Origin of the sequence: Streptomonospora nanhaiensis, from assembly GCF_013410565.1 — a bacterium.
Lineage (GTDB): Bacteria > Actinomycetota > Actinomycetes > Streptosporangiales > Streptosporangiaceae > Streptomonospora > Streptomonospora nanhaiensis.
Genome location: NZ_JACCFO010000001.1, coordinates 5868889 through 5925006, shown reverse-complemented (window position 1 = coordinate 5925006; position 56118 = coordinate 5868889). Strand labels below are relative to the sequence as shown.

The window sequence follows — 56118 nt, the reverse complement described above, 5'->3', positions numbered from 1 at the left end:
GCTGGGCCGGTCCCGGGGCGGGCTGACCACCAAGATCCACCTGCTCGCCGACTCCCGCCGCCGCCCCCTTGCCATCGCAACCAGCCCGGGCCAGCGCGGCGACACGCTGATGTTCGCGCCGCTGATGGGTGCGCTGCGGCTGCCGCGGACCCGGGGCCGGCCCCGCACCCGTCCCGACCGCCTGCTGGGCGACAAGGCCTACTCCTCGGCCGCGATACGCGCCCGTCTGCGGGCGCGCGGCATCAAGGCGACCATCGCCCAGCCCGCCGACCAGCGGGCCAACCGGCGCAGGCGCGGATCACGGGGAGGCAGGCCGCCGGCCTTCGACCGGCAGGCCTACCGGGGCCGCAACACCGTCGAGCGCGCGATCAACCTGCTCAAGCAGAACAGGGCGGTCGCGACCAGGTACGACAAGAGGGCTGCGGTCTATGACGGAACCGTCCAACTCGCCTCCATCCGAATCTGGCTTCGCGACCTCACCAAATCAAAAAACACTGCCTAGCGGCGGCGGAGGAAGGCCGCGGTGAACGCGATCGCGCCCGCCAGGGCCACGGCGCCGCCGGCCAGCAGGCCCGCGCCGACGTAGCCGAAGACGCGGAACGCGCCCGGTTGAGTGCTCTCCACGGTGACCGGGCGGCCGGGGTCGGCGGGGTCGTAGGCCACGGTCAGGGTCTCGCCGACGGTGTGGTCGGAGGGGTTGAGGCCGGTCAGTTCGGCGCGGTCGAAGGTCTGGCCCTCGGCGGTGTAGGCGACGAAGACGTCGATGTCCTCGTCGTCGTGGTCGCGGCGCCCGCGATCGGGGCGGCTGTCGGTGTCCTCGGTGACCACGACGTCGGTGACCACCGCCTCGGCGCGGCCGGTGTGGCCGGAGTAGTCGGCGCGGGCCAGGAAGACGAAGACCGTGCCGATGATCAGCAGCACCAGGGCGAGGAAGCCGCAGACGGCGGTGCCCACGAGGAGCACGGGGCTGCGGCGGCGCGCCGGGGCGGGGTTGGGGGGATGGGCCATGGCGGGGTCCGCCTTTCCTGGGGTTCGACGTGCGGCAACGACACCGGTAGGACGTCGGCGCGGCCCGCCCGGTTCAGTGCGGTCGCCACCGGGCGCCAAACGGCGCGGGGCGCGGCGGGCCGACCGCCCGCCGCGCCCCGCGCCCGCGCCCCGCTACCCGCGCCCGGGGTCGCGGCCGGTCTCGATGACGCGGTCGGCGACCTCGCGCACGGGCACGCCCTCCATCCGCGCCACCTCCGCCAGCCGCTCCAGCGCCCGGTCGGCCGGCATCTTGTGCCGCTCCATCAGGATCCCCGTCGCCACGCCGACGCGCTCGCGTGTCTGGATGGCCTGGCGCAGGGAGTCCGCCGCCCGCGCGGCCGCCAGCAGCGATCCCGCCTGCGCGGCGAACAGCAGCGCCACCTCGCGCGCCCCCGGGCCGTAGCAGCCCGGCGCCTCGGCGTAGAGGTTGAGCGCGCCGATCACCCCCTTGGGCGCGTGCAGCGCACAGGAGATGACGCTGCCCACCCCAGGTCGCGCACGCCGCGGGCGAACCGCGGCCATGTGGTGTCGGAGGCGGTGTCGACCAGCCGCCGCCACCGGACGCCCTCGCGCGCCACCTCCACGCACGGGCCCTCGTCCAGGTCGTACTGGAGCTGGTCGGCCGCCAGCGCCGTGGGCCCGGTGTAGACGGGAGTGGCCAGCCCGGAGCCGCGCCGCACCAGGGTGATACCGGCGTGGTCGCACCCGGGGACCGTCCGCGCCGCCAGGCGGGCCGTCTCCCACAGCTTGGCCGAGGTGTCCCCCGGGGCCGCCAGCCGCCGGCCGGCCTCCGCCAGCGCCCGGGCGCGCTCCGTCTCTCCTCGCAGTGCTTCTCCTTGTCCTGATCTGCGCCCAGCAGGCTCCTCGTGCATCGTCGGGAGCCCCATCACCCCTCCGTCGCGGTCCGGCGGCGCTCGGACAATCGGCGCCGCGCGCCCGCTATGGCACCGTCGTCGCCGGCCAGCACGCGCACGGCGACGTCGGCCACGGAGCAGTGCTCCTCGCGCGCGACCTCGGCCAGGAGGATGTAGGCGTCCTCCGGAGAGCAGTGCAGGTGAGCGGCCAGCGCCCCTTTGGCCTGCTCGATGGTGCCCCGGTCGTTGAGCATGCCGGCCAGGCGCTCGGCCAGCCGCTCGGCCCGGCGGCCGGGCCGCTCCTGGGCCAGGGTGATGGCGGCGAGGTCGGCCATCACCTGGCCCGCGACCTCCTCGGCCTCGCCCCAGGGGCGCCCGTCGGCGCCCCGGAAGAGGCTGAGGGCGCCCACGGCCTGGCCGTCGAGGCGGATGGGCAGTGCCAGGACGTGGGTGTAGCCCAGGGCGCGGGCGGCCGGGCCGAAGCGCGGCCAGCGATCGTCGGCGCCGCGCAGGTCGGCCGCCAGCGGGCCGCCCCGCTCCACGGCCTCGGCCGCCGGGCCCTCGCCGTGGTGGGCCTGGAAGAGGTCGGCCATGTCGGCGCGTTCGTCGGAGGCGGCGAGTATCCGCAGCCCCCAGCGGGGGTCGGCGACGATGATCCCGGCCGAGGACACGTCGATCAGCTCCACGGTCCGGGACATCAGCATCGCGAGGGTGTCGGCGGCGCCGTCACCCGCCACGATGGCCTTCAGCAGTTCGGCGAGAAGACTGATTCCGCGATCCGCGGCGGGGGCCCTCACCGGGCGCTCCCAGCGGGAGGCGGGGTGATCCGGGTCACGGCCGTCGTGACGCGGCCACGGCTTCGCGCCTTATCCATCAGCGTCTCCCTCATCGAGTCGCAGCCGCCCGGCCAGGATCTCGCGCGCCACCGCGGAGACGGACAGTTCGTTGGCGAACGCGTGGGCGCGGAGCCGCGCCAAGGCGTCGTCCAGACCGATCCCCAGTTGGACCGACAACATGCCGGTCGCCTGGTAGACCTCGGTGTGGTAGTCCGGCGCGAGCCATGGCTGCGCGTCCGCCAGGTGCCCGGTGCCCTCGTCCCGTCCGTGGGAGTCCAGCAGCAGCGCGTTCCCCAACTCCTCGCCGCTGAGCGGGCCGGCCGTCCGCCGGTGCACCTCGAAGGTGCCGATGGCGACCGCTCCGAACTGGAGGGGAAAGGAGAACACCGACCGCGCGCCCGCCTCGACGGCGGCCGGCGCGAAGACCGGCCACCGAGCGGTCTCCGCGGCGAGGTCAGAGGCCAGGACCGGAGCGCCCAGGGCGAACGACTCCAGGCATGGTCCTTCACCGAGCATGAACTGCATTCCTCCAGCCTCCGGCTCCGCTGATCCGTAGCGCAGGCGACTTCGCGCGCGGTGTCCGCGCCGATCAGGGTCACTCCGACCCCGTCGACCGCGAGGACTCGGCGGGTGGTGCTGCAGACCAGGTCGATGGAGATCCCGCCGCCGAGGTGACGAGCCTCGTCGGCAAGGAGGTTCCAGATCCGATCCTGGCGTTCAGATTCCACCGGTGGAGGACACTCCTTCCCGCCCTACCGGTTTCCTGCTCCGCGCCGCCGACGCCCACTGCCAGACGGTCGGCGGTCCACCCGCTCGCGACAAGGGCCGGTGGGCTCGGGGTGCGTGACCAGGCCGTTCGGGCCCCCGCACCATACGCCTACCTTTCCCTTGCGCCGCGCGACTTGAACTTCGGCCCATTATCGGGCCTGTGCGGCAACTGCGCACATCGCGGGAGCCGGGTTGATCCCCGGCCCCGCCGGGGCTGCCGCGCCCGAAGGCGGCCGGGCGGGCCGGGGCGCCCGGGAGGCCGGGACGGGGGCGGACGAAGGGGGGCAGAACCGGATCGCGGAGGCGCGCGTCCTACCCTCGCGGTCTCCCGGGGCGGGGCAGCGCGAGGCGAGAGGCCGCCGGAGCGGCCGGACGGGACAGGCGGGAGCACACATGCGGCAGCGGGAGCACGGCGCGGATCCGGATCCGGCGGCGGACGGGCCGCACGGCCCGCGCCGCCCGCGCCCGCGCGGGCGGATCGCCGCCGGCGTCCTCGGGGCGCTGTGGCCGATGGTGCTGCTCGTGCCGCAGACGGCGTGGACCTTCCTCTCCTACCGCCCCTACGCCTACGACGCGGACGAGGTGGTCGCGGCCGCCGTGGTCTCCCTCGTCGCGACCGCGCCGCCGGTGGTGGTGCTCGGCGCGCTGCTGCGGCGGGCCAGGCTCCCCCGCCCCTGGGCGGCGGCGGTCACCGCGCTGCCGCTGGCGGGCACCCTGGCCGTGGTCGCCGCCTCGTGGGCGACGGCACCGTGGCCGTGGGCCTGGCTCGGGCTGCCGCCGCTGTGCGCGGGCACGGCCGTGCTGGTGGTGCGCCTGGCGCGGCGGACGGCCTGGCTGCGCGGGGCGGCGGCGGCGAGCGCGGCGCTGCTCGCCGCGCTGACCGGCGCGGCCGCGGCGCTGTACGCCGCCGACCTGCGCGCCGAGGCCCGCGCCGACGTCGCGGCCGTGATCGGCCACTCCGTGGTGATGGACCGGGAGGGGTGGACGCCGGTCGCCGCGCACGCCTCGCCTGACGCGCTGGCCACGGTGTACCGCAGCGGCACCGGCCCCGCCCGCCGACTGGAGGTCGAGGGCTACGCGTCCCCGGACTACGGGGGCTACGACGACCCGTGCGGCATCGAGGGGATGGAGAGCGCCTGCGTGGAGCGCGACGGCCACGTCCTGCGCCGCATCGGCACCGACCTCGAACTGATCACCCGGTTCAAGGGCGGCTACACGGTGATCGAGTCCCCGGCCGGCGATCCCCCGGCCCGGGAGTCGGACCTGCTCGCCGCCGCCGACGCGCTGGCCCGGCCCGCGGAGGACCAGCGCGCCGAACTGCTCGAACTGGTCGTCGAGGACGTGTGGGAGATGAGCGTCCCCGGCTACGCCGGCGTCTGGGACGGCTGGTTGGGCACCGGCGAAGATGTCGGCGGCCAGGGGCAGGCGGCCTCGTAGTCGGCGGCGGCCGCCAGCAGCAGGGCGTCGCGGTGGTGCGGGGCGACCAGGTGCAGGCCCACGGGCAGCCCGTCGGCGGTGAAGCCGGCGGGCAGGCTGACGGCCGGGTGGCCGGTGATGTTGAACAGCCAGGTGAGGGCGACCGACATGACGTCGCCGGGGCCGTCGTGCCCGTGCGGCGGGTTCGGCGTGGTGGGGGTGGCGAGCAGGTCGGCGGAGGCGAACAGGGCGTCGAGGCGGTTGTTGTTGTGGTCCTCGGCCGTGCCGCCGGGACGCGCGGAACGCCCCGCGCGGTCGGCACGGCTTTCGCGGCCGCCGCGTACCGCCCGCCGGGCAAACCACTCCGCGGCCGGGTCGACACAGCCGGGGTCAACCGCCACAACACGGATTTCCGCCCCTGCCCCGGTCCTCGACGGCACCCCGCGACCGGCGGCACCGGTCCGGTCCGCCCCCGCTACCGCGCCGCCCACGCCCTGCGGCCCACACCAAGCCGCCGCGCCACGAGCCGGGCCGCCCAAGGACCCGGCCGCGCCGCCGCCTCCGCCGACCGTCCCCGGCACCACGCCCTCGCCGACGGGCCCGGGCTCCTCTCCCCACCCCGGCACGCGGCCCGAGCCCCGGCCGCTGCCCCGCGCCGGCACGCCGGACACGTCCTCATCGACGCCAGGAGACCACTCCCCCGACCGCACCGAACCCCCGGCCGCCCCTACCGAAACCGCGCCGCCGCCGTCGCCGACCGCCGCCCCCGGTCGCGGAAGCGGGCCGCCCGCCGCGTTGAGGGGCGAAGCCGCCCCAGGGCGCCCCAGGGCCGGTGCGGGCGAGCGGCGGGCCCACCGCAGCAGGGCCGCGTGCGCGACGCGGGCGATCTCCGGATCGACCTCGGCGAAGCCGAGGTCCGGTGACCACGCCACGCGAAGACCGCGCGGCCCACCGACGCCCGCACCCGGCCGGGCGTCGTGCTCGACCGCGGCGGCGCCCAGGACCACGGACGCCCACAGCCGCACGTCGGCCACCGATCGGGCGATGGGGCCGCCGATCGCGAGCCCCGCCGGGTCGCGGGCGGGCAGCAGGCCGGTGGTTGGCTTGTAGCCCACCACCCCGCACCACGCCGCCGGGATCCTGGTCGAGCCCGCGCCGTCGCTCGCGGTGGCCAGCGGCACCAGGCCCGCGCCCACCGCCGCGCCCGAACCGGCGGAGGACCCGCCGGGGCTGACGTCGGCCCGCCACGGGTTGGCCGTCCGGCCCCGGCCCGTGGCGCCCCAGGTCCGCCACGGCGTGCCCGGACCGGGCACCGACGTCGCGCCCACCGGTACCGCCCCCGCCGCGATCAGCCGCCGCGCCTGAAGGGACCGCGTGCCCTCCCACGCCTTCACCCCGATCGGTACCCCCGCCAGCGGCAGGTCCGCGCCGCGCGCCAGGGCCGCGTCGACCTCGGCCGCCCGTGCCCGCGCGGCCTCCGGCCACACCTCGGCGAAGGCGTTGAGGCGGGCGTCCCCGCGCTCGACGGCCCGCAGCGCGGCCCGGACCTCCGCTGCGGCGCTGCTCGCCCCGCCGCGCACCCGCGCGGCCGTCTCCGCCGCCCCGGTCACCGCCGGCCGTGCCCGTCCCGAAGGCGCCTCCGTGCTCCCGGGACCCCCGGTATCGCGGTTCAGCGGCCCTCCCAGGTGGCGGCGGTCTTGGCGGTGAAGGAGCGCACGGCGTTGCGGAAGTCCGCGCTGCCGTAGACGCGCTCCAGGATGTCGCGGTCCTCGGGGAGGTTGGCCGTGCGCAGCCGCCGCGCCGACTCCTTGGCCGCCCACATGCTCAGCGGGGCGTGGGCGGCCAGGCGGTCGGTGAGGGCGGCGACCTCGGCCTCCAGCGCGTCCTCGGCGGCCATTCGGGTGACGAATCCGGCGACGCGGGCCTCCTCAGCGTCCATGAGGCGGGCGGTGAGCAGCAGGTCCAGCGTGCGGGCCGCGCCGAAGTGGCCGGCCAGCAGCGCGTGCGTGCGCACCGACAGGCAGTTGCCCAGCGTGCGGGCGATCGGCACCCCGAACCGGGCCGAGGGGGTGGCCACGCGCAGGTCGCAGGCGGCGGCGACGGCCAGCCCGCCGCCGACGCAGTAGCCGCGCACGGCGGCCACCGTGGGCACCCGCACCTGGGCCAGCCGGTCGACGACCGCGCTCAGGCGCGCCTCGTAGGCCACGCCGTCGGCGCCGTCGGTGAAGTCGGTGAACTGGGCGATGTCGGTGCCCGCGACGAAGGCGGCGTCTCCGGCGCCGGTGAGCACCATGGCGCGCACCGCGTCGTCGGCGTCGGCGCGCTCGCACGCCGCCACCAGACCGTCGTACATCGCCCAGGTCATGGCGTTGCGCTGCGCGGGCCGGTTGAACGTCACGGTCAGCACCGGGCCCTCCTGAACGATGTGCAGCTGGTCGGTGCCGCTGCCGCCCGCGCCCGGGAACGCCGGGCCGCCCGAGCGGCCGGGGGCGGGAGAGGGCGCGCCGGCGCCGCCGTCGGGCTGGTCGGCGGCCAGCGCCGCCACGCCCTCGGGCGTCTCCTCGGCGGGCGCCACCGGGTGCGCGCGGCCGCCCGCCGCTCCCCCGCCCGGCTCGCGCCGACCGTCCGCGTTCTCCGCGCTCTGCGCCCGCTCCTCGCTCATGGCCGCTCTCCCGTCTGTTGCGCGTGCCTCTGCCGCCCCGGTGGTCGTTCCCGATTCCAGCGGTTCGCACCGCCCGCGCGCCGGGCCGGTGCCGCCGACGTCCACCCTGCCGCGCGGCCGCGCCGGGCGGCAGCCCGGCCCCCCGCTTCGCCGACGGCCCTGTCGGGCGGTACCGAGGAGCACGGCGTGGGTAATGCCCGGCGCCCCTCAGCCGCCGTTCGGGCGGGCCGTCAGCGGGCGGGCGATCTCGGCGAACGCCTCCGCGTGCTCGGGGGTGAGCCGGCGCAGGGTGGCCAGGTCGGTCAGGCACTCCGCGACCGCCGCGCCCGGCGGTGGGATGCGCAGCATCTCCGCCACCAGCCGCAGGCCCCGCTCCGCCTTCCCCAGTGCCGCCAGTGCCACCGCCGACGCGAAGTAGGCGTCCTCCTCGCGCGGGGCGCGCCGCCGGTCGCGGGCGCCCGCGACCACCGCCGCGCGCAGGTCGCGGGCGGCGGCCTCGCCCCTCCCGGCCCGCTGCCCCGCCAGCCCCCGCAGCAGCAGGCCCCACGGGGTCCGCTCCACCGACTCGTCGCCGTCCTCGGCGTCCAGCAGCAGCGGCAGGGCCCGCTCGGTCTCGCCCGCCGCGACGAGTGCCATCCCCAGATCGCGGCGGACGGAGACGTCCTCGGGGTCCAGCGCCCCGGCCGCCTCCAGGTCGGCGACGGCGGCGGCGGTGTCGCCCAGGAAGTACCGCGTCACGCCCCGGTGGGCGAGGGCGGGCGCGTAGGCGGGGTCCAGCGCGGCGGCCCGGTCGAAGTCGGCCAGCGCGGCGGCGTAGTCGCCCGTCCTGCGGTGGACCTGGCCGCGCGCGTCCACCGCGTGGACCCCGCCCCCGGCCAGACCGGCCGCCCGCGTGAAGTCCTCCAGCGCCGCGCCGTAGTCCCCCAGCGCGCAGCGCACCCGGCCGCGCTCCAGCAGCGCCCACCCGTACCGGGGGCTCAGCTCCACGGCGCGGTCGAGGTCGGCCAGCGCCCCGGCGTGCTCGCCACACTGGGCGCGCACCCGCCCGCGCTCGGCCAGCGCCCACGCCCAGTAGGGGTCCAGCGCCAGCGCCCGGTCCAGGTCGGCCAGGGCGCCCGCGCGGTCGCCGAGCAGGGCGCGCACCTGCCCGCGCTGCCCCAGCGCCCACCCGTAGTCGGGGTTCAGCTCCAGCGCGCGGTCGTAGTCGGCCAGCGCGCCCGCGTGGTCGCCCAGCAGCTTGCGGGTGAGCCCTCGGCTGCCGATGGCGCGCACGAACCCCGGGTCCAGCTCGGCCGCGCGCGTCACGTCGGCCAGCGCGTCCTCGGGCCGCCGCAGCTCCAGGCAGACCACCCGCCACCGCTCCACCAGCGCGCGGGCGAGCGTGGCGCGCGGCAGGCCGGCGCCCTCGATCAGCTCGGTGAGGTAGGCGAGAACGGGGTGGTCGGCGGCCAGCGCCGCCGCCAGCCGCGCGCCCCACGCGCTCACGCGGTCGTCGCCGCCGTCGCGCCCGGCGTCGTGCAGCATGACCGCCCAGCGGTGCGCCGCCGCCGTGCCCTGGTACACCGCCGACAGCGCGTGGCCCAAGGCGCGCGGCAGCTCGCCCGCCGTGTCGGCGCACAGCCGGTGGTAGAGCTCCTCCAGCGGCAGGGCGCCCTCGCCGGCCGCCGCCCAGTGGTCGGCCAGCGCCGTCTGCTGTGCGGTGAACCCGCTCGGCGATGTGGTGCGGGCCAGCCGCACCAGCAGCGCGCGCACCACCTGGTGGTAGTGGGCGCCGCCCGCCTGGTCGCGGACGAAGGGGAGGGTGCGCAGCCAGGCGTACAGCTCGGCGGAGCGGGCGCGCTCCGCCTCGGGCAGCACGGCCTCCAGCACGTCCCGGTTCAGCTCCCGGGGCAGCGCCGCCGCCTCGGCGACCCGGCGCTGGAGGGGGTCCTGGATCTGCTTGAGGAACCGCTCGGCGGCGTCGCCGCTCAGGTCGGCGACATCCTCGGGCCCGGCGGGCGCGGCCTGGGCCAGCGCGTCCACCAGCACCGGCAGACCCTCGGTGACCTCCCAGATGGAGTCCACGACCGCCGGGTCGGTGACGTTGTGACGGGCCAGCAGCCCGGCCGCCTCCTCGCGGGTGAACGGCTCCAGGGCGATGTCGGCGGTCACCGGCCACAGCGGCGACCACGTGTTGGGGTCGGGGCGGTGCTGCCCGGCGACGGCGACCACGGTGTCGGCGGGCAGGGGGCCGTAGTCGTCGCCGCCGATCAGCGTGAGCAGCCAGTCCCGCACCGGCGGGGCGGCGTTCTCGAAGGTGTCCACGAACAGGGCGAACGCCCGGCCGCGCACCCCGGCGGCCAGCTCGGCGGTGAGCGCGCCGGTCAGCTCGCCCACGGGGTCGGTCAGCAGCCGCAGCGTGCGCGGCTCCTTGATCCGGCGGGCGATCCAGGCGCGGACGTCGTTGACCGCCGTCGCGACGGGCGCCGTGGTGGCGGGGTCGTAGAGCGCCCCGGCGAGATCGGGGGCGATCAGCCCGGCGCCGATGGCACCCGTCTGCACCAGGCCGTGGGTGAGCGTGGTGGCGAGGTCCTCGGGCGCGTCGCCCGCCGCCAGGAGGTCGGAGCGGGCGCGCTGGTACTCGGCGTGGCGGCGGGTGAAGTCGCGGACGGCCACGCCCTGCTCGGCCAGGCCGGCGGCGATGGCGGCCAGCGCGTCGAGGACGTCGGTGGTGGCGTCCTCGTCCAGGCGGACGGTGAGCGCGCCGTGGGCCAGCGCGATCCGCTCGAACTCCCGCAGCAGCACCGACTTGCCCACGCCCGCGCTGCCGTGGACGACGTAGACGAATTTGCGCCGTTCGTCCTCCGGCGGCCGAGCCAGGTTGGCGCGGAAGTGCTCGCGGTGGGTGTCGCGCCCGTAGAAGGCGGCGCTCTGCCGTTGGCGGATGATGTCCTGGAGTGAGGGGGCCATGGCGCTCGCAGCGGGAGGATGCCGGTGGGAGCGGCATTATCCCACCGCACCGGCCGCCGTGGACGGGCGTTCGCCGCGTGCGCGGGCGAGGCGGGCGGGGCGGCCGGTCGGGCGGCCGACCGGCTTCGGGGCCGGCCGCCGGGTGTCCCTGGCCGGTCAGGCCGCGTTGGCGGCGTCCAGCAGACCCTGGACCTCGATCTTGCGCATCTTGAGCATGGCCTGCATGACCCGGTCGGCCTTGGCGGTGTCGGGGTCCTGCAGCAGCTCGTCCAGGATGCGCGGCACGACCTGCCAGGACATCCCGAAGCGGTCCTTGAGCCACCCGCAGTAGGACTCCTCGCCGCCGCCCTCGATGAGCTTGTTCCAGTAGTGGTCGACCTCCTCGGCCGAGTCGCACTCGACGTAGAGGGAGAACGACTCGTTGAACCTGAACTCCGGGCCGCCGTCGAGGGCGATGTACTCCTGGCCCATCAGCTCGAAGGTGACGATCTTGACGGTCTGGCCCTCGGGGCCCGCGTTCTCGTAGGTGATGACGTCGGTGACCCGCGAGTCCTCGAAGAGCGAGGTGTAGAAGTTCGCGGCCTCCTCGGCCTGCTGGTCGTACCACAGGTGCGTCTTGATCTTCGGCATCACGCGCTCCCTCGTTCGGCGGCGCCGCCGTTACGGTGCCGTTGACGGGTAGACCGGGCCGCTGCCCGGAACTCATCGCTCCCCCGCGCGGATCCCCAAGATCTTTTACGGTCCGCGCTGGCCGCCCCCGCCGACCGGGAACAGTTGAAGAGCCGCCGAAGGGCCGCCCAGGTGCGGCCGAACGCAACTCTCTCGGTCGACTTCATAGGGGGCGTGTTCGCCCCACTGATGTCCGGCTACAGCCTCGTCGCGACCGGCGCCAGCGTTCCGTCGCAGTAGCCGGTGCCCCGGCGCGCCAGCAGCAGGACCTTTCCATAGCGGATCAGGATGATATGGACATCGACAATGCTGCGGTAGCGCTCAGGCATGCCAATCCCTCAAAAGGCAGGGGCTGTTTCCTTCAATAGTCCCCCGGCGAGCGGGGTGCGGAAGAGATAATGGGAAAGGGGCGGCGGGTTGTGTGGATGGGGGGCCGCCGCCCCTTTCCTTTAGGGGTGGAGCGCTGGCAGGCTCCACCCGACGGGGTACAGGGATACCCCGTCAAGGGCGGCGGCCACGCGGGAGAAGGCGTGGCCGCCGCCGCGGTGGGGGGCCGGATGGAGAAGAAACCGGCAGATCCCTCCCTCAACCCTCCGCCGGCTGGCACCGGGGGAGGGGAGTTCTCGGTCGTCTCCAGAACGCGCGGGAGTTTCGGCGGGCTCGGAGCTAGCCGTCGCGCGTAGGGGCGGACCCGTGCGGTGGTTCGGCGGAGGACTCTTTTACGCGGGAGCGGCGGCAGCGTCTCGTTGGCGCTTACCGGGTTTCCGCAGTACCCGCAGATCTCCTTTCCGGGGTCGTTGGCGGTCTCGCAGAGCCGGCAGTCCCATTTGGACTGTTGTGGTGGTTTTGGTTCGCTCATCGGACATAACCCAATCGGCTTTCGCGGACGGACAGCACGGCCCGTCGCGCCCATTCCTCCGTGACGCCCTCCTCTACGAGCCACGCGAACAGCGCCTCGGCGTCTACACGCTCGATCCGGTTGGCGGGGTCGCACAGCCGCACAGCGGAGTACCGCGTTTCGGCAGGCAGGGTGTGGTCGTAGTCGATCGCGTGGGCTCTGAGCAGTTCGAGGCTTGCGTGCGTTCCACGGACCGAGAGCTTGCAGAGGATCATGCCGGGCTCCTTCGCTGGCCTGAAACCCAGCATGCCCGCACCCCCGCCGACCTGCCATAAGGGATACATTCATGGCACCTTCTGGAGAACGCCAGGACAGCGGTAAACGTGTGGAGCACCATGGACCTATGACCGAACGCGTTTACAAGCAATGGCTGAGGTGGGCCGGAGAGCTCCGCCGACAGCGCGAAATGGCAGGAAAGACCCAAGCCCAATTGGGCCGAGCCGCAAAAATCAGCCGACAAGCAATCAGCAAGTACGAAAAGGGAACTCGAAAGCCAACTTTGGACACATCGGTCCTATTGGACGAGATCCTGTCTACAGGCGGTGCGCTCCACCAACTCTGGCGTGAGACCCGCGGGGCAACGGAAGGGCCACCCGAGTGGCGGGACTTCCTCGCGGTTGAGCGGGAGGCCACGGAAATCAGGGAGTGGGAGCCCTTGCTGGTTCCTGGACTTCTTCAGTGCGAGTCCTACGCTCGATGGATCTTTACCCGGCCGGGCACCATCGTTGACGACCCTGACCGGGCAGTGGCAGACCGCGTCGGACGGTTGGCGCAACTGCGGCCAGGCACTACTGTGCGTGCCGTGGTGGACGAGGTCGTGCTCCGCCGCGTGTGCGGCTCACCGGACGTGCTGCCGTCCCAACTCGACCACTTGCTTGCCCTGGCCGAGACGGGGAGGATCCTGCTCATGGTCCTGCCCATGTATGCGCCCTGGCGCCCTGTCAGTACCGGGTCCTTCCGCATCATGACTCTGACCGACGGACGGCAGGTAGCACACGCCTCTTACGAGGGTGGATACGTGGTCAAGGCTCTGCCGACAGAAGTCAACGAATTCGCGAGTCAATTCGGTGATCTGCAAGCGGAATCCCTGCCGCCGTCCGAATCGATCGCCTGCATCAGAAAGCTGAGGGACGAGTTCCAATGAAGTGGCACAAGAGCAGCTACAGCGGAAACAGAGAGCCCAACTGCGTCGAGGTCGCCGAAGGGTCCCTCACCCTCGTCCGCGACACCCAGAACCGCCACCTCGACCCCCTCCCCTTCCCCGCCCGCGAGTGGAACGCCTTCCTCAAGGCGATCAAGGAGGAGAAACTGTGAACGGCAACTGCTGGCACAAGAGCAGCTACAGCGGAAACAACGAACCTGACTGTGTCGAGGTCGCCGAAGGGTCCCTCACCCTCGTCCGCGACACCCAGAACCGCCACCTCGACCCCCTCCCCTTCCCCGCCCGCGAGTGGGACGCCTTCCTCCAGGCGGTCAAGGGCGACGAGTTGTAGTCCCCTGCATTAGGACCCGAAACAGCGTCTCCCCCAGCCCGACCGGAAACACCGGTCGGGCTCTTTTCGTGCGCCCCAAACCCCGGATCGCAAACCCCGACAGACCAGGGATTCCCCCGTTATGGCGCAACCGGGAAACGGACGCACGAAACACCCCCCTACCTACCGTCCCCAGCAAACCCGAATTTGCTGACTTTTGCCGCGCGATTCGATTTACCTGTTTCCACTCCCCGGACAGAAGGGAACAATGAGATCGAGTCTGCAAGGCGACCGCAATCAGCGACACGCCGTCATTTGAAGCACTCATTCCGGGGAGACCAATGCATCCGTCCATGTCCCGTGACGAGCGGGAGAAGTTCCTCGCAGGCGTGCACGTGGGCGTGCTGGGCGTCGACGACCCCCGGGCCGGTGGCGGGCCGCTGCTTATTCCGGTCTGGTACGACTACACCCCCGGCGGCACGCTCGCCGTGCAGACCGGGCGCGACACCGTCAAGGCCCGCCTGATGAACGCCGCCGGCCGCTTCAGCCTGTGCGTCCAGGACGAGACCGCCCCCTACCGCTACGTCAGCGTCGAGGGCCCCGTGGTGGAGGTCACCGACCCCGCCGACCCCGACGTCCGGGAGTCCATGGCCGTGCGCTACCTCGGCGCCGACGAGGCGGTCCGCTACCTCGACGCCACCCGCGACCAACTCCGCGACGACATCACCCTGCGCATGGCGCCGCGGCGCTGGCGCAGCGGCGACTTCACCTCCTTCGCGCAGGCCATCGCCGAGGCCACCGCCTGACCGGCGCCGCCTACGACAGCACTCCTCCCCGCGCAGCACCGCGGCCCGCCCCTCCCCCGGCCGCGCCCCTCCATTCCCGGGCCCCGCGCCCCAAGAAAGGACCCCCACGTGACGACGATGGGACCAGCCACCGCATCCGGTGCCCCCGCGACGGCGGTCGGCCCCCGCACCGACTACCCGCGCGACTCCCGGCTGCACGAGATCTTCGCCGCCAACGCGTTCCTCTACCCCCACACCCCCGCCGTCAGCCACCACCAGCGCGTCTTCCGCTACTGGGAGCTGGAGATGTGCGCCCGGCAGCTCGCCGGGCGGCTGCGCGAGGCCGGGGTGCGCCCCGGCGACGCCGTGGGCGTGTGCGGGCGGCGCGGCCCCGAGGCGCTGGTGGCCTTCCTCGCCATCCTGCGCGCCAACGCCGCCTACGTCCCGCTCGACGACGACCTCCCGCCCGCCCGCCTCAACGCCATGGCCGAGGAGGCCGGGGTGCACGTCGCCGTGGCGCTGCCCGGCGCCAGCCGCCGCGTGCGCCGCCTGTCGGCCCGCCTCGACCTCGACATCAGCACCCCGCCCAGCCCCCACGCCGAGCTGCCCGAACCCGGCATCCCCCACCCCGGCGACGCCGGCGCCCCGGCCTACATCATGTTCACCTCGGGGTCCTCCGGCCGCCCCAAGCCGGTCGCCGTCACCCACCGCGGCGTCGTCCGCCTGGTGATGTCGGAGCCGGAGTTCCCCGCGATCGGCCCGCGCACCCGCGTGCTGCACGGCTACAACCTCTCCTCCGACGCCTCCACCATCGAGATCTGGTCGGCGCTGGCCCGCGGCGCCGAACTCGTGGTCGCCGACCGCGACGTGATGGTCTCCCCCGCCGCGCTGGAGGACCACCTGCGCCTGGGGAACGTCAACGTCGCCTTCCTGACCACCAGTGTGTTCCACCACGTCGCGCGCACCCGCCCCGGCGCCTTCTCCGAGCTGGACTTCGTGTCGGCCGGCGGCGAGGCCATGGACCCCGACCTCGCCCGCGCCGTCATGCGCGCCTGCCCCCGCACCGAGGTCGTCAACTTCTACGGCCCCACCGAGAACACGGTGGCCTCGACCATGTACCGGGTGCGCGACCTGCCCGCCGACGCCCGCCAGGTGCCCATCGGCCGCCCGCTGGCCAACTCCACCTGCCGGGTGCTGCGCGCCGACGGCGCCCCCGCCGTCGTCGGCGAGGCCGGAGAGCTGTATGTCGGCGGCGACGGCCTGGCCTCGGGCTACCCCGGCCATCCCGCGCTGACCGCCGAGCGGTTCGTCACCGCGCCCACCGGCGACCGCGAGCGGCTGTACCGCACCGGCGACCGCGCGCTGCTGCGCTCCGACGGCATGCTGGAGTACCTGGGCCGCGTCGACCGCCAGCTCAAGGTCCGCGGCCAGCGCATCGAGCCCGAGGAGGTCGAGGCCCGGCTGCGCGAGTACCCCGACGTCGGTGAGGCCGCGGTCGAACTCGACCCTGGCACCGGCGCCCTCCACGCCTTCGTCACGCCCGCCGCCGGCACCACCGGGATCGACCTCGCCGAGTTGCGCCGCTTCTGCGCCGCCTGGCTGCCCGCCCCGGCGGTGCCGCGCACCATCCGCGAACTCGCCGCGTTCCCGGTGTCGGCCACGGGCAAGGTCGACCGCGCCCGCCTGACCGCGCTGCGCACGGCCGACACCGCCGACAACGCCACCGCCGAACCCGCCGACGCCCCCGGCCCGCGCGTGCGCGCCGCCCTGCACAGCGCCATGGACGACGCCGACCCCGCCGACCCGCTGGCGCGCGTGCGCACCGTGGTGACCGTGGTGTGGGAGCTGGTGCTGGGCGTGCGCCCCGGCCCCGGCGACGACTTCTTCCGCATCGGCGGCGACTCCCTGCTGGCCGCCGAGGTCGTCAACCGCACCCGCGCCATGCTCGCCGTCCACCACTCCCACAGCAGCGCCCTGGTACGGGCCCTGCTGGCCGGGCCCACCGTGGAGGAGTTCACCGCCGCGGTCGCCGCGCTGCGCGACGCCGAACCCGACACCGCCGCCGCGCCCCCGGCCGGGCTGGACTTCGCCGCGGAGTCCCGCCTGGGCTTCGAACTCCCGCCCGCCGAGGGCCCCGCGCCGTGCCCGCGCGAGCCTCGAGCGGTGCTGGTCACCGGCGCCACCGGGTTCGTCGGCGCGCACCTGGTGGGCACCCTGCTCGCCCGCACCGGCGCCACCGTGCACTGCCCGGTGCGCGCCCACGACACCGACCACGCCCGCCAGCGCGTCCTGGCCGCGCTCACCCGCTACGGGGTGCGCGCCGAGGGCGCCGAGGACCGCCTGGTGTGCTTCCCCGGCGACCTCACCCGACCGGGCCTGGGCCTCGACCCCGACCGCGCCGCCGACCTCGCGGCCACCCTCGACCTCGTGCTGCACTCCGGCGCCCAGGTGAACTTCATCTACCCCTACACCGCCCTGCGCGCCGCCAACGTCGACGGCACCCGCGAGGTCGTCCGGCTGGCCGCGCGCCGCCGGGTGCCCGTGCACTTCCTGTCGACGGTGGCGGTGCTGGCCGGGTTCGGCACCGCCGGGGTGCGCCGGGTCGACGAAGACCTCCCCCTGGCCCACGCCGACCGGCTGACCATGGGCTACGCCGAGAGCAAGTGGGTGGCCGAGCAGCTGCTGCACGAGGCCGCCGACCAGGGCCTGCCGGTGGCGGTGCACCGGCCCTACGAGGTCACCGGCCCCGCCGACACCGGCGTGTGCAACACCGAGACCGCCATCTGCTCGCTGTTCAAGATGATCGCCGAGGTCGGGTTCGCCCCCGACATCGACCTGCCCATGGACTTCGTCCCGGTCGACCACCTCGCCGAGGCGGTCGTGCACATCGCCACCCGCCACCACACCGGGCGGCGCACCTACCACCTGACCAACCCCCGGCCCAGCGGCCTGGCCGCGGTGGTGGAGCGCATGCGCGCGGCCGGCTTCGACATCATGACCCTGCCCTACGACCGGTGGGTGCTGAGCCTGGTGCTGCACGTGGCCGACAACCCCACCAGCCCCACCGCGCCGTTCGTGTCGCTGTGCGTGGACCGGGGCAACCGCACCGACATCTCGGTCAAGGAGATGTACACCGCCGGGGTCTTCCCCGAACTGGGCCGCGCCAACACCGACACCGCCCTGGCCGGCAGCGGACTGGACTGCCCGCCGGTCGACACCGCGCTGATCGACCGCTACCTGGAGTACTTCTTCACCTCCGGGTTCATCCGCCGTCCCGCCGCCTGTCCCGCGGGCCGCACCGCCGAGGACGGCCTCGCCCACGAGGGGGATCCCCGGTGACCGGCCAGGTCGCGGCGCCGCCGATCCCCGAGGCCGAACCCGGCTCGCCCGGCGCCCCGCGCGCCTACGCCGCCCTGCGCGCCCACGACCCCGTGTGCCGGGTCGCGGCGCCCAAGGGCGAACCCGCCTGGCTGGTCACCCGCCACGCCGACGTCCGCGCGGCGCTGGCCGACCCCCGCCTGGTGCGGCCCCTGGCCGGCACCTGGCCGCCGGGGCACCCGCCCGCGCGCCCGCCCCGCCCCACGCTCCTCGAACTCAGCGGCGCCGACCACGCCCGCCACCGCAGCGCAGCCGCCGCGTTCCTCTCGCCGCGCCGCCTGGAGGCCGGGGCCGGCCGCATCCGCGCGCTCGCCCACGAGTGCGCCGACCACCTCGTGCGCCAGGGGCCGCCCGCCGACCTCCGCGCCGGGTTCGCCGCCCCCTTCCCGCTGCGCGTGCTGTGCGCGCTGCTGGGCGTCGACCCCGCCGAGGAGGCGGAGTTCGGCCCCCACGTGCGGACCGTCCTGAACCCCGCCCGTGTGCCGTCGGAGGCGTTCTTGGCCTCGGTGGCGGCGCTGGAGGACTACGCCGGGCGGCTGGCCGACCGGGGGCGGCGCGGGCCCGATTCCGCCCTGCCGGCCGCGCTGGCCGCCGACCCCGCGCTCGACCGCGACGGCCGCGCCCTGGTCGTGCAGAGCGTGCTCATAGCGGGCTACCACACCGTCGTCCAGCACCTGGGCGCGGCGCTGGCCGCCCTGCTTCAGCGTCCGCACGGCCTGGCCGAGGTCTGCGCCTCGCCGCACGTCCTCGACACCGCCGTCGAGGAGCTGCTGCGCCATGTGCCGCTGATGAACGCGTTCGTGCTGCTGGTGGCCACCGAGGACCTGGAGCTGGGCGGGCGGGCCATCGCGCGGGGCGAGGCGGTGATGCCGGTGATCGCCTCGGCCAACCGCGACCGCGCCGTGTTCGCCGACCCCGACGACCTCGCCCCCCGGCGGCGGCCCAACCCGCACCTGGCGTTCGGGCGCGGCCCCCACCACTGCCTGGGCGCCCACCTGGCCCGCATGGAGCTGCGCATCGGCCTGGCCGTGCTCGCCGAGCGCCTGCCCGGGGCGCGGCTGGCGGTGCCCGCCCACAGCCTGGCCTGGGACGACGCCGATCTGCGCGCCCCGCTGCGGCTGCCCGCCACCTGGTCCACCTGACAGCCGCGCCCGGCGCCCGCCCAGCCCCGGCCCGGCCGCCCTCCCAACCGTCCACGTGAAAGCAGGCACGCATGAAACCACGCGCCATCGTCCTTCTCAGCGGCGGCCTCGACTCGGCCACGGCCCTGGCCATCGCCCAGCACGAGGGCTTCGAGCCCTACGCGCTGAGCTTCCGCTACGGCCAGCGCCACAGCGTCGAACTGGCGGCCGCCCACCGCGTGGCCGCGCACCGGGGCGTGGCCCGCCACGTGGTCGCCGACATCGACCTGCGGGTCTTCGGCGGGTCCGCCCTCACCGACGACATCCCCGTGCCCAAGGACAGCACCCCCGAGGAGATCGCGGCGGGGATCCCCGTCACCTACATCCCCGCGCGCAACACCGTGTTCCTGTCCTTCGCCCTGGCCTACGCCGAGACCGCCGGCGCCTTCGACATCTTCACCGGGGTCAACGCGGTCGACTACAGCGGCTACCCCGACTGCCGCCCCGAGTACCTGGAGGCGTTCGAGGCCATGGCCAACCTCGCCACCCGCGCCGGGGTCGAGGGCAGGCGGCTGCGGCTGCGCTCGCCGCTGGTGCGGCTGACCAAGGGCGAGATCATCAAGCGCGGCCTGGAGCTGGGCGTGGACTACTCCCTGACCTCCAGCTGCTACGACCCCGACCCCCAGGGCCGGGCCTGCGGCCGCTGCGACACCTGCCGGCTGCGGCTGAAGGGGTTCGCCGAGGCCGGGGTGCCCGACCCCATCGCCTACCGGAGCGCGGTCTGATGGCCTACCTGATCAAGGAGATCTTCTACACGCTCCAGGGCGAGGGCACCCACGCCGGGCGGCCGGCCGTGTTCTGCCGGTTTGCCACCTGCAACCTGTGGACCGGCCGCGAGAAGGACCGGCACCGCGCCGTCTGCCAATTCTGCGACACCGACTTCGTGGGCACCGACGGCCAGAACGGCGGCCGGTTCGCCACCGCCGACGACCTCGCCGCGGCCGTCGAGCGGCAGTGGCGCCCGGGCACCGCCGAGTACCGGTTCGTGGTGTGCACCGGCGGCGAGCCGCTCATCCAATTGGACACCGCCGCGCTGGACGCCCTGCACGCCCGCGGGTTCTGGGTCGCGGTGGAGACCAACGGCACCATGGCACCGCCCCCGGGCGTCGACTGGCTGTGCGTCAGCCCCAAGATCGGCGCGGACCTGGTGGTGGAGCGCGGCGACGAACTCAAGCTCGTCTACCCCCAGGAGGGCGGCGACCCCGCGCGGTTCGAGCACCTGGACTTCGCGTCGTTCCGCCTCCAGCCCATGGACGGCCCCGAGATCGAGCACAACACCCAGGCGGCGCTGGAGTACTGCCTGGACCACCCCCGCTGGCACCTCTCCCTGCAGACACACAAGCACCTGGGGATCGACTGATGGAGACCACCGGCCCCGGCGCGGGGGCAGCCGCCGCCCCCGCGCCGGCCCCACCCGCCGCCACCGCCCGCCCCGCCGCCGAGCACGCGGTGGCCGTGCGGCACAACTTCGAGACCGCCCACCGGCTGCCCCACCTGGCGGGCAAGTGCGAGAACCTGCACGGCCACTCCTGGTGGGCCGAGGTCACCGTGACGGCGCCCCGCCTGGCCGAGGGCACCGTGGTGGAGTTCGGCTCGTTCAAGGCCGGGCTGCGGTCGTGGATCGACACCCAGCTCGACCACGGCGCCATGCTCGGCTCGGCCGACCCGCTGGCCAAGCTGCTGCCCGACCACGGCTGCAAGGTGTTCCGGTTCGGCGCCGCCGACCCGCGGCCCGCCGAGCGGTTCGCCCGCGACCTGGCCTACCCCACGGTCGAGGCGGTGGCCGAACTGGTGGCCCGGGTGGCCGCCGACCTGCTGGCGGCCCTGCCGTGTGCCCCCGGCGCCCGCGTCAGCGCCGTGTGCGTCAGCGAGACCCATGTCAACACCGCCCAGTGGCGGGAGACCGCGCGGTGAGGATCCCGGAGCGGCGGCCGGGCCCCACCGGCGGCCGGTCCGCACCCGCGCACCCGCCCACCCGCGAGCGAGGAGACCCGATGACCACCCTGCCCACCGACACGCGCGACACGGCCGCCGCCCTCGACACCCCCGGCCGCGCCGAGGCGCCCGCGGTCGCCCACGCCCGCGCGCTGCTGCGGGAGCTGGGGCTGCCCTGCGACACCGAGTCCACGCGCCGCACCCCCGAGCGCTTCGCCGCAGCCCTGGCCGAGATGACCAGCGGGCTGCGGCTGGACCCCGAGCGGCACCTCAAGGTGCGCTTCCCCGCGGAGTCGGGCCGCCAAGGCGTGATCGCGGCGGTCGACGTCCCCTTCGTGGCGATGTGCGAGCACCACATCCTGCCGTTCTCCGGCCGGGCCACCGTGGCCTACCTGCCCCAGCCCGGCGCGCCGATCGTGGGGCTGTCCAAGCTGGCCCGGCTGGTGCAGGAGCTGGCGCGCCGGCCCCAGGTGCAGGAGCGGCTGGGCGAGCAGACGGTGGCCGCGCTCGACACCCACCTGTCGCCGCGCGGTGCGGCGTGCCTGATCCGCTCCGAGCACGCCTGCATGACCCTGCGCGGCGCCCAGGCCCACGGCGCGGCCATGGTGACCTCGCACCTGAGCGGGGAGTTCGCCACCGACCCCGCGCTGCGCGCCGAACTGACCGCGCTGGCCCCGCCCGCGCGCTGAGACCGGCGGCGCGGGTCAGTGCGGACACGGCCCGCGCCGCCGCCCACGGGGCCGGGCAGTCCCTCGGGCTTTGCCTCGAACTCTGTTCCGCCGTGCGCGCCCATCGACGGCGCGGCGCGGCCATCGCACCATACATACGACGCCGAGGCCGGTGACCGCTGTCACATGGGAGCGCTCCCAAGCGATCGCGGGACGGCCCGGCGCCAAGCCCGGCCCGGCCCGGGCGGCGCGCGCTCCGGCCCAGGCCGGACGCACCGCCGCCCCCGCCCGCCCGTCCCCTCGTCCCGCTCCATCCCCCACCCCATCCCCCACCGCCCGTGGCGCCGCGTCCGGCGCCGGGAAGGCCCGCACATGCCGCATCCCCCCTCCCCGTCCCGTGCCCGCCGGCTCCCCCGCCGCCTGACGGCGCTCGCGGCGGCCGGCGCCGCCGCGCTCGGCCTGCTGGCCGCGCCGCCCGCCTCCGGCACCGCCGAGGCCGCGCCCCGGTTCAACTACGCCGAGGCGCTGCAGAAGTCGATGTTCTTCTACGAGGCCCAGCGCTCGGGCGACCTGCCCGCCGACAACCGTGTGAACTGGCGCGGCGACTCCGCGCTGGAGGACGGCGCCGACGTGGGCCTGGACCTCACCGGCAGCTGGTACGACGCCGGCGACCACGTCAAGTTCGGCCTGCCCATGGCCTTCAGCGCCACCATGCTGGCGTGGGGCGCGGTGGAGAGCCCGGAGGGCTACACCGCCTCGGGTCAGATGCCCTACCTCAAGGACAACCTGCGCTGGGTCAACGACTACTTCATCAAGGCCCACCCCGAGCCCAACGTGTTCTACGCCCAGGTGGGCGACGGCGACGCCGACCACAAGTGGTGGGGTCCGGCCGAGGTCATGCCGATGGAGCGCCCGGCCTACCGGGTCGACGCCTCGTGCCCGGGCAGCGACGTGGCCGGCGAGACGGCGGCGGCCATGGCCGCGTCCTCGCTGGTGTTCGCCGAGGACGACCCGGCCTACGCCGCCACCCTCGTCCGCCACGCCGAACAGCTCTACGACTTCGCCGACACCTACCGGGGCCGCTACTCCGACTGCGTCCCGGCCGGGAACTTCTACCGGTCGTGGTCGGGCTACCAGGACGAACTGGTGTGGGGCGCCTACTGGCTCTACCGCGCCACCGGAGACGACGCCTACCTGGCCAAGGCCGAGGCCGAGTACGACCACCTGTCCACCGAGCAGCAGACCGACACCCGCAGCTACCGCTGGACGGTGGCCTGGGACGACAAGTCCTACGGCGCCTACGCGCTGCTGGCCATGGAGACCGGCGAGCAGCGCTACGTCGACGACGCCAACCGGTGGCTGGACTACTGGACCACCGGCGTCAACGGGCAGCGGGTGCCGACCTCGCCGGGCGGCCAGGCCGTGCTCGACACCTGGGGGTCGCTGCGCTACGCCGCCAACACCGCCTTCGTGGCGCTGGTGTACTCCGACTGGCTGGACGACCCCGTGCGCAGGCAGCGCTACCACGACTTCGGGGTGCGCCAGATCGACTACGCGCTGGGCGCCAACCCGCGCAACTCCAGCTACGTGGTGGGCTTCGGCCAGAACCCGCCGGTGAACCCCCACCACCGCACCGCGCACGGCTCGTGGCTGGACAACATCCAAAGCCCGCAGGACAACCGGCACGTGCTCTACGGCGCCCTGGTGGGCGGCCCGGACGGCCCGGACGACGCCTACACCGACAACCGGCAGGACTACGTGGCCAACGAGGTCGCCACCGACTACAACGCCGGGTTCTCCAGCGCGCTGGCGGCGCTGGTCGCCGAGTACGGCGGCACCCCGCTGGCCGACTTCCCGCGGGCCGAGGAGCCCGACGGTCCGGAGATGTACGTGGAGGCGGCCCTCAACCAGTCCAGCGCCACCTTCACCGAGATCAAGGCGATGGTGCGCAACCGGTCGTCCTTCCCCGCGCGGATGCTGGACGAGGGGACGTTCCGCTACTGGTTCACCCTGGACCCCGGCGTGGAGCCGGGCGAGGTCCAGGTGAGCAGCGCCTACAACCAGTGCGCCGCGCCCTCGGGCGCCCGGCAGGCGGAGGGCGACCTCTACTACGTCGAGATCGACTGCACCGGGCAGGAGATCTTCCCGGGCGGACAGTCGCAGTGGCGGCGCGAGGTGCAGTTCCGGATCACCGGCGGCACCGGGTGGAACCCGGCCAACGACTGGTCCTACCAGGGCGTCGGGTCGCAACTGGCGCCCGCGGAGAACATCGTGCTCTACGACGCGGGCGAGCCGGTGTGGGGCACCGCGCCCGAGGGCGGCGGGTGAGCCGCCGCTGGTGGCCGGGTCCCCCCGCGGGGGCGGACCCGGCCACCAGGCCGCGTGCCGCGCGCGCCCGGCGCGGCCCGCGACGGCCCAGGCAGGGGCCCGATCGCGCGGACGGCCATGACACCCGGCCGCCGCCGGGCTAGCGTCCAGAACGTCATCGGCTCCTGGAGGCAACCATGGGCGGGCACGAGAACCCCGACGTCCCCCGCGACTCCGGCCGGGGCAGCGACGGCGACGGACAGGACCCCAACAAGTGACCGAATCCGCACAGGCGTTCCTTCCCGGCGCGGAAATCGCCCGGGTCCTCACGGCCAAGGGCGCGGTCCAGGATCCCGCCTGGCACCGCGCGGTCCTGGCCGTGGACCGGCTCGCGTTCATCCCCGACACGGTGTGGGTCCGCCGCGCGGGCCACCGCGAACTGTTCGAGCCCTACCCCCGCACCGACCCCGACGTCGCGCGGTGGGTCAACGAGGACTACGCCCTCATCACCCAGGTGGACGACGGCTCGCCGACCGGGCCCGACGGCTCCGGCGTGGTCCCCTCCTCCAGCATCTCCCAGCCCTCCCTGGTGGTGGCGATGCTCCAGGCCATGGACGCCCGCGACGGCGACACCGTGCTGGAGATCGGCACCGGCACCGGCTACAGCACCGCCCTGCTGTGCGAGCGGCTGGGCGACGAGAACGTCACCTCCGTCGAGATCGACCCCGGCGTGGCCGAACGCGCCCGCGAGCGGCTGCACGGGTTCGGCTACAAGCCCCGGCTGGTCGTCGGCGACGGCGCCCACCCGCCCGAGGGGCCCTATGACCGCGTGATCGCCACGGTGGCGGCCCGCAGCGTCCCGGCGGCCTGGATCACCCGGACCCGGCCCGGCGGAACGGTCGTGAGCCCGTGGGGGCCGGGCTTCACCTCCGCCGGGCTGCTGCGCCTGGAGGTCGGCGAGGGCACGGCCCAGGGCCGGATGATCGCCGACGCCGCGTTCATGTGGCTGCGCGGCCAGCGGCGCTCCGCCGACCCCTGGCACACCTTCGTCGACGAACACGACCCCGCCGCCGTGGCCGGGCACACCGACCTCAACCCGCGCGTGGTGGCCGACCGCGACCCCGGCTGGGGCGTGGTCCTGGGGTGGCGGGTGCCAGGGCTCGCCTACGCGTCCTTCGAGGCCGACCCCGACAACCACCCGGCGGCGGGCGAGGCCACGGTCTACGTCTACGACCGCGCCGGCTCCTGGGCCCTGGGCGAGTACGTGCCCGCCGGTCCGCCCTACGAGACCCTGCGGGCCGGTCCGCGCGACCTGTGGGCCGAGATCGCCGCCGCGCGCGAGGTGTGGCGCGCGGCCGGGTCGCCCGGGCGCGACCGGCTCGGCCTGACCGTCACCGCCGGCGGCGGGCACCGGCTGTGGGTGGACACCCCCGCCGATCCCGTGGACCCCGGGCCCCTCGGCGGGGTGTGAGCCGCATCCGCCTCCACCCGCTCAGCCCGCCGCACCGCGCCGGGTGCCGCGCCGCATCAGCCACAGGAAGAACGGCGCCCCGCACAGCGCGGTGAGGATCCCCACGGGGATCTCCTCGGGCCGGGCCAGCGTGCGCGCGACCAGGTCGGCCAGGACCATGAACGGCGCCCCCAGCAGCACGGCCACCGGCAGGGCGCGCCGGTGGTCGGGGCCCACGAGCATGCGCGCGATGTGGGGCATCATCAGCCCGACGAACCCCACCGGGCCGCTGACCGCCACCAGCACGCCCGTGGCCAGCGAGACCACCACGAACATCGCGGCGCGGAACCCGCCGACGTTGAGGCCGATCCCGGTGGCGGTCTCCTCGCCCAGTGCGAACACGTTGAGCGCCGGCGTCTGCGCCGCGACGACCAGGGTGCTGACCGCCACGGCCGCGGCGGGCGCGGGCAGGGTGGCCCACGTGGTGCCGCCCAGCCCGCCCAGGGTCCAGCGCTGCACCAGGGCGGCGGCGTGGGGGTCGCCCGAGGTCATGATGACCAGCGCGGCGGCGGCCGACAGCACCTCGGCCATGACCACCCCGGACAGGATGAGCCGCAGGGTGCTGATCCGGCCGCCGGTGCGGGCCAGCAGGTAGACGGCCACGAGCGCGGCCAGCGCGCCGAGGAACGCGGTGGCCGGCAGCGACTGGCCGCCGAACAGCCGCACGCCGAACACCACGACCACCACCGCGCCGAAGGTGGCGCCCGAGGACACCCCCAGCAGCAGCGGGTCGGCCAGCGGGTTGCGCACCAGCGTCTGGAGCACCAGCCCCACCCCGGCCAGGCCCGCGCCCACGAGCGCGGCCAGCAGCACGCGGGGCAGGCGCGCCGTGACCACGATGGCCTCGGTGGCGGGCGGCCAGTCGGGCGGCACGAGCCCGGGGGCCGCCTGGTGGAGGAGGATGCGCCAGGTGTCGGCGGCCGAGATCCCGACCGAGCCCGCGCCCACGCCCAGCGTCATCGCCAGCGGAAGGGCGGCCAGCAGCAGCGCCAGCGCCACCGGGAGCGGGAGCCGGCCGCGCCGGGTGGGGACGGCGGCGGGACGGGATCGGCCGGGCGGTGGCCCCGGCGGGGCCGGGGCGGCGGGGGTGCCGCCGGGGGCGCGCGGTGCGGCGGGGGTGTCGGCGGTGTCGGCCATCCCCGCTCAGAACGCCTCGGGGTGGAGCTGCTCGGCGATGCGGGTGACCGCGTCGCCCACCCGGACGCCCACGACAGTGGAGGACAGCGGCAGCTCGGCGAACCGCTCCCGGCGCACAGCGGGCGCGTGGGCCAGGGCGGGCTGGGCCAGCACCGCCCGGCGCTTGTCCTCGACGGTGGTGGACCCGTAGTCGTAGAAGAGGATCGCCTCGGGGTCGCGGGCGGCGGCCTGCTCGATGGAGACGTCGGCGAACACGTCGTCCACGTCGGAGAACACGTTGCGCCCGCCGGCGGAGGCGATCATGTCGTCGGCGATCCCGGCGCCGCCGGAGGTGAAGACGGTGGCGTCGAGGGAGTCCACCACCAGCACGTCCACCGGGTCGGTGCCCGCCAGCCGGGCCTCGACCGAGGCGACCTCGGCCTCGATGTCGGCGACGAGTTCGTCGGCGCGCTCCTCCACGCCGAAGAGGCGGCCGATGTTGCGGATCTCGGTGCCGACCGTGTCCAGGTCGACGTCCGTGGCGCACTGCTCGACGGAGGCGTAGGTGGTCATGCCGGCCGCCTCCAGCGCGTCGCGGCCCCGGCCCTCGGCGGGGTCGAAGGCGCTGGCCGCGAACCCGGCGTAGACGAAGTCGGGCTCGGCGGCCAGCAGCGCCTCGTAGGAGGGGTAGCGCTCGGCGAGCACGGGGACGGACGCGTAGTCCTCGCGCAGCTCGGGCAGGACCGCGTCGTCCAGGAACGCGGTGCCCACCATCCGGTCGGCCAGGCCCAGGGCGAGCATGATCTCGGCGACGTGCTGGTTCATGGCCACCGCCCGCTGCGGCGGCGCGGAAACGGTGACCTCGCGCCCGCACTCGCGCACGGTGACGGGGTAGCCCTCGGCCGGGGCGCCGCCGCCGGCGCCCGCGGCAGTGCCGCAGGCGCTGAGGGCGAGGACCACTCCGGCCGCGGCGGCGGCCGACCTGGCCGCCCGGCCCGGCCGGGCGGGGTGCGGGGAGGGAGGGGATGGGCGCACGTCTGGTCCTTCCGCGAGGCCGGGCGCGGCGCGCGGCGCGGCCCGCGGACGGGGGCACACGGGGGTGCCGCCGGCGCGCTCCGCCTCCGGGGTCCGCGCCCCTGGGTGACGAGTCGCGACGGGTCAGTGTCCTGACTCCCGGATCAGCGCCTGGCCCGGCCTTCCGGCGCGCGCGGCGCCGTGGCCGTGAGCGGGTTCGGCTCCCCGGTCACAGTGGCGGGACCGTGCCGGAGTCGCACCGGCTTCCTGTCGTCCCGTCGCCGTCCCAGGCTAGCGAGCGCCCGGCCGCGGCGGAGGGCCGGGGCCGCGGGCGGCGTCCGCACCGACTTGACCTCAAGTTAGGTAGAGGAATTATCGTCCGGTCTGTCGCAGGGAGCCGGTAGGAACGGCCGTGCGGCCGCCGACGACGACGAAAAGGGTGAAGCCGATGAGCATGGAGGTCAGCGCGTGGACATCGATGTACAACGCGATGCACGCGCAGGAGGACCGGCGGCCGTTCTCGTGGCCGACCCTGCGCCGGATCGGCCGGTTCGCCCGCCCGCACCGGCGCACCCTGGGCTGGTTCGTGCTGCTGAGCAGCGTGGTGGCGGCGCTGGCGGTGGCCACTCCCCTGCTGGCCGGGCGGATCGTCGACGCGATCGTCCACGGTGAGCCCTTCGACGTCGTGGTCGGCCTCGCCGCGCTGATCGCGGGCATCGCCGTCGCCGAGGCCGGGCTGGGCCTGCTCCAGCGGTGGCTGTCGGCGGGCATCGGCGAGGGCCTGATCCTGGACCTGCGCTCGGCCGTCTACGACCACGTGCAGCGCATGCCGATCGCGTTCTTCACCCGCACCCGCACCGGCGCGCTCGTCAGCCGGCTCAACAACGACGTCATCGGGGCGCAGCGGGCCTTCAGCGACACCCTCTCGGGCGTGGTGGGCAACCTGGTCACCCTAGCGCTGACGCTGGCCGCCATGCTGGCGCTGTCGTGGCAGATCACGCTGATCTCGCTGCTGCTGCTCCCGGTGTTCGTGGTGCCGGCGCGGCGCATGGGCAGCCGCCTGGCGCGGCTGGAGCGCGAGGCGGCGGCGCACAACGCGGCCATGGGCACGCAGATGACCGAGCGGTTCTCGGCGGGCGGCGCCACCCTGGTGAAGCTGTTCGGCCGGCCCGAGCGGGAGTCGGCGGAGTTCCGCGCGCGGGCGCGGCGGGTGCGCGACATCGGCGTGCGCACGGCCATGGTGCAGACGGTGTTCATGACCGCGCTGACCCTGGTGTCGGCACTGGCCCTGGCGCTGGTCTACGGCCTGGGCGGGTTCCTGGCGCTGCGCGACGAGCTCGCGGCCGGCGCCGTGGTGTCCCTGGCGATGCTGCTGACCCGGCTGTACGCGCCGCTGACCGAGCTGGCCGGGGCGCGGGTGGAGGTCATGAGCGCGCTGGTGAGCTTCGAGCGGGTCTTCGAGGTGCTGGACCTCGCTCCGATGATCACCGAGCGGCCCGGCGCGCGGACAGTACCCGAGGGCCCGGTGTCGGTGGAGTTCGACCACGTCGGGTTCGCCTATCCCGCCGCCGACAAGGTGTCGCTGGCGTCGCTGGAGGAGGTCGCCGTGCTCGACACGCGCGGCGGCGACCAGGTGCTGCACGACGTCACCTTCCGCGCCGAGCCCGGCCAGACCGTGGCGCTGGTGGGGTCCTCGGGCGCGGGCAAGTCCACCATCGCGGCGCTGCTGCCGCGCCTCTACGACGTCGACAGCGGCGCGGTCCGGCTGGGCGGGGTGGACGTGCGCGACCTCACCGCGGAGTCGCTGCGCCAGGTGCTGGGCATGGTCACCCAGGACGGCCACCTGTTCCACGACACCGTGCGGGCCAACCTGCTGCTGGCCCGGCCCGAGGCGGGCGACGACGAACTGTGGGACGCGCTGCGCCGGGCGCGGCTGGAGGACCTGGTGGCCGAGCTGCCCGACGGCCTGGACACGGTGGTGGGCGAGCGCGGCTACCGGCTCTCCGGCGGCGAGCGGCAGCGGCTGACCATCGCGCGGCTGCTGCTGGCCCGGCCCCGGGTGGTGATCCTCGACGAGGCCACGGCGCACCTGGACGCCACCTCCGAGGCGGCGGTGCAGGAGGCGCTGGCCGAGGCGCTGGAGGGGCGCACGGCCGTGGTGATCGCGCACCGGCTCTCCACCGTGCGCGCCGCCGACCAGATCCTGGTGGTCGAGCACGGGCGGATCGTGGAGCGCGGCACGCACGAGGAGCTGCTGGCGGCGGGCGGGCGCTACGAGGTGCTGTACCGCACCCAGTTCGCCCCGGCCGACCGGTCGGGCGAGGCGGCGGCGCCGGCGGGGCGCTGAGGGGACCCCGGCGGGGGCGGGGGTGTCCGCGGGCGCGGGGCGCGCCGGCGGACACCCCCGTGTGGCGGGTGCCGCGCGCGGACCGGGGGCTCAGGCGCCGGGCTCGGGGGCGTCGGCTCCCGTGTAGAAGGCGGTGGTGCGGTCGGCGGCGGCCTTGGCGGCGGCCTCGTCGGCGCCGGCCTCCACGTTGGCCTGGCGCCAGCGGTCGCTGCTCAGCTCCACGAACCGGCGGCCCTCCTCGGAGGCGCTCCAGCGCTCGACCTCGGCGGGGTCGAGCGCGACACCGGAGGCCAGGTGCCGGGACAGGCCCAGCAGCGCCATGTCCCAGCCCACGCCCGTGGCGCCGGGGCCGAACTGCGCCCACAGGTCGTCGTCGACGTGGGCGATGTGCACCAGCTCCACGCGGGTGCCGGTGGGCTCGGCGCCCAGGGAGACCTCGATCCAGCTGACGTTGTCGCCGTACTCCCAGGTGGCGGTGAAGGCGGTGGGCGGCTCGCAGGAGAGGACGGTGCCGCCCGCGTTGCCCTCGAGCTGGTAGTGGCCGCCCTCGCGCAGGTCGCCCGTGACGGGCAGGAACCACCGGGGGATCCGCTCGGGGTTGGTGCAGGCGTCCCAGACGTCCTCCAGCGGGGCGTCGTAGGTCTGGCTGATCGTCGAGACGCGCGCCTCGCCCGCCTCCAGCATGCGCGTGCCCAGTCGGCGGCGCACGGCGCTGATCTGGTGGGTGACGTCGATCATGGTGGTCTCCTCTGCCTCGGATGGGTCCTCAGCCCGGGGCGTCGGGCGCGCCCGGCCGCTGCTCGGCCGCGCCGCCCTGCCCGGCGGCGAGCCGGCGCTCCCGCCGGCCCCGGGCCAGTTCGGTGGCCAGTGCCTCCAGGCGCGGTGTCCAAAAGCGCCGGAAGCGGTCGAGCCACTGGTCGATGTCGCGGAGGGGTTCGGGGTTGACCGCGTAGAGGCGGCGCGCGCCCTGGGGACGCACGGTGGCGAATCCGCTGTCGCGCAGGACCTTGAGGTGCTGCGAGACGGCGGGCTGGCTGATTCCGAACTCCTCCCGGATGACCGCGCTCACCGCTCCGGAGGTGGCCTCGCCCTCCGCGAGCAGTTCGAGGATCCGGCGGCGGACCGGGTCGCCGAGGACGTCGAACGCGTTCATCGCACAAAAATACAGTCGCGACTAATATAAGCCAAGACTAATACTCCCAGGTGATCCGACACAGGAGGCGGCTACCCGGACTCGGGCGCGGCACGCGCCGCCCCGTGCGGGGTCCGCCGAACCAGGTACTACAGTCTGTCGTATGCGCGGTCTCCCAGCTCCGGCGCCTGTCGCGGCGCCCGAACTCGAACTCTTCTCCCAGCCCCTGTGGGTGTGGCAAATCGCCTTCGCGGTGGTGGGCGTCCTGGTCCTCGCGGCACTGGCCCGGACCGTCTGGCGGCCCACCACGGCGGCACTGCGCTGGTGGGGACTCGGCAACATCGTGGTCAACGCCGGGATCGCGGTCACCGGCGCCACGGTGCGGGTCACCTCGTCGGGCCTGGGCTGCTCGGAGTGGCCGCGCTGCACCGAGGAGAGCTTCGTCCCGGTGGGCACCGGGCACAGCCCGATCAACGCCGCGATCGAGTTCGGCAACCGGACGCTGACCTTCCTGGTGCTGGCCGTGGGCGTCATCGTCTTCATCGCCACCCTGCGCAGCCGGCCCCGCCGCCGCGACCTGCTCACGCTGGCCACCGTCATCCCGCTGGGCGTGCTCGGCCAGGGCGTGGTCGGCGGCATCACCGTCTGGAGCGACCTGCACCCGGCCTCGGTCGCCGCGCACTTCCTGCTCTCCACCGTCGTGGTGGTCCCGTGCGTGGCCTACTACGTGCGCTGCCGCGAGCCCGAGGGGCCGCTGCGCGTGACCGCGCCGCGGTGGGTGCGCCCGCTGGCCACCGCTCTGGTGCCGGTCGGGTTCGCGCTCCTGGTGGCCGGGACCGTGGTCACCGGCACCGGACCGCACGGCGGCGACCCCGGCGCGCCCCGATGGGACTTCGACATGGTCACTGTGGCGCGGGTGCACTCGGCGCTGGCCTGGCTGGTGCTGCTGGGCGCGCTGGCGCTGGTGGTGCTGACCCTGCGGCGCGGCCCGAAGGTGCTGCGCACCTCGGCCCTGCTGCTCGCGGCGGCCGTGCTCGCCCAGGGGGCGCTGGGCTACACCCAGTACGCGCTGGGCCTGCCCGAGTGGCTGGTGGTGCTGCACGTGCTGGGCTCGGCCGTGGTGTGGACCGCGATCCTGCGGACCTACTTCGCCACGGCCGAGCGCGTCGCGCCTACCAGCTCTGCGGAGGCTGGGGCGGGTACGGCGGCTGCTGCGGCGGGTACGGCGGCCGCCCCCCGCTAGGCGGCGTGCCCGGCCCGGGCGGGTGCGGCGGGCGGCCCTGCTGGGCGGCGTCGCGCCGGGCCTGGGCCTGGGCGATCACGTGGGCGAAGTCCGCCCGCTGGAGGAAGCCCGAATCGGTGGCCTTGGGCGCCCACGCCGGCGCCACCGGCTGCTGCACGTGGCCCAGGAACGCCACGCGGGCGGCGTGCATCAGCGCCAGGAAGCTGTCGCGGCGCTCCTCCCAGTGCGGGCGGGTGACGCCCCGGGCCAGCCGCTGGTGCAGCAGCGCCAGCTCGGTGGCGGCCAACTGGTAGTCGCGCATGGCGTTGCGCCCGCGCTGCCCGGCGTTGCGCTGCGCCCAGGAGCGCGCGCCCCGGCGGCCCGGCATGGAGCTGAGCATGCGGATGTCGGCCGGGGTGACCAGGCCGGTGGAGGTGTAGGGCGGCAGGAACTGCGCGATGGCCGCCACCTGGCGGCGGCGGTCCTGGACGGCCAGCACGATGATCGACAGCAGCACGAAGAACAGCACCACGTAGGCGATGCCCAGCCCGAGCCAGCCGAAGACGGTGGAGCCGTTCCACAGGCCGTGCAGGATGACCGCGCCCACCCAGCCCAGGAACGGGGCGAAGAGGCGGCCGCCGCCGCGGTTGATGGCGGCGTAGGCCACACCGATGCCGATCATCGCTGTGTAGAGCGGGTGGCCGAACGGCGCGATGAGCCCGCGCAGGACGAAAGTGAAGCCCAGGCCGAACATCCCCTGGTCCAGGAACGAGCTGAGGAAGTAGAGGATGTTCTCGGTGAAGGCGAACCCGGTGGCGACCATCGCGGCGTAGGTGACGCCGTCGGTCATGGAGTCGATCTCGTAGCGGCGCCGCCACAGCAGGATGAGCAGCACCATGCCCTTGGCGCTCTCCTCGACCAGCGGGGCGCCCACGGCCGTGGACACGAACTCGCCCATGTCCTGGCCGAAGGCGGGCACCGCGAGCAGTTCCATGCCCGCGGTGTTGAGGACGAAAGACACCACCACGGCCACGCCCGCACCCCACAGGAACGCGAACAGCAGCATGCTGCCGGGTTCGGGTTCCAGGCGGTCCAGCAGCAGGATGAGGGGCACCAGGATCGCCACCGGGATGATGGCGGCGAAGAGGCTGAGGAAGAACCCGACGACGCCGGCCACACCGCCGCCCGCCAGGCCCGACCACAGCAGGTAGACGAGCATCAGCAGCATGCAGAACACGCTGACGACGATGCCGATGGTGAGGCCGATGGAGCGGCGACCGGGCTTGCGCCCCTCCAGAATGGCTTTAGTGTCAAGTGCGGGCATGGCCCCAGATCGTAGTGCGTCAACGCCCCCGTCCTAAATCACAGGGGCCTCGCGAGCAGGCCGATCACCGGGCAGGACGGGCGTTGCCGCTTCCCCGCGCCCGGCGCGGCCACTACCGGCCACGCGGCCGGCGGGCCGCCGGGCGCCTCCGAGAAAATCCGGTGCCGGTGCGGACGCGCGGTGGCAGGCTGTGCCGATGCGCATGCCCGCCGGCCAGATCACGGTGGCGGAGCCGACGGCCGCCGCCCTTGTCGCCGCCCGGTTCCCGCAGTGGGCCGGCCCGCCCCTGGAGCGCAGCGGGGGGCTGCTGGACGTTCCGCGCCTGCGGGGCCACTGGGAGGACGTGCGGGACCTGCCCCGGGGCGAGTCGCCCGACGTGATGAGCCACACCGACCTGATGCCGGGCACCCTCCTCGTGCGCGAGGGACGCATCACCGGGGTGCTCGACGCGGGCGGGCTGGGACCGGCCGACCCCGCGCTCGGCCTCGTCGGCGCCTGGCACCTGGTGGAGGAAGGGTCCCGGCAGGCGCTGCGCGAGGCGCTGGGCAGCGACGACGCGGAATGGGAGCGCGGCCGGGCGTGGGCTCTGGAACAGGCGTTGGGCCCGGTCTGGTACTACCGCGACAGCAACCCGCCCATGAGCCGCATCGGGCGCCGGACACTGCGCCGTGTCCTGGAGGCGGGGTAGGCAAGGCCCTCCGCCCGCCTCCTCGGCGCCCCCGTCGCCACCTCAGCCACCCACCGGCGGAAGCGATCTGCCGGTGCCCTCGGGCCGTTCCACCGGCCACCGACCAGCCGCCGACGCCACCGGGCACCGTCGACCGGTCCCCGAAAGCACCGCGCGGGGCCCGGTACCCCCGACCCGGACCCCGCGCGCCTACGTGCGTATGCCGCCTGTGCCTTCCTACGCCAGTACACCCGCCAGCAGCGGGTCGACCGTCACCGCGCAGAACAGCAGCGCGAGGTAGGCGTTGGACAGGTGGAAGAACCCCATGGTGCGCAGTTGCGCGCCGCTGACCCCGGCGCGGACCCGCGCCAGCAGGCGGTGGGCCTGCACCAGGAGCACGGCGCCCAGCACGGCCGCCACAACCGGGTAGAGCAGGGTGGTGCCGGCCACCGGCCACAGCAGCAGCGAGGTGGCGACCGTGGCCCAGCTGTAGAGGACGCACTCCAGCAGCACGCGGCGCTCGCCGGCCACCACCGGCAGCATGGGCACCTTGGCGGCGGCGTAGTCCTCGCGGTAGCGCATGGCCAGCGCCCAGGTGTGCGGCGGGGTCCAGAAGAACACCACGAGGAACAGCACGAACGGCGCCCAGTCGAGGCGGTTGGTGACCGCGCTCCAGCCGATGAGCACCGGCATGCAGCCCGCGATTCCGCCCCAGACGACGTTCTGGGCGGTGCGCCGCTTGAGCAGCAGGGTGTAGACGAAGATGTAGAAGAGGATCGCGAACAGCGACAGCGCCGCCGACAGCAGGTTGACCAGCAGCGCGAACCCGACCGTGGAGCCCACCGCCAGGACCAGTCCGTAGATGATGGTGCCGCGCGGGGTCACCTGCGCCATGGCGACCGGACGGCGGCGGGTGCGCCGCATCTCCTGGTCGATGTCGCGGTCGATGTAGCAGTTGATCGCGTTGGCGCTGGCCGCCGACATCGTGCCGAAGACCAGGGTGGCGACCGCCGTCCACAGCGGGGGCACGCCCTGCGCCGCCACGAACATCACCGGGATGGTGGTGATCAGCAGCAGTTCGATGACGCGGGGCTTGGACAGCGCCACGTAGGCGCGCACGTGCGCGCCGAAGGCGGAGCGCCGGGTGCGGGGACCGGCGTCGAGGTGGTCGGGGGCCTCGGGCGCGGGGCTGCCGCCACCGCCGCCGGAGGCCGCGCGGTTCGCGAGGGCCATCAGCGCCGCCGCGCGGTCGGCTCGGCGCCGGGCGCCGAGGAATCGGGGGTCATCCGCACTCCGGACACTGACACGCGCAACCTCAAAGGAACTCAGGGGTGTTTTGCTCGCCGTCGCGGGGGCCGCATCCCGGCGCCACGCCAGGTCCCGCGACAACCCCGTCAACGACATACTGTAGTACTTGCCCGCGAGCGGGCTTGACCGGGGCGGTTTCGGCGCCCGAAGGCGCGCTGACTTCCTGCGACGCGGGGCGCGGTGCGGGTCGGCACCCGGCCGGGCGCGGCGCGGGGCCCGCTGGCAGGGTCGCACGCCCAGCGCCTAAGCGCACAGCGCGCCACGCGGGGGCGCGTCACCGTGCGCGCCGAGCACGTGGAATCCGCCATCCGGCGAAACCCCGGCCTGTTCCCCCAACGCACGCGCCCTACGGGCAACGCGCCGGCCGCGCAAGCCCCGCCCCACCGCAGCCCCGTGCCCTGCCCTCCTCTGCGGCCTCGCCTTCTCCACTTCTCCACCGACTCGCCGCCGTCGCACCGGCGTCGCGCGCCGCGCCTCGCCCGCTTTTGCGGTCCCCTCCCCCCACCCCCACCTCCCCTCGCCCACCCCGTGCCGTCACCCCACCCCGCCCTCGCTCTCCCACCCGCGCCCTCGCACCGCCCGACTCCCATCCCCACCCCCGCTCCCGCCCCCGCCCCCGCCTGCGGGTACCTGGCCACCCGGTGCGCCAGAGCGCCGCCGCGAGTGCCGCGATCAGCGCCGTTCCGGGCGCGTTGCAGGCCGTGCGCCGCGCGCTGTGAGACGTGTCGAACATGCCCGGGTCGGCATTGGGACGATAGGCTCGCAGATGGTCGAACCTGTCGTGTTCGGCGGGCGACGGGGCCGGGTTCGGGCCCGCGTCCGGGCGTCAGCCGAGCGGATCGGCGGCCACCGTGCGGCGGTAGTCCCCGTGGACGGCTGCCTTCGGCAGGCACGCGACCTCGGACAACTCACTACATTCGCGACCCGGCCGAAACTATCGGCCGGGAGTCGCCGGATGCCCGAAAGGAGCCCTGAGCCCGCGTGAAAAGCGACACCTCCCAAGCCCTTGAGTGGTCGGATCTCGACCGGCGCGCGGTCGACACGGTGCGCGCGCTCGCGATGGACGCGGTTGAGGAGGCGGGTTCAGGTCACCCCGGCACCGCCATGAGCCTGGCGCCGGCGGCCTACCTGCTGTTCCAGAAGATCATGCGGCACGACCCCTCCGAGCCGGCCTGGGTGGGCCGCGACCGGTTCGTGCTGTCGTGCGGCCACTCCAGCCTCACCCTCTACATCCAGCTCTACCTCGCCGGCTACGGCCTGACCCTGGACGACCTCAAGCGCCTGCGCCAGTGGGACAGCCTCACCCCCGGCCACCCCGAGGTGCACCACACCCCCGGTGTCGAGACCACCACCGGCCCGCTGGGCCAGGGCATCGGCAACGCGGTGGGCATGGCCATGGCCGCCCGCCGCGAGCGCGGCCTGTTCGACCCGGAGTCGGCGCCCGGCGAGAGCCCGTTCGACCACTTCGTCTACGCGATCTGCTCCGACGGCGACGTGCAGGAGGGTGTCAGCCACGAGGCCAGCGCGCTGGCCGGCACCCAGAAGCTCGGCAACCTGGTGCTGATCTACGACGACAATCACATCTCCATCGAGGACGACACCCAGATCGCGTTCTCCGAGGATGTCGCCGCCCGCTACCGCGCCTACGGCTGGCACGTGCAGGAGGTCGACTGGACCGCCGGCGGCTCCTACTCCGAGGACGTCGAGGCGCTGCACCGCGCGGTGCTGGCGGCCCAGGCCGAGACCGAGCGGCCGTCGTTCATCCGGCTCCGCACGATCATCGGGTGGCCCTCGCCCAACAAGCAGAACACCGGCGCGATCCACGGCGCGGCCATGGGCGCCGAGGAGGTCGCGGCCACCAAGGAGGCCATGGGCCTGGACCCGGCCCACTCGTTCGAGGTGGCCGAGGACGTGATCGAGCACACCCGCCGCGCGGTGGAGCGCGGCCGGGCCGCCCGCTCGGCGTGGGAGGGCGAGTTCGCCGCCTGGCGCGAGAACGCCGGCGAGCGCGCCGACCTGTTCGACCGGCTGCACTCCGGGCGGCTCCCCCAGGACTGGGAGAAGGCGCTTCCGGTGTTCGAGGCCAGCGAGAAGGGCATGGCCACCCGCAAGGCGAGCGGCGAGGTGCTGAGCGCGATCGCGCCGGTGCTGCCCGAGCTGTGGGGCGGGTCGGCCGACCTGGCGGGCTCCAACAACACCACGCCCAAGGGCGAGCCGTCGTTCATCCCCGAGGAGTACTCCACCAAGGCGTTCTCGGGCAACCGGTTCGGCCGGGTGCTGCACTTCGGCATCCGCGAGCACGGCATGGGCGCGATCCTCAACGGGATGGCGCTGCACGGCCCCACCCGCCCCTACGGCGGCACGTTCCTGGTGTTCAGCGACTACATGCGCCCGGCGGTGCGCCTGGCCGCGCTCATGGGCCTGCCCGTGACCTACGTGTGGACCCACGACTCGATCGGCCTGGGCGAGGACGGCCCCACCCACCAGCCGGTGGAGCACCTGTGGTCGCTGCGCGCGATCCCGGGCCTGGACGTGGTGCGCCCCGCCGACGCCAACGAGACGGCCGTGGCCTGGCGGACCATCCTGAGCCAGCGGGAGCGCCCGGCGGCACTGGCGCTGACCCGGCAGAACGTGCCCACGCTGGACCGCACCGAGCTGGCCTCGGCCGACAACGCCGCCAAGGGCGGGTACATCCTCGCCGAGGCGGGCAACGGCCAGCCCCAGGCGCTGATCATCGCGACAGGCAGCGAGGTGACGATCGCGCTGGAGGCGCGCGCCCGCCTGGAGGAGTCGGGCACCCCCACCCGCGTGGTGTCGATGCCCAGCGTGGAGTGGTTCCGGGCGCAGGACTCCGCCTACCGCAACAGCGTGCTGCCGTCGTCGGTGCGCGCGCGGGTGTCGGTGGAGGCCGGCGTGGCGCTGGGCTGGCACGAGTTCATCGGCGAGGCCGGCGTGGCGGTCAGCCTGGAGCACTTCGGCGCGTCGGCGCCCTACACCACCCTCTACGAGCAGTTCGGACTCACCCCCGAGCGGGTAGTCGCGGCGGTGCACGCAAGCCTCGCCAAGCTCGGCGGCGAGCGGGGTTCGACCACCGGGAATTGATCGGGTTCGGAGGGCCTTTCCGAGGTGAGGAGCCTTAAGGAAGGCCCTCCGCCGCGCCGGGGCGGGCGCGCCGAGCGCCCGCCGCCGCGGCCTGGAGCCACAGCGACGAGGAAGAGCGAGGTCATGACGAATCCGTTGCAGACACTGTCCGGCGAGGGCGTCGCCGTCTGGCTGGACGACATCAGCCGGGAGCGGCTGCGCTCGGGCAACCTCAAGAAGCTGATCGACGAACGCAGCGTGGTGGGGGTGACCTCCAACCCGACCATCTTCGACAAGGCCCTCAAGGAGGGCGACGCCTACGACGACCAGCTGCGCGACCTCGCGGTGCGCGGGGTGTCGGTCGACGAGGCCGTGCGGGCGATCACCGCCTACGACATCCGCTGGGCCGCCGACGTCCTGCGCGACACCTACGAGGCGACCGGCCGGCTCGACGGCCGGGTGTCGCTGGAGGTCGACCCCCGGCTCGCCCGCGACACCGAGCGCACCGCCGCCGAGGCGCGCGCCCTGTGGTGGCTGGTGGACCGCCCCAACCTGTTCATCAAGATCCCCGCGACCGCCGAGGGCCTGCCGGCGATCACCCAGGCGCTGTCGGAGGGGATCAACGTCAACGTCACGCTGATCTTCTCGCTGGAGCGCTACCGGGGTGTCATGGACGCGTTCCTGTCGGGCCTGGAGAAGGCGCGCGAGAACGGCCTCGACGTGTCGCAGATCCAGTCGGTGGCGTCGTTCTTCGTCAGCCGGGTGGACACCGAGATCGACAAGCGGCTGGAGAAGATCGGCACCGACGAGGCCGCGCAGCTGCGGGGCCGCGCCGCGATCGCCAACGCCCGCCTGGCCTACCAGGCCTATGAGGAGGTGTTCTCCTCGGAGCGGTGGAAGGCCCTGGCCGCGGCCGGCGCCTCGCCGCAGCGGCCGCTGTGGGCGTCGACCGGGGTGAAGGACCCCTCCTACGACGACACCCGCTATGTGACCCAGCTGGTGGCGCCGGGCACGGTCAACACCATGCCCGAGGCGACCCTGGAGGCCACCGCCGACCACGCCGAGATCACCGGCGACACCGTGCGCGGCACCTACGCCCAGGCCCAGGCCGACCTGGACGCGATCGCGGCGCTGGGGATCGACTACGAGGAGGTGGTCAAGGTCCTGGAGGACGAAGGCGTCGACAAGTTCGCGAAGTCCTGGGAAGGGCTGCTGGCGCGGGTCACCGAGCAGCTCAACCGGCAGGTCTGAGCGGCCCCGCGCCCGGCGGGCCACGGAGCGCCCCGCGCCGCGGGGCACACCGGAGCGCCGGGCGGAGCCCCCGGGCGGGCGCCCCAGCGCGCCCGCCGGGGCCGCCGGAATCCGACCGCCGGGACCTCCGGGGGTGCAAGGAGAAGCGGCGGGGCGATGACAGGGGCGACCGAGCGCCGCCGGCCCGGCCCCGCAGGACAGCGGCGCGCACCCACCCGCCGCCACGGCGGACAGCCACCACACCGACACGGGAGTCGACGTTGAAAGAACCGGTGATGCCGGGAGCGATTCCGAACCCGTTGCGCAGCGAACTGGACCGCCGGCTGCCCCGCATCGCAGGCCCCAGTGTGCTCGTTCTGTTCGGAGTCACGGGCGACCTGGCCCGCAAGAAGCTGCTCCCCGCGATCTACGACCTGGCCAACCGCGGGCTGCTGCCGCCGGGCTTCGGCCTGGTGGGGTTCGCCCGCCGCGACTGGGAGGACCAGGACTTCGCCGCCCAGGCGCACGAGGCGGTGCGCCAGCACGCGCGGACGCCGTTCCGCGAGGACGTCTGGCGCCAGCTGAGCGAGGGCGTGCGGTTCGTGTCGGGCGAGCTGCACGACGACGCGGCGTTCGACGAACTGGCGCGCACGGTGCGCGCCCTGGACGCCGACCGGGGCACGGGCGGCAACTACGCGTTCTACCTGTCGCTGCCGCCCAAGCTGTTCCCCACCGTGGTCAAGCAGCTCAAGCGGTCGAACCTGGCGGAGTCGGAGGACGGCGCCTGGCGGCGCGTGATCATCGAGAAGCCGTTCGGCCACGACCTGGAGAGCGCCCGCGAGCTGAACGCGGTGGTGGACGACGTGTTCCCGCCGCAGTCGGTGTTCCGGATCGACCACTACCTGGGCAAGGAAACGGTCCAGAACATCATGGCGCTGCGGTTCGCCAACACGCTGTTCGAGCCGCTGTGGAACCGCAACTACGTGGACCACGTGCAGATCACCATGGCCGAGGACATCGGCGTGGGCGGCCGCGCGGGCTACTACGACGGGATCGGCGCCGCCCGCGACGTGATCCAGAACCACCTGCTGCAGCTGCTGGCGCTGGTGGCCATGGAGGAGCCGGTGACGTTCAGCGCCGACAGCATCCGCGCCGAGAAGCAGAAGGTGCTGGAGGCGGTGCAACTGCCCGAGGACCTGGTCACCGGCACGGCGCGCGGGCAGTACGCGGCCGGCTGGCAGGGCGGGATGTACGTGCCGGGCTACCTGGAGGAGGAGGGGATCCCCGCCAACTCCATCACCGAGACCTACGCCGCGCTGAAGCTGGGCGTGAACAGCCGCCGGTGGGCCGGGGTGCCGTTCTACCTGCGCACGGGCAAGCGCCTGGGCCGCCGGGTGACCGAGGTGGCGCTGGTGTTCCAGCGGGCGCCCCACCAGGTGTTCAGCTCGGTGGACGTGGAGGACCTGGGGCAGAACTCCCTGGTGCTGCGGATCCAGCCCGACGAGGGCGTGACACTGCGGTTCGGGTCGAAGGTGCCCGGGGCGTCGATGGAGGTCCGCGACGTCACCATGGACTTCGCCTACGGGCAGTCGTTCACCGAGGCGAGCCCGGAGGCCTACGAGCGGCTGATCCTGGACGTGCTGATCGGCGACCCGCCCCTGTTCCCCCGGCAGGAGGAAGTGGAGCTGTCGTGGCGGATCCTCGACCCGATCGAGGAGTTCTGGGCCAAGGAGGGCCGCCCCGACCAGTACGAGGCGGGCACCTGGGGCCCGCAGTCGGGCCACGACCTGCTGGCCCGCGACGGCCGCCAGTGGCGGCGCCCATGACCGGCCGGCACGCGCCGGCGGGGGCGCGGCCGGGCACACGGCCGGTGGCGGCGGTGTGCGGAGGCGAAGGCCAAACGGGAGTCCGGTGTCCATGGATCCACCGTGGCACCGGGCCCGCGCGCGCCGCCAACCCGATTGCCCGGCCTGTGGACAACCGCCCCGGCCGTTCTCCCCAGGCTCTCCGGGCCGTCCGGGCGCCCCGCGCCACTCCGGCCCTCCAGGCTCTCCAGACGTCCTTTGGGAGGCGACACCCATGACGCTGTACCTGCCGCGCACCACCACCTCGCAGATCTCCGAGGCCCTGACCGCCGAGCGGCACAGCGTCGGCGGGGGTGCGCTCAACATGGTCCTCACCCTGATCGTGGTGACCGACGAGGCCGACCACTACGACGCGGTCCGCGCCGCCACCGAGGCCGGCCGCGAGCACCCCTCGCGCATCCTCGCGCTGATCCGGCGCGACCCCGAGGCCGAGCCCGCCATCGACGCCGAGATCCGCCGCCCCGGCACCGCCGGGCCGGGCGAGGCGCTGCTGCTGCGCCTCTACGGCCCGCTGGGCGACCACCCCGGCTCCGTGGTCACGCCGCTGCTGGTGCCCGACGCCCCGGTCGTGGCGTGGTGGCCGGGTGTGGGCCCCGCCAACCCCAGCGCCGACCCCGTGGGCCGGCTCGCGCACCGCCGCATCACCGACGCGCTGCGCGCCGCCGACCCCGTCGCCGACCTGCTGAACCGCATCCGCAACTACCAGCCCGGCGACACCGACCTCACCTGGACCCGGCTGACGCCCTGGCGGTCGCTGCTGGCCAGCACGATGGACCAGCCGTGCGGGTGGGTCACCCAAGCCGAGGTCACCGCCGAGACGCAGTACCCCAGCGCCGACCTGCTGGTGGCCTGGCTGGCCGACCAACTGGAGGTGCGGGTGGAGCGCACCACCTCCAACGGCCCCGGTATCACCGGTGCGCGGCTGATCACCGAGAACGGCGACATCAACCTCCAGCGCTACGACGGCCGCGTCGCCACCCTGACCCGGCCCAACCAGCCCGACCAGACGGTCGCGCTGGCCCGCCGCCGCCCGGCGGAGGCGCTGGCCGAGGAACTGCGCCGCCTCGACGCGGACGAGGTCTACGAGCGCACCGCCAAGTTCATGGCGGCCATGCTCGACCGCACCGAGGAGCCCGTGTGAGCCGCCCCGGCGCGATCGTCCACCCCGACTCCTCGCTGCTGGCCAAGGCCACGGCGGCGCGTATCGTGACGCGGCTGGTCGACGCCCAGACCGCGCAGGGCTCGGCCTCGATCGTGCTCACGGGCGGCGGCATCGGCATCGCCGTGCTGACCGAACTGGCCGCCGCCCCGGCGCGCGACGCCGTGGACTGGCGCCGTCTGGACGTGTGGTGGGGCGACGAGCGGTTCCTGCCCACGGGCGACCCCGAGCGCAACGAGACCCAGGCGCGGGCGGCGCTGCTGGACCGCGTCGGGCTGGACCCGGCGCGGGTGCACCCGATGCCCGCGCCTGACGGCCCCGACGGCGACGACCCGGAGCGGGCGGCCGAGCGCTACGCCGACGAGCTCGCGCGCGCGGCGCGGCCCGAGGACCACTCCCCGGTGCCCGCGTTCGACGTGTGCATGCTGGGGATCGGCCCCGACTCCCATGTCGCGTCGCTGTTCCCCGAGCAGCCGGCGCTGTATGAGGAGGAGCGCCCGGTGGTGGCCGTACGCGGTGCGCCCAAGCCGCCGCCCACCCGGATCTCGCTGACGTTCCCGGCGATCCGCTCGGCGCGGGAGGTGTGGGTGATCGCCTCGGGCGAGGGCAAGGCCGACGCCGTGCGGCTGGCCCTCAGCGGCGCGGGCCCCACACAGGTCCCGGCCGCCGGGGTGTGGGGCCGCTCGCGCACCCTGTTCCTGCTGGACCGGGCGGCGGCGTCCCGCCTGCCCGAGCAGTTCGCCCCGCACGGGGTGATGTAGCCCAACGGCGCCGCGGGCGAGCGGGCGATGCGGCCGGGCCTCCCCCTGGGGGTGCCCGGCCGTTTCGCGTGCGCTCACACGGCACCGCGCCGCCGTGGGGCCGGGGCCGTCAGTTCCGGGCGGCGGCGGAGAAGTCCCGCACGAAGCGGTCGAGCAGCCGGGCGAGGGCGGCGCGGTCGGCGGCGGGCCACTCCGCCAGCGCCTCGGCCACCACCCTGCGGCGGAAGTCCCGCACGGCCGCCAGCACGGCGCGGCCCTCATCGGTGACGGCCAGGGGGGAACGGCGGCCGTCGCGCTGGTCGGCGCCGCGCCGCAGCAGCCCGTCGCCGTGCGCCCGCGCGGCCAAGCGGCTGGCGCGGGGCTGGTCGACGCCGAGCAGCCCCGCGGCCTCGGTGACCGTGAGCGGCGCGCCCCGGTCCTCGGCGGCGGCCACCGCGTCCAGGAGTTCCACGACCGCGTCCGGCAGCGCGCCGTGGCGGCCGGCGCGTTCGCCCCTGCGCCGGGCGGCCCGCGCCAGGGTGCGCCTGCGGTAAGCCGAGCGCAGCGCCGTCATGGCGGCCTCGACCGCGGCCGCCTGGGCGTCGGCGGCCTCGGGTTCTGTGTTGACCATCGCTCCATCCGGTCACATAATCAAAGACAACAACATGCTAAAAGACATATTTTACGGGAGGCGGCATGACCGGCGGCGAAGCGCCCATCGGCTTCTGGCTCAAGCACCTCGACGGCCTGCTGGAGCGCCAACCCGCGGCCGAACTCGCCGACCACGGGCTCCTGCGCCGCCACTGGCAGGTCCTCAACACCCTCAGCCGCTCCCCCGCCCGCCGCGGGCAACTGGCCGAGGCGCTGGCGCCGTTCTGGAACGACAGCGAGGGCCCTTCCCTGGACGAGGTCCTGGCCGCGCTCGCCGACCGCGGCTGGACCGCCTCGGGCGGAGCCGAGGCCCCGGACGAGGAGGACGGCACCCTCGCGCTGACCGGCGCCGGCCGCGCGGCCCACGCCGACATCGCCGAGCGCATCGCGGCGGCCCGCGCCGCCGCCGCCGACGGCCTCACCCCCGAGCAGTACGCCGAGGCGGTGCGGGTGCTGTCGGTCATGGCCGCCAACGTCGAACGGGCCCTGGGCGACCGCTGAGCACAGCCGCGTCAGGCGCGGCTGTGCCAGAAGCAGCGATCCTCGGTTTCGGACACGCCCGCCCGGCCGCGCCTGCGGCCCTCGTCGATGGCGAGGTCGAGAAGGCCGGGGAAGCGGCGGTCCAACTCCGCGCGGCGCAGGTCGTTGCGCCGGCGGGTGCCGTCGTCCCACTGGCGCAGCAGGCCGGCCTCGCGCAGGACGCGGAAGTGGCGGCTGGCCGCGGACTTGCCCACGGGCAGGTCGAACCGCCCGCACGGCAGCCCGGGGTGGTCGGCCAGGGTCGCGATGATGCCGAGGCGCACGGGATCGCTCAGCGCGGCCATGACGCGGGCGAACTCCAACTCGCGTTCCTCGGGGTGGTCGAGCGGGGTCGAGGTGCGGCTGGGCATCCCCCGATTATGGCACTCCCTTATGGCGCGCGCCATGTTCACATCCTCGCGAACATGCAGTAGCTTCGCCTGCAGACGGCAGCGGAGTTTCCACCTGACGTGAGGACGCTTGATGAGCGAGCAGCAGACGCACCCGCGGACCGACCCGGCCGCACTCAAGGAGCGCATCGGCCCCTACGGGGCGTGGCTGGGGACCACCCTCTTCGCCACCCCCGCCGCCACCCTGCGCCGGGCGGCGGCCGAGATCGAGGACATCGGCCTGGGCGCCCTGTGGTTCGGCGGCGACTACCCCGGAGGCAGCGAGGCGCTGTCCAAGGCCGCGGTGCTGCTGTCGGCCACCCAGCGCCTCACCGTCGCCACCGGGATCGCCAGCATCTGGTCGCGCGACGCCATCCTCGCCACCACCGCCGCCGACACCCTGGCCGACGCCTGGCCCGACCGGTTCGTGCTCGGCCTGGGCGCCAGCCACCCGCCCCTGGTCGCCGCGCGCGGGCGCACCTACGCCAAGCCGCTGACCGCCGTGCGCGAGTACCTCGACGCCATGGACGCCGCCGCCTCCTACGCCGCCCCGCTGCGCGCGCCCGTGCCCCGGGTGCTGGCCGCCCTGCGGCCCCGCATGCTGGAGCTGGCCCGCGACCGCGCCCAGGGCGCCCACCCCTACTTCACCACGCCCGAGCACACCGCCAAGGCGCGCGCCGTGCTGGGCCCCGAGCCCCTGCTGGCGCCCGAGCAGGCGGTCGTGATCACCACCGACCCCGAACACGCCCGCACGCGCGCCCGCGAGTACACCGCCATCTACCTGTCGCTGCCCAACTACGTCAACAACCTGCGCGAACTGGGCTGGAGCGAGGAGGATTTGACCGCCCAGAACGGCACAGGCAGCGACGCACTGGTCGACGCCCTCGTGGGCTGGGGCGACGCCGCCGCCGTCGCCGAGCGGGTCAACGCCCACCTGGCCGCGGGCGCCGACCACGTCAGCGTGCAGCCGCTGGCGCCCACCGTCGAGGAGCAGACCGCCCAGCTGCGCGAACTCGCCCCGCTGCTGCTGCGGCGCTGACCCCGGGCCCGCCCGCGCGAAGCGGCGCCCGCACCCCCGAGCCCATGAGGGGGTGCGGGCGCCGCCGCTGTGGCGCGGACCTCGCGGAGCGGGCCGCACCGGCAAGGCGGTGCCCCCGTGGGCCTCACTCGTCGCCGGTGGCGGTCTCCACCTCCGAGATCCACTGCTCGGCGGCCTCCTCGGGGCTGATCTCGCCGAACATGAGGTCCTCGTTGATGCGCTTGGTGATGTCGACGACCTCGCCCGCGCCGATGGGCGGCGGCGGCACCGCGCCGGCAACGTCGGGCTCGATCTCGTCCAGGAAGTCGGCGCCCAACTGGTCGGCCTCGGGCAGCTGGTCGCGGATCTGCTCGCGGACCTCGGTGTTGGCGGGCAGGCCGCGGTCGGCCAGGATCAGCTCCGCCGCCTCGCGGTCGTTGAGCAGGTAGTCCACGAAGAGGGCCGCCTCCTCGGGGTGCTCGGTCTCCGCGGAGATGGAGTAGAACATGGCCGGCTTGAAGAACGTGCCGGCCTGCTCGGACTCGGCCTCGCCGGGGAACCGCAGCAGTTCCAGGTCGCGGCCGGCGGTCTCGGCCATGGCGCCGAGCTGGTTGGTCCAGAAGGCCGCCATGGCGCCCTCGTTGGTGGCCAGCACCGACAGGTCGGGGCCGCCCGACTCGTATTCCACGCTCTCGGCCGCGCCGGGCGCGCCGCCCTCCTCGTGCAGGCGCTGCATCAGCTCCCAGTACTCGGTCATGGTGGCGGCGTCGAAGGCCAGCTCGCCGTTCTCGTCGTAGAGCTGCTCGCCGCGCTGGCGGGCGAAGATCTGGAAGCTCTGCTCGTTGAACGCCGGGGTCTGGCTGCCGATGATCTCGCCGTCGGAGCCCTCGGAGATCGCGACGGCGGTCTCGACGTACTCCTCCCAGGTCCAGTTCTCGTCGTCGGGCATCTCCACGCCCGCCTCCTCGAAGGCCTGGGGGTCGGCCATGATCGTGAAGGCGTTCACGCCGGTGGGCACGCCGAAGAGGCCGCCGTCCAGCTCACCGCCGGGCATGACCAGCTCGTCCAGCTGGGAGGTGTCCAGCTGCTCACCGACCTCGTTGAGGTCCAGCAGCGCGCCGCGGTCGGCGTACTCGCGCAGGTAGCGCTCCTCCTGGGTGATGATGTCGGGCGCGTCGTTGGCCGCGGTGTTGGTGGCCAGCCGGTCCCAGTAGCTCTCCCAGTCGGTGTACTCGCCCTCGACGCGGATGTTGGGGTGGGCCTGCTCGAAGCGCTCGATGACCTCCTGGGTGGTGGCGTGCCGGTCGTCGGCGCCCCACCAGGAGAACCGCAGCTCCACCACCTCGTCCTCGCCTGAGCCGCCTCCGCAGGCGGTCGCGGCCAGCACCAGCGCGGCGATCCCCGCCGCCGGCCGAAGCCCTTTTCGCATGGTCGGGTTCCTTTCGGTCACTTGATTCCGGTGGTCGCGATGCCGCGCACGAGATAGCGCTGTCCGGCCAGGAAGAAGCCGAAGATCGGGCCGAGCGCGATCGCCGACATCGCGAACAGCGGCCCCCAACTGGTCTGGCTCTGGGAGTCGACGAAGGTCCGCAGCGCGACGGGGACGGTGTACATCTCGGGGTCTGTCAGGAAGATCAGCTGGCTGAAGAAGTCGTTCCAGGTCCAGATGAAGGTGAAGATGGCGGTGGTGGCCAGCGCCGGCATCGACAGCGGCAGCACGATCCGCAAAAAGATCCGGGCGTGGCCGCAGCCGTCGATGCGCGCCGCCTCGTCCAGGTCGCGGGGCAGGCCGCGGATGAACTGCACCATCAGGAAGATGAAAAAGGCGTCGGTGGCCAGCAGCTTCGGGACGATCAGCGGGTAGAACGTGTTGATCCAGTCCAGGTTGGCGAACAGGATGTACTGCGGCACGATCACCACGTGGATCGGCAGCATGATCGTGGTGAGCATGATCCCGAAGAACAGCCGCCGGCCGCGGAACTCCAGACGGGCGAACGCGTAGGCCGCCATGGAGCAGGCCAGCAGGTTGCCCACGATCGAGCCGGCCACCACCACCAGCGAGTTCCAGATGTAGTGGTGGAAGGGGTACTCCAGCGCGGTCCAGCCCTCGGGGTAGTTCTGCGGCACGAAGGTGCGCGGGATCAGGCTGGGGTCGCTGAAGATCTCCGAGGTCGGCTTGAACGAGCTGGAGATCATCCACAGCAGCGGATACAGCATGACCAGGCCGAACCCGATCAGCGCGACGTGGGTGAACAGGCGCCGGCGGTGCCCGAACATGCGGGGTGCGGCGGTGTGCGGCTTAGTCACCATAGAAGACCCAGTACTTGGAGGCGAGGAAGTTCACGGCGGTGAACCCGGCGATGATCGCGAGCAGCAGCCACGCCATGGCCGAGGCGTAGCCCATGTCGAAGTTCCCGAACCCTTCGCGGTACAGGTAGAGCGTGTAGAACATGGTGGCGTCGGAGGGTCCGCCGTCCCCGCCGCTGACGATGAACGCCTGCGTGAAGGTCTGGAAGGCGTTGATCATCTGCAGCACCAGGTTGAAGAAGATGATCGGCGTGAGCAGCGGGACGGTGATGGAGAAGAACCGCCGCACCGGGCCGGCGCCGTCCACGGCGGCGGCCTCGTGGTACATGACGGGGATCTGCCGCAGGCCGGCCAGGAAGATCACCATCGGGGCGCCGAACGTCCACACGTTGAGCACCACCAGGGTGCCCAGGGCGTAGTCGGGGTGGGAGACCCAGCCCTCGCCCTGGATCCCGAAGAAGCCCAGGACCTGGTTGACCAGGCCGTCGGCGCCGAACACCCGGCGCCACAGGATCGCGATGGCCACACTGCCGCCCAGCAGCGAGGGCAGGTAGTACACCGAGCGGTAGATCGCCAGGCCCCGCACGCCCCGGTCCAGGACCAGGGCCAGCGCCAGGGCGAGCGCGAGCTGGAGCGGCACGGACACGAACACGTAGGTGAACGTGACGCCGAGCGAGGTGTGCAGCCGCTCGTCGCCGATCATCCGGACGTAGTTCTCCAGGCCCACCCACTGCGGGTCGCCGATGAGGGAGTAGTCGGTGAAGGAGTAGTACAGCGAGGCCAGGATCGGGCCGACCGTGATGGCCAGCAGGCCGACGAACCAGGGGGCCAGGAACACGTAGGCGGCCAGGCCGTCGCGGCGGCGCAGCCGCGACACGGCGCGGCGCCGGGTCGCGCGGGGCGGCGGGGGCTTGGCCCCGGGCGGCGCGGTGCGCTCGCGGGTCGCCCCGATCACGCGCGCTCATCCTCACGGGAGCGGGGACGCGGCGCGGGCGGGGGTGGACAGGGGGGTGTGTGCATGGGCTCTACCGTCCTCACGTCAGCCCAAAGGCGGACGAACGCAACGTGGGGTGCGGGGGTCTCGTGCGGGGCGCACCGCGAGATGCGGGTCGCGGTCACACCGCCGGGTGGTGGAGTCGGGTTCTGGTAAGCGCTATCCACGATCGGATGAACGGTTTTTAACACCGCGGAGATACGCCGTCAATGGAGGCGTGCCGCCGAATCGGCGGCCGCGCGTACCGGAAAAACCCGTGGCAGCGGCCCCTTGCAGGGCGGACACCGAAAATTGCGAAGCGCGGAACCGATTCGGAAAAACCCGGGGGCCCGCCGGGCGGCGCGGCCACCGTGTCCCGATCGTTGCGGAATATCGCTGGCAATCGCTCCCCGGACGTGATGGCCGCGCCCGCGCCGGCGGCCTACCGGGCACACCGCCACCCCTCGGCGGTTTGAGCTGGGCAAACACCGGTTCGACGGGCGTTCGACGTTCGCGCGCCGCGCGACGCGGTGGACCGACTGCGGGAAAGCGTTTACCGTTGGAGTGTGACCGACGCGACCGCACACGCCGACCAGGCCGTCCCCGCCGCCGACTCCGAGCCGCGCCGCTTCGCCGTCGTGGGCACCGGCGCCCGAGCGCGGATGTACACCACCGCCCTCGTCTCCAGCCACACCGCCACCGCGCGCCTCGTCGCCCTGTGCGACACCAACCGCACCCGCATGGCCGTGCACAACGACATCGTGCGCGCGCACGGCCTCGACCCGGTCCCCGAGTACCCCGCCGAGGACTTCGCCGACATGCTGCGCAAGGAGCGCGTGCAGGAGGTCGTGGTGTGCACCGTGGACCGCACCCACGCCGACTACATCTGCGCCGCGCTGGACGCCGGCTGCGACGTGGTCACCGAGAAGCCCATGACCGCCGACGTCGACGGCTGCCGCCGCGTCCTCGCCGCCCAGCGGCGCACCGGCCGGCGGGTCAACGTCGCGTTCAACTACCGGTTCAACCCGGTGCACCGCCGGGTGCGCGAGATCGTCGCCGCCGGCGAGATCGGCGAGGTGGGCTCGGTGCACTTCGAGTGGCTGCTGGACCTGCGCCACGGCGCCGACTACTTCCGCCGCTGGCACCGCGAGAAGGAGAACTCCGGCGGGCTGCTGGTGCACAAGGCCAGCCACCACTTCGACCTCGTGAACTGGTGGATCGGCAGCGCGCCGCGCACCGTGTTCGCCTGGGGCGACCTGTTCTTCTACGGCGCGGAGAACGGCCGCCGCCGCGAGCTGGCCGCCGACTACGAGCGGGCGCACGGCGCGGCGGCCGCCCAGGACGACCCCTTCGCGCTGCACATCGCCGACAGCGACGACATGGCGCGGCTCTACCTGGCCGCCGAGCACGAGGACGGCTACCGGCGCGACCGCAACGTGTTCGGCCCCGGGATCACCATCGAGGACGACATGTCGGTCCTGGTGCGCTACGCCTCCGGCGCCAAGCTCACCTACCACCTGGCGGCCTACGCGCCGTGGGAGGGCTACCGGGTGGCGATCACCGGCAGCCGCGGCCGCCTGGAGCTGGACGTCACCGAGAGCCCCCACACGGTGCCCGGCCGCAGCGAGACCACGCCGGTACGGGGCATGCCCGCGCCCAAGGAGAACACCGCCGCGCGGCTGCTGCTGCGCCGGCACTGGCAGCCGCCCGAGGAGGTCGCCGTGGCGGTGGGCCGGGGGTCCCACGGCGGCGGCGACACCCACCTGCTGGACACCCTGTTCGGCGCCACCGGGCTGCAGCCGCGCCCCACCCACACCGACGGCGCCAACGCGCTGCTGACCGGGCTGGCGGCCAACGAGTCGATGCGCACCGGGCTGCCGGTGGACGTGGCGCGCCTGCTGAACCCGGCGGGCTGACGGAGAGGTCACCCCGCCGCGCCCCGGCCCCGCCCCCGGCGGGGGCGGGGCCGCTCGCCCCCGCGTCGGCCGCGTCCCGGAGCGGTTCGCCTGCCGGGCTCCGACGGGCCGGCCTGCGTGTGCGCGATGCCCTCGGCGGGCGCGCTGTGCGCTCTGCTGGTCGCAGATTCGTCCGGGCGGTCGTGGTGCTATGCCCTCGGCGGGCCGGCACCAACACGGGGGTCGGGGCGGGCGGGATCCCGGCGGCCGGGGTCACGGGCCGCCGGGACGCGGGGGTCAGCCCGGATCGGTGCCGGACTCCGACACCTGGGCGTGGGCGGCGAACCGGTCCTGCAGGCCGGGCAGGACCGGGAAGACGGCGAACTCCTCGACGTCCATGACGCGGGTCCAGCTCTCGGGGAGGCGGTGGCGCCACTGGGCCGCCAGCAGCAGCGCCTCGACGCGCGGGACGTCGCTCCAGTCGTCGGGGATGGCGTCGCCGGCGCGGACGCTCTCCTCGCGCTCCCAGGTGAGCAGGGCGTCGCCGAAGGAGTCGAGGAGCTTTTGCACGCCTTCGTCGCCGACGCGGTGGACGCCGGCGCCGGGGTCGAGCGAGCAGGCGCGCTCGGCGGGGTCGATGAGGTAGAGGGCCGGGCTGATGTGGACGCTGCCGAACCCCAGGGCCTTGCCCAGGCCGATCTTGTGGGCGTAGAGGGGGTCGGCGGGGTCGCCGCCGCCGGCGGGGTTGCCCAGGTACAGCGCCCGCAGCAGCGCGCCGAGTTCGGCGTCGGTGAGGTTGGTGAAGGTGATGCGGCCGTGGAAGGTCAGGCCCTCGCGCATGGGCAGGACGTCGCGGGTGGTGGCGCCGGCCGGGACGCGGTCGGGGTGCAGGTGGGCGTAGCGCTGGGCGGACGCGGGCAGCGGGTCGTAGCGGTGCAGGTAGACCTTGTAGCCGCCCAGGCGGACGTCGCCCTCGTGCGACCAGGTGACCAGGTCGGGCGAGGTGCCGAAGGTGCGGTCGGAGACCGGCTGGAGCAGGTAGTTGGCGAAGCAGCTGCGCTGGGGCGAGAGGAGTTCGACCCGCAGCGGGTGGGCGAACCAGGGGTCGGGGTCGTCGCAGACGGCCGAGCCCACCGAGACCCGTCCGCGGGCGGCCGATCCGGCGTTGTCGCGCGCCGGGAGGAGGTCGAGGTCGCCGAAGAGGGCGCGGGGGACGTCGGGCGCGCGCCCGGTGCCGCCGCGCGCCCGGCGCGGGGTGAGCAGGGGTTCGGGCACGGCGCGGCTGACGGGGTCGAACTCCCCCACCGCCACCCGGTAGCCGCCGGAGCGGCCGAAGGACACCACGCGGCCGTCGGTCTCCTGGTACCAGACGGGTTCGGCGCCCGAGCGGGCCAGGCCGCCGTCGACCCGGCGCTGCGCGCGCGGGCGGCCCCCGGCGGGGTCGAGGCCGGCGGCCGGGCCCGAGCGCGGGTGGTTGCGCTCCTGGAACCGGGTGATCTGGTCGGCGGACTCGACCAGGTGCACGAGGTGGTCGGGCACGGGCAGCCGCCGGGCGGGGTCGACGTCCTTGGGGAAGAGGTAGGCGTTCTTGCGCTCGCCCGCCACGCCGGTGAGCACCAGGACGCAGTCGTAGGCGCGGAAGCCGACGTGGTCGATGCGGTCCAGGGCGCGGTCGAGGTCGTTGCGCCGCCCGCGCGAGGACGACCGGGAGCGCTCGCCCGCGGCCCGGCGCAGGGACTGCTCGGCGCGGGCGCGCTTCTGCTCCCAGCGCTCGCGCAGGCGGTGGCGCGCGGTCTCGCGGTGGCCGAAGGCGACCTCGGTGCCGGGCGGCAGCACGGCCATGGCCCAGAAGCGGGACTCGCCCACGGTGCGGCCGTGGGTGTCGGGGCACAGCGCCACGACGTCGAGGTACTGGAAGGCGCCGTGGAAGTCGGCGGGGATGTAGCCGGAGGGGCCGCCGCCGTCGCCGGACTCGTGCGGGGGGAGTTCGAAGGGCGGCAGGCCGGGGAAGCGGCGGAGGTCGTCGCGGAGGTCGGTGAGGCGGACCTGCAGCGGGCGCTCCACGGGCAGCGGCAGGATCTCCCAGCCGCCGGTGTCGGCGCGGTGGTGCAGGAACCCGGCCTTCACCGGCACGCCCGGCGGGCTGGAGGGCGCGCCGTGGCGGTGGCGGTACTGCCGGTTGAGGTTGCGCATGACGTGGCGGGCGCGGCGGTCGCTGTGGGAGGCCGCGGGCGCCCGGAAGAACAACTGCGGGGTGTTGACCGGGCCGGTCTCGCCGCCCGTGAGCACGCGCAGGGTGTTGCGGATCAGCCCGCGCAGGGAGGCGCCGGGCAGCGCCGCACGGCCGTCGATGGTCAGGGAGCGTTCGGGGCGGCCGCCGCCGCGTGTGGCGCCCACGAACGTGGGGCTGAGGGTGCGCACGGCGATGTCGATCCAGCCGGTGTGGGTGCCGGGGACCCGGTGGTCGTGGCCGGCCAGGAGCCGCTCCTGGGGGGTGCCGTCGCGCAGGACGGACTCCTGGAGGCGTTCGGCGGGCATGGGTCGCTCGGGCAGCGGGACCAGGCCGTAGGGTGCGACGGCCTGGTGGTCGCGCACGGGGTCGGGCGGGTCGCACGGCACGGCGAGGGCACCGCGGTCGTCGCGGCGCCGCGGCCGGCCCTGGGCGGGCTGCGGGGCGGCGCGGTGGCCGGCCGCGCCGGGGCGGCGGCGCGGCATGGCGGCTGGAGTGGGCCGGTGGGCGCGGCGGGGTGGCTGGTCGCTCACGGTGCCCTCCTGTTCTCCAGGTGGTGGTCCAGGCGGTCGGCCGAGGAATCCAGCGCGTCGCGGTGCGGCGGGGTGGGCTTGGCCCCCGCGTGGTAGCCGGTCAGTCGGTGGAGGACCACACCGACCGCCCCCGTGGCGGGATCCTCCCCCCAGTACTCTCGGACGCTCAGCCAGCTGCCCACCGCCGCGGGCTCTTGGGCCGCCCCGCCGCAGGCCGCGGCGGCGGGTGCGATGTCGAAGTCGCGCCAGCTCACGGGGTGGCAGGCCGTGGTGCCGGAGAGTTCGCGGCCGATGCTGAAGGGGATCGCGCCGCCGAGGTCGCGGCTGGCGCGGGGGCCGCTGTGCCAGCCGGCCAGCAGGAACGAGCGGTCGCGGGGGCGCAGCCAGTCGGGCAGGTCGCCCAGGTCGGCGCTGTCGCGGGTGAGCCAGGAGTCCTCGGCGGCCTCGGCGATGTGGATCTGGGCGGAGGGGCTGAACACCCAGGCGCCCAGCAGCCGCCAGGCGTCGGAGAGGTCGGGGGCCGGCGCCGGCGCGGAGAGGCCGGCGGTGTGCGGGTCGGCGCTGGAGAGCCGCCACTCCCCCGCCGGGCAGGCGCCGGTGATGCGGCCGTCGCCGAACTCCGCCAGCAGCCACTGCGGCTCGCCGGGCGCGTAGTGGTCGAGGGCGGCGCAGCGCCGGGCCGGCGCGGCGCCGAAGAGGTCGGCGAGGACGGCGCGCGCGGTGCCGGGGCCCAGGGCGGCGGTGTCGGCGCCGCGGGGGCCGGGTGTGAGCGCCGCGGCGCCGGCGGGCACCGGGGTGGTCGGGGTCGGCATCGCTTCGCCTCCTCGGGAGTCGGTGATGGTGGTGCCGCCGGTGGCGGGCGCGGGGGGCGGGTGGATCACCGGGCGGACCCGTTCGGGCCCGGGGCGGCCGCGCGGTCGCCGGAGACGGCCGCGCGCAGCGCGCTGACCCAGGGCCCCACGGCGGCGCGTTCGGGGCTGCGGGCGTCGTCGATGGCGGCCAGCAGGTCCACGCGGTCGGGCGCGGCGCCGGGCTCGTGCCGGGTCAGCACCGCCCGGGTGACGGTGACGCGGCCGTGGCCGGCGCCGGACCCGCCGCCGATGGCGTCCAGCGGCACGGTGTGGAGTTCGCGGACGATGAGGGCGAGCAGGCCGCGCACGGCGTCGTCGGGCTGGGGGGCGTCGAGGATGACGGTGGCCTGGCCGCCGGCGTGGACGTCGTCGGTGAGCAAGGTGGAGTCCACGGCGTCGCCGAACAGGGAGTCGATGGTGACGCGGGTGGTGCGCTGGGTGGTGCCGCCGGTGAGTTCGGCGGCCTGGCGCAGCCGGATGCCCGAGGGCGCGGGCGCGCCGCCCGAGCGGGCGTCGCCGCCCCACCAGCGGGCGTGCAGCCGGCGGGCGGGGCTGTCCTCGGGCCACTCGGCCAGGGTGGTGGCGGACTCGCCGGAGATGTCGCGGACCAGGCGCCGGCTCAGCCGTTTGAACAGGGCGAACAGCGCGGTGTCGCCGAGCGCGGGGCGCCACTCCACAGCGCCGTCGCCGCCGACGCTGGGCCGGCGCAGGTGGGCGCGGTCGACCTCGCCGAGCGACTCCAGGCGCGGGGTGTCGCCGACCATGAGCAGGCCCGGGCGCGGCCCGGGCGCGCGCGGCGGCGCCCCGGAGCCGGTGGGCAGGAACGCCTCGGTGGGGCGTTCGGCCAGGCGCAGGGTGAGGGTGAGTTCGTCGCGGTGGCGGCGGTCGGTGGCGAGGTCGGCCAGGGCGGCGGAGTAGTCGCCGCCGATGGCGGCGGCCAGGGCGGGGTCGCGCTGGAGGTGGTCGGGGACGAGGGTGAGCAGGCCGGGGGCGCGGGCGGGCCGGGGGCGCGCGGGCGCGGTGACGGCGCGGTGGGCGCGTTCGCGGCGCTGCCGCCAGGTGAGGGCGTACCAGTCGGCCCAGCCCTGGGGGGTGCGGAGGTCGTGGCGGCGCAGGTGCCAGGAGTCGCAGCGCACGGCGCCGTAGCCGCGCGCGGTGCGGGCGCCGATGGCCACGCCGGGGGCGAGGTCGGCGCCGTTGAGGCCGTCGGCGGCCAGCGCGGCGAGCGCG

Annotated in this window: 49 protein-coding genes, 1 pseudogene and 1 riboswitch (2 of these 51 cut by a window edge); of the genes and pseudogenes, 25 read left to right on the top strand and 25 right to left on the bottom strand. The window is 74.6% G+C overall.

What is annotated here, in order from left to right; genetic code table 11:
* Window positions 1-502, top strand: a protein-coding gene (locus HNR12_RS26075) for an IS5 family transposase (protein WP_394353923.1); it begins 376 nt to the left of the window's first position. Within the gene, window positions 1-502 belong to an annotated coding region that runs on past the window's edge; the region does not span the whole gene.
* Here HNR12_RS26075 and HNR12_RS26070 read toward each other — a convergent pair.
* The 5 genes from HNR12_RS26070 to HNR12_RS26050 all read right to left on the bottom strand — a co-directional run bounded on the left by HNR12_RS26070 (window position 499) and on the right by HNR12_RS26050 (window position 3235).
* The gene (locus tag HNR12_RS26070) at window positions 499-1008 is read right to left on the bottom strand and encodes a DUF3592 domain-containing protein (RefSeq protein WP_179770020.1); all 510 of its coding nucleotides are present in this window, start codon (window positions 1006-1008) and stop codon (window positions 499-501) included. The genes HNR12_RS26075 and HNR12_RS26070 overlap by 4 nt on opposite strands.
* Window positions 1009-1161: 153 nt before the next feature.
* Window positions 1162-1473, bottom strand: a complete 312-nt coding sequence (locus HNR12_RS29305; protein ID WP_179770019.1) for an ANTAR domain-containing protein — start codon at window positions 1471-1473, stop codon at window positions 1162-1164.
* On the bottom strand, window positions 1470-1916 hold the full coding sequence (locus HNR12_RS26060; protein WP_179770018.1) for a hypothetical protein: 447 nt from the start codon (window positions 1914-1916) through the stop codon (window positions 1470-1472). The genes HNR12_RS29305 and HNR12_RS26060 overlap by 4 nt, the downstream gene beginning before the upstream one ends.
* The gene (locus HNR12_RS26055; protein WP_179770017.1) at window positions 1916-2680 is read right to left on the bottom strand and encodes an ANTAR domain-containing protein; all 765 of its coding nucleotides are present in this window, start codon (window positions 2678-2680) and stop codon (window positions 1916-1918) included. The genes HNR12_RS26060 and HNR12_RS26055 overlap by 1 nt, the downstream gene beginning before the upstream one ends.
* A 69-nt stretch (window positions 2681-2749) precedes the next feature.
* On the bottom strand, window positions 2750-3235 hold the full coding sequence (locus tag HNR12_RS26050; RefSeq protein ID WP_179770016.1) for a GAF and ANTAR domain-containing protein: 486 nt from the start codon (window positions 3233-3235) through the stop codon (window positions 2750-2752).
* 645 nt (window positions 3236-3880) lie between these two features.
* Between HNR12_RS26050 and HNR12_RS26045 the strand changes: the two genes are divergently transcribed.
* Window positions 3881-4924, top strand: a complete 1044-nt coding sequence (locus HNR12_RS26045; protein ID WP_179770015.1) for a hypothetical protein — start codon at window positions 3881-3883, stop codon at window positions 4922-4924.
* On the opposite strand, the gene HNR12_RS29645 is transcribed toward HNR12_RS26045, so the two are convergent.
* The 6 genes from HNR12_RS29645 to HNR12_RS26015 form a co-directional block, all read right to left on the bottom strand.
* Complete coding sequence (locus tag HNR12_RS29645; protein WP_179770014.1) at window positions 4852-6513, bottom strand: amidase family protein; 1662 nt, start codon at window positions 6511-6513, stop codon at window positions 4852-4854. The genes HNR12_RS26045 and HNR12_RS29645 overlap by 73 nt on opposite strands.
* Window positions 6514-6572: 59 nt before the next feature.
* The gene (locus tag HNR12_RS26035; RefSeq protein ID WP_179770013.1) at window positions 6573-7565 is read right to left on the bottom strand and encodes an enoyl-CoA hydratase/isomerase family protein; all 993 of its coding nucleotides are present in this window, start codon (window positions 7563-7565) and stop codon (window positions 6573-6575) included.
* A gap of 207 nt (window positions 7566-7772) precedes the next feature.
* Window positions 7773-10514 carry an ATP-binding protein gene (locus HNR12_RS26030; RefSeq protein WP_179770012.1) on the bottom strand — a complete coding sequence of 914 codons (2742 nt, stop codon included), beginning with the start codon at window positions 10512-10514 and terminating at the stop codon, window positions 7773-7775.
* Between the two features lie 156 nt (window positions 10515-10670).
* Entirely contained in the window at window positions 10671-11144 is a 474-nt protein-coding gene (locus HNR12_RS26025) for a VOC family protein (RefSeq protein WP_179770011.1), read from the bottom strand.
* A 236-nt stretch (window positions 11145-11380) separates the two neighbouring features.
* Window positions 11381-11512, bottom strand: coding sequence for a hypothetical protein (locus HNR12_RS29300; RefSeq protein ID WP_274613890.1), 132 nt, complete (start codon window positions 11510-11512; stop codon window positions 11381-11383).
* A 526-nt stretch (window positions 11513-12038) separates the two neighbouring features.
* On the bottom strand, window positions 12039-12296 hold the full coding sequence (locus HNR12_RS26015) for a hypothetical protein (protein ID WP_179770010.1): 258 nt from the start codon (window positions 12294-12296) through the stop codon (window positions 12039-12041).
* Between the two features lie 128 nt (window positions 12297-12424).
* On the opposite strand from HNR12_RS26015, the gene HNR12_RS26010 reads away from it, so the two are divergent.
* From HNR12_RS26010 to HNR12_RS25955, 12 genes and pseudogenes are all read left to right on the top strand, one after another.
* Window positions 12425-13225 carry a helix-turn-helix domain-containing protein gene (locus HNR12_RS26010; RefSeq protein ID WP_179770009.1) on the top strand — a complete coding sequence of 267 codons (801 nt, stop codon included), beginning with the start codon at window positions 12425-12427 and terminating at the stop codon, window positions 13223-13225.
* Complete coding sequence (locus HNR12_RS26005; protein WP_179770008.1) at window positions 13222-13395, top strand: DUF397 domain-containing protein; 174 nt, start codon at window positions 13222-13224, stop codon at window positions 13393-13395. Before HNR12_RS26010 ends, HNR12_RS26005 begins: the two co-directional genes overlap by 4 nt.
* The gene (locus HNR12_RS26000; protein WP_179770007.1) at window positions 13392-13574 is read left to right on the top strand and encodes a DUF397 domain-containing protein; all 183 of its coding nucleotides are present in this window, start codon (window positions 13392-13394) and stop codon (window positions 13572-13574) included. Before HNR12_RS26005 ends, HNR12_RS26000 begins: the two co-directional genes overlap by 4 nt.
* 332 nt (window positions 13575-13906) lie before the next feature.
* Window positions 13907-14359 carry a pyridoxamine 5'-phosphate oxidase family protein gene (locus HNR12_RS25995; RefSeq protein ID WP_218902054.1) on the top strand — a complete coding sequence of 151 codons (453 nt, stop codon included), beginning with the start codon at window positions 13907-13909 and terminating at the stop codon, window positions 14357-14359.
* A gap of 117 nt (window positions 14360-14476) precedes the next feature.
* Window positions 14477-17677, top strand: coding sequence for an amino acid adenylation domain-containing protein (locus HNR12_RS25990; protein WP_179770921.1), 3201 nt, complete (start codon window positions 14477-14479; stop codon window positions 17675-17677).
* Window positions 17674-18858, top strand: a complete 1185-nt coding sequence (locus HNR12_RS29640) for a cytochrome P450 (protein WP_179770005.1) — start codon at window positions 17674-17676, stop codon at window positions 18856-18858. Before HNR12_RS25990 ends, HNR12_RS29640 begins: the two co-directional genes overlap by 4 nt.
* Window positions 18859-18929: 71 nt before the next feature.
* Window positions 18930-19622, top strand: coding sequence for a 7-cyano-7-deazaguanine synthase QueC (gene queC / locus HNR12_RS25980; protein WP_179770004.1), 693 nt, complete (start codon window positions 18930-18932; stop codon window positions 19620-19622).
* Entirely contained in the window at window positions 19622-20257 is a 636-nt protein-coding gene (gene queE, locus HNR12_RS25975; protein WP_179770003.1) for a 7-carboxy-7-deazaguanine synthase, read from the top strand. The genes queC and queE overlap by 1 nt, the downstream gene beginning before the upstream one ends.
* Window positions 20257-20811 carry a 6-pyruvoyl trahydropterin synthase family protein gene (locus HNR12_RS25970; protein WP_179770002.1) on the top strand — a complete coding sequence of 185 codons (555 nt, stop codon included), beginning with the start codon at window positions 20257-20259 and terminating at the stop codon, window positions 20809-20811. The genes queE and HNR12_RS25970 overlap by 1 nt, the downstream gene beginning before the upstream one ends.
* Window positions 20812-20891: 80 nt before the next feature.
* The gene (gene folE, locus HNR12_RS25965) at window positions 20892-21521 is read left to right on the top strand and encodes a GTP cyclohydrolase I (protein ID WP_179770001.1); all 630 of its coding nucleotides are present in this window, start codon (window positions 20892-20894) and stop codon (window positions 21519-21521) included.
* 351 nt (window positions 21522-21872) lie between these two features.
* Window positions 21873-23833: pseudogene (locus HNR12_RS25960) on the top strand (glycoside hydrolase family 9 protein); the annotation flags it as partial.
* A gap of 248 nt (window positions 23834-24081) precedes the next feature.
* A complete protein-coding gene (locus HNR12_RS25955) occupies window positions 24082-25278 on the top strand; it encodes a methyltransferase domain-containing protein (protein ID WP_179770000.1) in 1197 nt (398 codons plus the stop codon).
* Window positions 25279-25299: 21 nt separating this feature from the next.
* Here HNR12_RS25955 and HNR12_RS25950 read toward each other — a convergent pair whose 3' ends face one another.
* Both HNR12_RS25950 and HNR12_RS25945 read right to left on the bottom strand, forming a co-directional pair.
* A complete protein-coding gene (locus tag HNR12_RS25950; protein ID WP_179769999.1) occupies window positions 25300-26454 on the bottom strand; it encodes a FecCD family ABC transporter permease in 1155 nt (384 codons plus the stop codon).
* Between the two features lie 6 nt (window positions 26455-26460).
* On the bottom strand, window positions 26461-27468 hold the full coding sequence (locus HNR12_RS25945) for an ABC transporter substrate-binding protein (protein WP_179769998.1): 1008 nt from the start codon (window positions 27466-27468) through the stop codon (window positions 26461-26463).
* Window positions 27469-27592: 124 nt separating this feature from the next.
* Window positions 27593-27717: riboswitch (cobalamin riboswitch) on the bottom strand.
* Window positions 27718-27895: 178 nt separating this feature from the next.
* On the opposite strand from HNR12_RS25945, the gene HNR12_RS25940 reads away from it, so the two are divergent.
* Window positions 27896-29794: an ABC transporter ATP-binding protein gene (locus tag HNR12_RS25940; protein WP_179769997.1), complete on the top strand. Its 1899-nt coding sequence runs from the start codon at window positions 27896-27898 to the stop codon at window positions 29792-29794.
* 90 nt (window positions 29795-29884) lie between these two features.
* Here the strand turns inward: HNR12_RS25940 and HNR12_RS25935 are convergent, their stop codons facing one another.
* Both HNR12_RS25935 and HNR12_RS25930 read right to left on the bottom strand, forming a co-directional pair.
* Window positions 29885-30532: an SRPBCC family protein gene (locus HNR12_RS25935; protein ID WP_179769996.1), complete on the bottom strand. Its 648-nt coding sequence runs from the start codon at window positions 30530-30532 to the stop codon at window positions 29885-29887.
* Between the two features lie 28 nt (window positions 30533-30560).
* Window positions 30561-30947, bottom strand: a complete 387-nt coding sequence (locus HNR12_RS25930) for an ArsR/SmtB family transcription factor (RefSeq protein ID WP_179769995.1) — start codon at window positions 30945-30947, stop codon at window positions 30561-30563.
* 142 nt (window positions 30948-31089) lie between these two features.
* Between HNR12_RS25930 and HNR12_RS25925 the strand changes: the two genes are divergently transcribed.
* Complete coding sequence (locus tag HNR12_RS25925; protein WP_179769994.1) at window positions 31090-32169, top strand: COX15/CtaA family protein; 1080 nt, start codon at window positions 31090-31092, stop codon at window positions 32167-32169.
* Here the strand turns inward: HNR12_RS25925 and HNR12_RS25920 are convergent.
* Window positions 32099-33472 (bottom strand): PrsW family intramembrane metalloprotease, encoded by a 1374-nt coding sequence (locus tag HNR12_RS25920; protein ID WP_179769993.1) that lies wholly within the window; start codon window positions 33470-33472, stop codon window positions 32099-32101. The two genes, HNR12_RS25925 and HNR12_RS25920, sit on opposite strands and share 71 nt — an antisense overlap.
* 196 nt (window positions 33473-33668) lie before the next feature.
* On the opposite strand from HNR12_RS25920, the gene HNR12_RS25915 reads away from it, so the two are divergent.
* Entirely contained in the window at window positions 33669-34160 is a 492-nt protein-coding gene (locus HNR12_RS25915; protein ID WP_179769992.1) for a phosphotransferase, read from the top strand.
* 216 nt (window positions 34161-34376) lie between these two features.
* Here the strand turns inward: HNR12_RS25915 and HNR12_RS25910 are convergent, their stop codons facing one another.
* The gene (locus HNR12_RS25910) at window positions 34377-35372 is read right to left on the bottom strand and encodes a heme o synthase (RefSeq protein ID WP_179769991.1); all 996 of its coding nucleotides are present in this window, start codon (window positions 35370-35372) and stop codon (window positions 34377-34379) included.
* A gap of 1056 nt (window positions 35373-36428) precedes the next feature.
* Here HNR12_RS25910 and tkt point away from each other — a divergent pair.
* The 5 genes from tkt (at window position 36429) to pgl (ending at window position 43543) form a co-directional block, all read left to right on the top strand.
* Entirely contained in the window at window positions 36429-38549 is a 2121-nt protein-coding gene (gene tkt / locus HNR12_RS25905; protein WP_179769990.1) for a transketolase, read from the top strand.
* 123 nt (window positions 38550-38672) lie between these two features.
* Window positions 38673-39779, top strand: a complete 1107-nt coding sequence (tal, locus tag HNR12_RS25900) for a transaldolase (RefSeq protein ID WP_179769989.1) — start codon at window positions 38673-38675, stop codon at window positions 39777-39779.
* A 275-nt stretch (window positions 39780-40054) separates the two neighbouring features.
* Entirely contained in the window at window positions 40055-41584 is a 1530-nt protein-coding gene (zwf, locus tag HNR12_RS25895; RefSeq protein ID WP_179769988.1) for a glucose-6-phosphate dehydrogenase, read from the top strand.
* Between the two features lie 253 nt (window positions 41585-41837).
* Window positions 41838-42764: a glucose-6-phosphate dehydrogenase assembly protein OpcA gene (locus tag HNR12_RS25890; RefSeq protein WP_179769987.1), complete on the top strand. Its 927-nt coding sequence runs from the start codon at window positions 41838-41840 to the stop codon at window positions 42762-42764.
* Entirely contained in the window at window positions 42761-43543 is a 783-nt protein-coding gene (gene pgl / locus HNR12_RS25885) for a 6-phosphogluconolactonase (protein WP_179769986.1), read from the top strand. The genes HNR12_RS25890 and pgl overlap by 4 nt, the downstream gene beginning before the upstream one ends.
* 109 nt (window positions 43544-43652) lie before the next feature.
* Here pgl and HNR12_RS25880 read toward each other — a convergent pair whose 3' ends face one another.
* Complete coding sequence (locus HNR12_RS25880; RefSeq protein ID WP_179769985.1) at window positions 43653-44153, bottom strand: MarR family winged helix-turn-helix transcriptional regulator; 501 nt, start codon at window positions 44151-44153, stop codon at window positions 43653-43655.
* A gap of 65 nt (window positions 44154-44218) precedes the next feature.
* Here HNR12_RS25880 and HNR12_RS25875 point away from each other — a divergent pair, with 65 nt between their 5' ends.
* Complete coding sequence (locus tag HNR12_RS25875; RefSeq protein WP_179769984.1) at window positions 44219-44674, top strand: MarR family winged helix-turn-helix transcriptional regulator; 456 nt, start codon at window positions 44219-44221, stop codon at window positions 44672-44674.
* 11 nt (window positions 44675-44685) lie between these two features.
* Here the strand turns inward: HNR12_RS25875 and HNR12_RS25870 are convergent, their stop codons facing one another.
* Window positions 44686-45063 carry an ArsR/SmtB family transcription factor gene (locus tag HNR12_RS25870; protein WP_179769983.1) on the bottom strand — a complete coding sequence of 126 codons (378 nt, stop codon included), beginning with the start codon at window positions 45061-45063 and terminating at the stop codon, window positions 44686-44688.
* A 112-nt stretch (window positions 45064-45175) separates the two neighbouring features.
* On the opposite strand from HNR12_RS25870, the gene HNR12_RS25865 reads away from it, so the two are divergent.
* A complete protein-coding gene (locus HNR12_RS25865; RefSeq protein ID WP_179769982.1) occupies window positions 45176-46120 on the top strand; it encodes a TIGR03620 family F420-dependent LLM class oxidoreductase in 945 nt (314 codons plus the stop codon).
* A 124-nt stretch (window positions 46121-46244) separates the two neighbouring features.
* Here HNR12_RS25865 and HNR12_RS25860 read toward each other — a convergent pair whose 3' ends face one another.
* From HNR12_RS25860 to HNR12_RS25850, 3 genes are read right to left on the bottom strand one after another with little or no spacing between them, the layout of a single operon-like run.
* Window positions 46245-47528, bottom strand: a complete 1284-nt coding sequence (locus HNR12_RS25860) for an ABC transporter substrate-binding protein (protein ID WP_179769981.1) — start codon at window positions 47526-47528, stop codon at window positions 46245-46247.
* A 17-nt stretch (window positions 47529-47545) separates the two neighbouring features.
* A complete protein-coding gene (locus tag HNR12_RS25855; protein WP_179769980.1) occupies window positions 47546-48409 on the bottom strand; it encodes a carbohydrate ABC transporter permease in 864 nt (287 codons plus the stop codon).
* On the bottom strand, window positions 48399-49361 hold the full coding sequence (locus HNR12_RS25850) for a carbohydrate ABC transporter permease (RefSeq protein ID WP_217782494.1): 963 nt from the start codon (window positions 49359-49361) through the stop codon (window positions 48399-48401). The genes HNR12_RS25855 and HNR12_RS25850 overlap by 11 nt, the downstream gene beginning before the upstream one ends.
* 680 nt (window positions 49362-50041) lie before the next feature.
* Here HNR12_RS25850 and HNR12_RS25845 point away from each other — a divergent pair.
* Window positions 50042-51295 carry a Gfo/Idh/MocA family oxidoreductase gene (locus HNR12_RS25845; RefSeq protein ID WP_179770919.1) on the top strand — a complete coding sequence of 418 codons (1254 nt, stop codon included), beginning with the start codon at window positions 50042-50044 and terminating at the stop codon, window positions 51293-51295.
* Between the two features lie 276 nt (window positions 51296-51571).
* Here HNR12_RS25845 and HNR12_RS25840 read toward each other — a convergent pair whose 3' ends face one another.
* The 3 genes from HNR12_RS25840 to HNR12_RS25830 all read right to left on the bottom strand — a co-directional run.
* Window positions 51572-54037 (bottom strand): TIGR03986 family type III CRISPR-associated RAMP protein, encoded by a 2466-nt coding sequence (locus tag HNR12_RS25840; RefSeq protein ID WP_179769979.1) that lies wholly within the window; start codon window positions 54035-54037, stop codon window positions 51572-51574.
* On the bottom strand, window positions 54034-54849 hold the full coding sequence (locus HNR12_RS25835) for a hypothetical protein (protein WP_179769978.1): 816 nt from the start codon (window positions 54847-54849) through the stop codon (window positions 54034-54036). The genes HNR12_RS25840 and HNR12_RS25835 overlap by 4 nt, the downstream gene beginning before the upstream one ends.
* A 65-nt stretch (window positions 54850-54914) precedes the next feature.
* Window positions 54915-56118 carry the 3' portion of an RAMP superfamily CRISPR-associated protein gene (locus HNR12_RS25830; RefSeq protein ID WP_246425175.1) on the bottom strand. 572 nt of this gene lie beyond the right edge of the window, so 1204 of the gene's 1776 nt are visible here — the last part of the coding sequence; its start codon lies beyond the right edge, outside the window; it ends in the stop codon at window positions 54915-54917.

Bases quoted from the DNA above. Each gene is read 5' to 3' on its own strand.
- HNR12_RS26015 (WP_179770010.1), bottom strand. From the start codon at position 12,296: ATGATCCTCTGCAAGCTCTCGGTCCGTGGAACGCACGCAAGCCTCGAA.
- HNR12_RS25865 (WP_179769982.1), top strand. From the start codon at position 45,176: ATGAGCGAGCAGCAGACGCACCCGCGGACCGACCCGGCCGCACTCAAG.
- HNR12_RS25835 (WP_179769978.1), bottom strand. From the start codon at position 54,849: ATGCCGACCCCGACCACCCCGGTGCCCGCCGGCGCCGCGGCGCTCACA.
- HNR12_RS25970 (WP_179770002.1), top strand. From the start codon at position 20,257: ATGGAGACCACCGGCCCCGGCGCGGGGGCAGCCGCCGCCCCCGCGCCG.
- HNR12_RS25995 (WP_218902054.1), top strand. From the start codon at position 13,907: ATGTCCCGTGACGAGCGGGAGAAGTTCCTCGCAGGCGTGCACGTGGGC.
- HNR12_RS26035 (WP_179770013.1), bottom strand. From the start codon at position 7,565: ATGAGCGAGGAGCGGGCGCAGAGCGCGGAGAACGCGGACGGTCGGCGC.
- HNR12_RS25990 (WP_179770921.1), top strand. From the start codon at position 14,477: ATGGGACCAGCCACCGCATCCGGTGCCCCCGCGACGGCGGTCGGCCCC.
- HNR12_RS26030 (WP_179770012.1), bottom strand. From the start codon at position 10,514: ATGGCCCCCTCACTCCAGGACATCATCCGCCAACGGCAGAGCGCCGCC.
- HNR12_RS25925 (WP_179769994.1), top strand. From the start codon at position 31,090: ATGCGCGGTCTCCCAGCTCCGGCGCCTGTCGCGGCGCCCGAACTCGAA.
- HNR12_RS25845 (WP_179770919.1), top strand. From the start codon at position 50,042: ATGTACACCACCGCCCTCGTCTCCAGCCACACCGCCACCGCGCGCCTC.
- HNR12_RS25950 (WP_179769999.1), bottom strand. From the start codon at position 26,454: ATGGCCGACACCGCCGACACCCCCGCCGCACCGCGCGCCCCCGGCGGC.
- zwf (WP_179769988.1), top strand. From the start codon at position 40,055: ATGCCGGGAGCGATTCCGAACCCGTTGCGCAGCGAACTGGACCGCCGG.
- queC (WP_179770004.1), top strand. From the start codon at position 18,930: ATGAAACCACGCGCCATCGTCCTTCTCAGCGGCGGCCTCGACTCGGCC.
- HNR12_RS25935 (WP_179769996.1), bottom strand. From the start codon at position 30,532: ATGATCGACGTCACCCACCAGATCAGCGCCGTGCGCCGCCGACTGGGC.
- HNR12_RS25860 (WP_179769981.1), bottom strand. From the start codon at position 47,528: ATGCGAAAAGGGCTTCGGCCGGCGGCGGGGATCGCCGCGCTGGTGCTG.
- tal (WP_179769989.1), top strand. From the start codon at position 38,673: ATGACGAATCCGTTGCAGACACTGTCCGGCGAGGGCGTCGCCGTCTGG.
- HNR12_RS25855 (WP_179769980.1), bottom strand. From the start codon at position 48,409: ATGGTGACTAAGCCGCACACCGCCGCACCCCGCATGTTCGGGCACCGC.
- HNR12_RS25870 (WP_179769983.1), bottom strand. From the start codon at position 45,063: ATGCCCAGCCGCACCTCGACCCCGCTCGACCACCCCGAGGAACGCGAG.
- queE (WP_179770003.1), top strand. From the start codon at position 19,622: ATGGCCTACCTGATCAAGGAGATCTTCTACACGCTCCAGGGCGAGGGC.
- HNR12_RS26050 (WP_179770016.1), bottom strand. From the start codon at position 3,235: ATGCTCGGTGAAGGACCATGCCTGGAGTCGTTCGCCCTGGGCGCTCCG.
- HNR12_RS29300 (WP_274613890.1), bottom strand. From the start codon at position 11,512: ATGCCTGAGCGCTACCGCAGCATTGTCGATGTCCATATCATCCTGATC.
- HNR12_RS26060 (WP_179770018.1), bottom strand. From the start codon at position 1,916: ATGGGGCTCCCGACGATGCACGAGGAGCCTGCTGGGCGCAGATCAGGA.
- folE (WP_179770001.1), top strand. From the start codon at position 20,892: ATGACCACCCTGCCCACCGACACGCGCGACACGGCCGCCGCCCTCGAC.
- HNR12_RS25940 (WP_179769997.1), top strand. From the start codon at position 27,896: ATGAGCATGGAGGTCAGCGCGTGGACATCGATGTACAACGCGATGCAC.
- HNR12_RS26005 (WP_179770008.1), top strand. From the start codon at position 13,222: ATGAAGTGGCACAAGAGCAGCTACAGCGGAAACAGAGAGCCCAACTGC.
- HNR12_RS25910 (WP_179769991.1), bottom strand. From the start codon at position 35,372: ATGGCCCTCGCGAACCGCGCGGCCTCCGGCGGCGGTGGCGGCAGCCCC.
- HNR12_RS26025 (WP_179770011.1), bottom strand. From the start codon at position 11,144: ATGCCGAAGATCAAGACGCACCTGTGGTACGACCAGCAGGCCGAGGAG.
- HNR12_RS26010 (WP_179770009.1), top strand. From the start codon at position 12,425: ATGACCGAACGCGTTTACAAGCAATGGCTGAGGTGGGCCGGAGAGCTC.
- HNR12_RS25890 (WP_179769987.1), top strand. From the start codon at position 41,838: ATGACGCTGTACCTGCCGCGCACCACCACCTCGCAGATCTCCGAGGCC.
- HNR12_RS25915 (WP_179769992.1), top strand. From the start codon at position 33,669: ATGCGCATGCCCGCCGGCCAGATCACGGTGGCGGAGCCGACGGCCGCC.
- HNR12_RS25920 (WP_179769993.1), bottom strand. From the start codon at position 33,472: ATGCCCGCACTTGACACTAAAGCCATTCTGGAGGGGCGCAAGCCCGGT.
- HNR12_RS26045 (WP_179770015.1), top strand. From the start codon at position 3,881: ATGCGGCAGCGGGAGCACGGCGCGGATCCGGATCCGGCGGCGGACGGG.
- HNR12_RS25930 (WP_179769995.1), bottom strand. From the start codon at position 30,947: ATGAACGCGTTCGACGTCCTCGGCGACCCGGTCCGCCGCCGGATCCTC.
- HNR12_RS26070 (WP_179770020.1), bottom strand. From the start codon at position 1,008: ATGGCCCATCCCCCCAACCCCGCCCCGGCGCGCCGCCGCAGCCCCGTG.
- HNR12_RS25880 (WP_179769985.1), bottom strand. From the start codon at position 44,153: ATGGTCAACACAGAACCCGAGGCCGCCGACGCCCAGGCGGCCGCGGTC.
- HNR12_RS25875 (WP_179769984.1), top strand. From the start codon at position 44,219: ATGACCGGCGGCGAAGCGCCCATCGGCTTCTGGCTCAAGCACCTCGAC.